At 73.5% G+C, this 55831-nt stretch carries 53 protein-coding genes and 1 pseudogene (2 of these 54 running past the window's edge); 26 read left to right on the forward strand and 28 right to left on the reverse strand.

Annotated elements, in window-relative coordinates:
* On the reverse strand, positions 1-513 hold the start of the coding sequence (locus PT931_RS26985) for an MFS transporter (RefSeq protein WP_456248511.1). Its footprint begins 750 nt before the window's first position; 513 of the gene's 1263 nt are visible here — the first part of the coding sequence; the start codon lies at positions 511-513; the stop codon falls past the left edge of the window.
* A gap of 128 nt (positions 514-641) precedes the next feature.
* Here PT931_RS26985 and PT931_RS26990 point away from each other — a divergent pair, with 128 nt between their 5' ends.
* Positions 642-1784 (forward strand): hypothetical protein, encoded by a 1143-nt coding sequence (locus PT931_RS26990; RefSeq protein WP_456248512.1) that lies wholly within the window; start codon positions 642-644, stop codon positions 1782-1784.
* A 40-nt stretch (positions 1785-1824) separates the two neighbouring features.
* On the opposite strand, the gene PT931_RS26995 is transcribed toward PT931_RS26990, so the two are convergent.
* A complete protein-coding gene (locus PT931_RS26995; RefSeq protein ID WP_456248513.1) occupies positions 1825-2388 on the reverse strand; it encodes a hypothetical protein in 564 nt (187 codons plus the stop codon).
* Between the two features lie 247 nt (positions 2389-2635).
* Positions 2636-4858, reverse strand: a complete 2223-nt coding sequence (locus tag PT931_RS27000; RefSeq protein WP_456248514.1) for an Hsp70 family protein — start codon at positions 4856-4858, stop codon at positions 2636-2638.
* A gap of 497 nt (positions 4859-5355) precedes the next feature.
* Here PT931_RS27000 and PT931_RS27005 point away from each other — a divergent pair, with 497 nt between their 5' ends.
* The 7 genes from PT931_RS27005 to PT931_RS27035 all read left to right on the forward strand — a co-directional run bounded on the left by PT931_RS27005 (position 5356) and on the right by PT931_RS27035 (position 11256).
* Complete coding sequence (locus PT931_RS27005) at positions 5356-6258, forward strand: sensor domain-containing protein (protein WP_456248515.1); 903 nt, start codon at positions 5356-5358, stop codon at positions 6256-6258.
* A gap of 2 nt (positions 6259-6260) precedes the next feature.
* Complete coding sequence (locus PT931_RS27010) at positions 6261-8171, forward strand: polymorphic toxin-type HINT domain-containing protein (RefSeq protein WP_456248516.1); 1911 nt, start codon at positions 6261-6263, stop codon at positions 8169-8171.
* Positions 8168-8713, forward strand: coding sequence for a hypothetical protein (locus tag PT931_RS27015; protein ID WP_456248517.1), 546 nt, complete (start codon positions 8168-8170; stop codon positions 8711-8713). The genes PT931_RS27010 and PT931_RS27015 overlap by 4 nt, the downstream gene beginning before the upstream one ends.
* A 115-nt stretch (positions 8714-8828) precedes the next feature.
* A complete protein-coding gene (locus tag PT931_RS27020; protein ID WP_456248518.1) occupies positions 8829-9389 on the forward strand; it encodes a hypothetical protein in 561 nt (186 codons plus the stop codon).
* 83 nt (positions 9390-9472) lie between these two features.
* Entirely contained in the window at positions 9473-9751 is a 279-nt protein-coding gene (locus PT931_RS27025) for a hypothetical protein (protein WP_456248519.1), read from the forward strand.
* A gap of 47 nt (positions 9752-9798) precedes the next feature.
* Positions 9799-10599 (forward strand): alpha/beta fold hydrolase, encoded by an 801-nt coding sequence (locus PT931_RS27030; protein ID WP_456248520.1) that lies wholly within the window; start codon positions 9799-9801, stop codon positions 10597-10599.
* Between the two features lie 240 nt (positions 10600-10839).
* Positions 10840-11256, forward strand: coding sequence for a YciI family protein (locus tag PT931_RS27035; RefSeq protein ID WP_456248521.1), 417 nt, complete (start codon positions 10840-10842; stop codon positions 11254-11256).
* 84 nt (positions 11257-11340) lie between these two features.
* On the opposite strand, the gene cpt is transcribed toward PT931_RS27035, so the two are convergent.
* The gene (gene cpt / locus PT931_RS27040) at positions 11341-11880 is read right to left on the reverse strand and encodes a chloramphenicol phosphotransferase CPT (protein ID WP_456248522.1); all 540 of its coding nucleotides are present in this window, start codon (positions 11878-11880) and stop codon (positions 11341-11343) included.
* 99 nt (positions 11881-11979) lie between these two features.
* A complete protein-coding gene (locus PT931_RS27045) occupies positions 11980-12669 on the reverse strand; it encodes a TetR/AcrR family transcriptional regulator (protein WP_456248523.1) in 690 nt (229 codons plus the stop codon).
* Positions 12670-12782: 113 nt separating this feature from the next.
* Here PT931_RS27045 and PT931_RS27050 point away from each other — a divergent pair, with 113 nt between their 5' ends.
* Positions 12783-13475 (forward strand): DUF4386 domain-containing protein, encoded by a 693-nt coding sequence (locus PT931_RS27050; protein ID WP_456248524.1) that lies wholly within the window; start codon positions 12783-12785, stop codon positions 13473-13475.
* Between the two features lie 109 nt (positions 13476-13584).
* The gene (locus PT931_RS27055) at positions 13585-14217 is read left to right on the forward strand and encodes a hypothetical protein (RefSeq protein ID WP_456248525.1); all 633 of its coding nucleotides are present in this window, start codon (positions 13585-13587) and stop codon (positions 14215-14217) included.
* A 37-nt stretch (positions 14218-14254) separates the two neighbouring features.
* Here PT931_RS27055 and PT931_RS27060 read toward each other — a convergent pair whose 3' ends face one another.
* Complete coding sequence (locus PT931_RS27060; protein ID WP_456248526.1) at positions 14255-14497, reverse strand: hypothetical protein; 243 nt, start codon at positions 14495-14497, stop codon at positions 14255-14257.
* Positions 14498-14697: 200 nt separating this feature from the next.
* On the opposite strand from PT931_RS27060, the gene PT931_RS27065 reads away from it, so the two are divergent.
* Positions 14698-15138 (forward strand): VOC family protein, encoded by a 441-nt coding sequence (locus PT931_RS27065; RefSeq protein ID WP_456248527.1) that lies wholly within the window; start codon positions 14698-14700, stop codon positions 15136-15138.
* A 3-nt stretch (positions 15139-15141) separates the two neighbouring features.
* The gene (locus tag PT931_RS27070) at positions 15142-16026 is read left to right on the forward strand and encodes a pyridoxamine 5'-phosphate oxidase family protein (RefSeq protein WP_456248528.1); all 885 of its coding nucleotides are present in this window, start codon (positions 15142-15144) and stop codon (positions 16024-16026) included.
* Here PT931_RS27070 and PT931_RS27075 read toward each other — a convergent pair.
* From PT931_RS27075 to PT931_RS27085, 3 genes are read right to left on the reverse strand one after another with little or no spacing between them, the layout of a single operon-like run.
* The gene (locus PT931_RS27075) at positions 16013-16603 is read right to left on the reverse strand and encodes a CGNR zinc finger domain-containing protein (protein WP_456248529.1); all 591 of its coding nucleotides are present in this window, start codon (positions 16601-16603) and stop codon (positions 16013-16015) included. The two genes, PT931_RS27070 and PT931_RS27075, sit on opposite strands and share 14 nt — an antisense overlap.
* 44 nt (positions 16604-16647) lie before the next feature.
* On the reverse strand, positions 16648-17598 hold the full coding sequence (locus PT931_RS27080) for a hypothetical protein (RefSeq protein ID WP_456248530.1): 951 nt from the start codon (positions 17596-17598) through the stop codon (positions 16648-16650).
* A gap of 47 nt (positions 17599-17645) precedes the next feature.
* Positions 17646-18563 (reverse strand): LysR family transcriptional regulator, encoded by a 918-nt coding sequence (locus tag PT931_RS27085; protein WP_456248531.1) that lies wholly within the window; start codon positions 18561-18563, stop codon positions 17646-17648.
* A 71-nt stretch (positions 18564-18634) separates the two neighbouring features.
* On the opposite strand from PT931_RS27085, the gene PT931_RS27090 reads away from it, so the two are divergent.
* A complete protein-coding gene (locus PT931_RS27090; RefSeq protein ID WP_456248532.1) occupies positions 18635-19540 on the forward strand; it encodes a cyclase family protein in 906 nt (301 codons plus the stop codon).
* Positions 19537-19821: a CBU_0592 family membrane protein gene (locus tag PT931_RS27095; protein WP_456248533.1), complete on the forward strand. Its 285-nt coding sequence runs from the start codon at positions 19537-19539 to the stop codon at positions 19819-19821. The genes PT931_RS27090 and PT931_RS27095 overlap by 4 nt, the downstream gene beginning before the upstream one ends.
* A gap of 93 nt (positions 19822-19914) precedes the next feature.
* On the opposite strand, the gene PT931_RS27100 is transcribed toward PT931_RS27095, so the two are convergent.
* Positions 19915-20466: a YciI family protein gene (locus tag PT931_RS27100; protein WP_456248534.1), complete on the reverse strand. Its 552-nt coding sequence runs from the start codon at positions 20464-20466 to the stop codon at positions 19915-19917.
* Between the two features lie 259 nt (positions 20467-20725).
* On the opposite strand from PT931_RS27100, the gene PT931_RS27105 reads away from it, so the two are divergent.
* The gene (locus PT931_RS27105; RefSeq protein WP_456248535.1) at positions 20726-21820 is read left to right on the forward strand and encodes a TerC family protein; all 1095 of its coding nucleotides are present in this window, start codon (positions 20726-20728) and stop codon (positions 21818-21820) included.
* A 174-nt stretch (positions 21821-21994) separates the two neighbouring features.
* Entirely contained in the window at positions 21995-23158 is a 1164-nt protein-coding gene (locus PT931_RS27110; protein WP_456248536.1) for a GNAT family N-acetyltransferase, read from the forward strand.
* A 182-nt stretch (positions 23159-23340) separates the two neighbouring features.
* Here the strand turns inward: PT931_RS27110 and PT931_RS27115 are convergent, their stop codons facing one another.
* From PT931_RS27115 to PT931_RS27125, 3 genes and pseudogenes are all read right to left on the reverse strand, one after another.
* Entirely contained in the window at positions 23341-25398 is a 2058-nt protein-coding gene (locus tag PT931_RS27115) for a M4 family metallopeptidase (protein WP_456248537.1), read from the reverse strand.
* A gap of 222 nt (positions 25399-25620) precedes the next feature.
* A complete protein-coding gene (locus PT931_RS27120; RefSeq protein WP_456248538.1) occupies positions 25621-25881 on the reverse strand; it encodes a GNAT family N-acetyltransferase in 261 nt (86 codons plus the stop codon).
* A 37-nt stretch (positions 25882-25918) separates the two neighbouring features.
* Positions 25919-26185, reverse strand: a pseudogene (locus PT931_RS27125) (GNAT family N-acetyltransferase); the annotation flags it as partial.
* A gap of 169 nt (positions 26186-26354) precedes the next feature.
* On the opposite strand from PT931_RS27125, the gene PT931_RS27130 reads away from it, so the two are divergent.
* On the forward strand, positions 26355-27329 hold the full coding sequence (locus PT931_RS27130) for a hypothetical protein (RefSeq protein WP_456248539.1): 975 nt from the start codon (positions 26355-26357) through the stop codon (positions 27327-27329).
* A 60-nt stretch (positions 27330-27389) separates the two neighbouring features.
* Here PT931_RS27130 and PT931_RS27135 read toward each other — a convergent pair whose 3' ends face one another.
* The 4 genes from PT931_RS27135 to PT931_RS27150 form a co-directional block, all read right to left on the reverse strand.
* Complete coding sequence (locus PT931_RS27135; RefSeq protein ID WP_456248540.1) at positions 27390-30212, reverse strand: hypothetical protein; 2823 nt, start codon at positions 30210-30212, stop codon at positions 27390-27392.
* 64 nt (positions 30213-30276) lie between these two features.
* Positions 30277-30789: a hypothetical protein gene (locus tag PT931_RS27140; RefSeq protein ID WP_456248541.1), complete on the reverse strand. Its 513-nt coding sequence runs from the start codon at positions 30787-30789 to the stop codon at positions 30277-30279.
* Between the two features lie 205 nt (positions 30790-30994).
* On the reverse strand, positions 30995-33589 hold the full coding sequence (locus PT931_RS27145; RefSeq protein WP_456248542.1) for a S8 family serine peptidase: 2595 nt from the start codon (positions 33587-33589) through the stop codon (positions 30995-30997).
* A 28-nt stretch (positions 33590-33617) separates the two neighbouring features.
* Positions 33618-34127, reverse strand: coding sequence for an ArsR/SmtB family transcription factor (locus tag PT931_RS27150; protein WP_456248543.1), 510 nt, complete (start codon positions 34125-34127; stop codon positions 33618-33620).
* Between the two features lie 114 nt (positions 34128-34241).
* Here PT931_RS27150 and PT931_RS27155 point away from each other — a divergent pair, with 114 nt between their 5' ends.
* Positions 34242-34616, forward strand: coding sequence for a PRC-barrel domain-containing protein (locus PT931_RS27155; RefSeq protein ID WP_456248544.1), 375 nt, complete (start codon positions 34242-34244; stop codon positions 34614-34616).
* A 184-nt stretch (positions 34617-34800) separates the two neighbouring features.
* Positions 34801-35268 (forward strand): GNAT family N-acetyltransferase, encoded by a 468-nt coding sequence (locus PT931_RS27160; protein ID WP_456248545.1) that lies wholly within the window; start codon positions 34801-34803, stop codon positions 35266-35268.
* Between the two features lie 81 nt (positions 35269-35349).
* Here the strand turns inward: PT931_RS27160 and PT931_RS27165 are convergent, their stop codons facing one another.
* The 3 genes from PT931_RS27165 to PT931_RS27175 form a co-directional block, all read right to left on the reverse strand.
* Positions 35350-38514 carry a S8 family serine peptidase gene (locus PT931_RS27165; RefSeq protein WP_456248546.1) on the reverse strand — a complete coding sequence of 1055 codons (3165 nt, stop codon included), beginning with the start codon at positions 38512-38514 and terminating at the stop codon, positions 35350-35352.
* A 109-nt stretch (positions 38515-38623) separates the two neighbouring features.
* On the reverse strand, positions 38624-39874 hold the full coding sequence (locus PT931_RS27170) for a hypothetical protein (protein ID WP_456248547.1): 1251 nt from the start codon (positions 39872-39874) through the stop codon (positions 38624-38626).
* Between the two features lie 122 nt (positions 39875-39996).
* Entirely contained in the window at positions 39997-40680 is a 684-nt protein-coding gene (locus PT931_RS27175; RefSeq protein ID WP_456248548.1) for an alpha/beta fold hydrolase, read from the reverse strand.
* 101 nt (positions 40681-40781) lie between these two features.
* Here PT931_RS27175 and PT931_RS27180 point away from each other — a divergent pair, with 101 nt between their 5' ends.
* Positions 40782-41732 carry a helix-turn-helix transcriptional regulator gene (locus tag PT931_RS27180; RefSeq protein ID WP_456248549.1) on the forward strand — a complete coding sequence of 317 codons (951 nt, stop codon included), beginning with the start codon at positions 40782-40784 and terminating at the stop codon, positions 41730-41732.
* A 47-nt stretch (positions 41733-41779) separates the two neighbouring features.
* On the opposite strand, the gene PT931_RS27185 is transcribed toward PT931_RS27180, so the two are convergent.
* The 3 genes from PT931_RS27185 to PT931_RS27195 are packed head-to-tail and all read right to left on the reverse strand — an operon-like array spanning position 41780 to position 44269.
* Positions 41780-42730, reverse strand: a complete 951-nt coding sequence (locus PT931_RS27185; RefSeq protein ID WP_456248550.1) for a TauD/TfdA family dioxygenase — start codon at positions 42728-42730, stop codon at positions 41780-41782.
* 17 nt (positions 42731-42747) lie between these two features.
* A complete protein-coding gene (locus tag PT931_RS27190) occupies positions 42748-43497 on the reverse strand; it encodes a sulfite exporter TauE/SafE family protein (RefSeq protein ID WP_456248551.1) in 750 nt (249 codons plus the stop codon).
* Positions 43498-43519: 22 nt separating this feature from the next.
* A complete protein-coding gene (locus PT931_RS27195) occupies positions 43520-44269 on the reverse strand; it encodes an SDR family oxidoreductase (RefSeq protein WP_456248552.1) in 750 nt (249 codons plus the stop codon).
* Between the two features lie 408 nt (positions 44270-44677).
* On the opposite strand from PT931_RS27195, the gene PT931_RS27200 reads away from it, so the two are divergent.
* From PT931_RS27200 to PT931_RS27210, 3 genes are read left to right on the forward strand one after another with little or no spacing between them, the layout of a single operon-like run.
* Positions 44678-45364, forward strand: coding sequence for a DUF6882 domain-containing protein (locus PT931_RS27200; protein WP_456248553.1), 687 nt, complete (start codon positions 44678-44680; stop codon positions 45362-45364).
* A 41-nt stretch (positions 45365-45405) separates the two neighbouring features.
* Positions 45406-46179, forward strand: coding sequence for a serine hydrolase domain-containing protein (locus tag PT931_RS27205; protein WP_456248554.1), 774 nt, complete (start codon positions 45406-45408; stop codon positions 46177-46179).
* The gene (locus PT931_RS27210; protein ID WP_456248555.1) at positions 46176-46733 is read left to right on the forward strand and encodes a hypothetical protein; all 558 of its coding nucleotides are present in this window, start codon (positions 46176-46178) and stop codon (positions 46731-46733) included. The genes PT931_RS27205 and PT931_RS27210 overlap by 4 nt, the downstream gene beginning before the upstream one ends.
* Positions 46734-46940: 207 nt before the next feature.
* Here PT931_RS27210 and PT931_RS27215 read toward each other — a convergent pair whose 3' ends face one another.
* From PT931_RS27215 to PT931_RS27235, 5 genes are all read right to left on the reverse strand, one after another.
* Complete coding sequence (locus PT931_RS27215) at positions 46941-49463, reverse strand: ABC transporter permease (protein ID WP_456248556.1); 2523 nt, start codon at positions 49461-49463, stop codon at positions 46941-46943.
* A complete protein-coding gene (locus PT931_RS27220) occupies positions 49463-50224 on the reverse strand; it encodes an ABC transporter ATP-binding protein (RefSeq protein ID WP_456248557.1) in 762 nt (253 codons plus the stop codon). The genes PT931_RS27215 and PT931_RS27220 overlap by 1 nt, the downstream gene beginning before the upstream one ends.
* Before the next feature lie 115 nt (positions 50225-50339).
* The gene (locus tag PT931_RS27225; RefSeq protein ID WP_456248558.1) at positions 50340-51017 is read right to left on the reverse strand and encodes a response regulator; all 678 of its coding nucleotides are present in this window, start codon (positions 51015-51017) and stop codon (positions 50340-50342) included.
* Positions 51010-52212, reverse strand: coding sequence for a sensor histidine kinase (locus PT931_RS27230; protein ID WP_456248559.1), 1203 nt, complete (start codon positions 52210-52212; stop codon positions 51010-51012). The genes PT931_RS27225 and PT931_RS27230 overlap by 8 nt, the downstream gene beginning before the upstream one ends.
* A gap of 154 nt (positions 52213-52366) precedes the next feature.
* Positions 52367-53197 (reverse strand): RecB family exonuclease, encoded by an 831-nt coding sequence (locus tag PT931_RS27235; protein WP_456248560.1) that lies wholly within the window; start codon positions 53195-53197, stop codon positions 52367-52369.
* Positions 53198-53241: 44 nt separating this feature from the next.
* Here PT931_RS27235 and PT931_RS27240 point away from each other — a divergent pair, with 44 nt between their 5' ends.
* The 3 genes in view from PT931_RS27240 to PT931_RS27250 are tightly spaced (each overlapping or abutting the next) and all read left to right on the forward strand, a layout consistent with a single transcriptional unit that may run on beyond the window.
* Positions 53242-54369 carry a M50 family metallopeptidase gene (locus PT931_RS27240; RefSeq protein ID WP_456248561.1) on the forward strand — a complete coding sequence of 376 codons (1128 nt, stop codon included), beginning with the start codon at positions 53242-53244 and terminating at the stop codon, positions 54367-54369.
* Positions 54369-55295: a tRNA (adenine-N1)-methyltransferase gene (locus PT931_RS27245; protein ID WP_456248562.1), complete on the forward strand. Its 927-nt coding sequence runs from the start codon at positions 54369-54371 to the stop codon at positions 55293-55295. Before PT931_RS27240 ends, PT931_RS27245 begins: the two co-directional genes overlap by 1 nt.
* Positions 55288-55831, forward strand: partial view of a hypothetical protein gene (locus tag PT931_RS27250; RefSeq protein WP_363724298.1) — the 5' portion only. It continues 14 nt past the right edge of the window; only the first 544 of its 558 coding nucleotides appear in the window; it begins with the start codon at positions 55288-55290; its stop codon lies beyond the right edge, outside the window. The genes PT931_RS27245 and PT931_RS27250 overlap by 8 nt, the downstream gene beginning before the upstream one ends.

Consider the following 55831-nt stretch of genomic DNA (forward strand, 5'->3'; position numbering starts at 1 on the left):
GATCGCGATCGGGGCCGTGATTACCCTGATCAGCACGCCGCCGAGCGCCGGGCCGGCGGTCTGCGCGAGGTTCATGGTCAGCTGGAGCCGGGCGTTCGCCGGGGTGAGCAGCTCCCGGGGTACGAGTCTCGGCAGGTACGCCTGCTCGGCCGTGTCGAACAGCACGGACAGCAGCCCGAAGCAGAACAGCAGCCCGGCCAGGGTGGGCAGGCGCAGCGCGCCGGCCAGGTAGAGCAGCGGGATCGCGGCCAGCACCAGGCCCCGGCCCAGGTCGGCCCAGACCAGGACGGGTCTGCGCCGGTGCCGGTCGATCAGGACGCCCGCGACCAGGCCGAACAGCAGGTAGGGCAGCCACTGGGCCGAGCTGACCAGCCCGTACTGGGTGGTGGTCGCCTCCAGCCCCTCCACCACGAGGATCTGGAGCGCGATCGTGGTGATGTGCGTACCGAACACCGAGACCGCGCTGGCGGCCCAGAACCGTCGGTACCCGTCGATGTGCACCAGCCTGGTCATGATCAGAACTATGGCAGGCCGACCGGCCCCGGCACCGCCCCGCTGCTGGCGGGTGTCGGTTGGTGGACCGAAGTGTGGGCGTCGACCGGCCGGTCCGCCATGCTCGGGGACAGTCGTGAGGAGGTCCGATGACGGAGCTCACCCCGGAACAGACCCATCGACGCCGGCGCGCGGTCCTGCTGGTCGCGCTGTGCCTGCCCATCGGGGCCGCCGTGGCCCTCGCCCTCCAGGGGCTCGGGTCGCCCTGGGCCGAGCTGGGCCGGGGCGGGCTGGTGTCGGTGGCCGCGCTGGCCGTCGGCGCGCTGCTCGGCTTCCTGTTCGGCATCCCGCGCACCCTCCAGCACGAGCGCCCGCCCGGCGGGCACGGCGGCGCCGCCTACGGCGTGAACACCAACCTCGAACAGATCTCGGACTGGCTGACGAAGATCCTCGTCGGCGTCGGGCTCGTGCAGTTCGCGGTGATCGGGCGCCAGTTCGGTCGGCTGGTCTCCGCCGTCGGGGAGGCGCTCGGCGGGGGCGCGGCGGGGCGGCTCGTCGCCGGTACCCTCATGGTGGCCTTTCTGCTCTCCGGTTTTCTCGTCGGTTACGTCGCGACCCGGACCACCCTGACCCACATCTTCGCCCAGTGGGACGTCAAGGACATCCGGCAGCTCGTCGAGCGCCAGATCGGCGAACGGCTCCAGCGCGACGGCGACGCCATGCGGCTCGTGATCCAGCAGCTCGACGACGACGAGCCGGAGATCGACGAGACGGCGCTGCGCAAGGCGCTGGGGGCCGCCTCCCCGGCGGGCCGGGCCAACGTGCTGCTGCTCGCCGACGACCTGCGCCGGCACTCCTGGCGGGATCCGGCGTTCCGGGGCCGGGTCAGCCGCACCGTCCCCATCTTCCGGGCACTCACGGAGCTGGGACCCGGCAACCACCGGTACTGGGGCGCGCTCGGCTTCGCCTACAAGGACGCTGAGCAGCCGAACGACGCGGGCGCCCTGGTCGCCCTGACCCGGGCGATCGAGTGCCGGGGCGACGCGCGGACCACGGGCAAGGAGTTCTACGAGTTCGCCCGGGCGCTGGTCCGGATGCGTCAGCTCGGCGGTGGCGGGCCGGACGACCGGACCCTGGCGCTCATCGCCCACGACGTCGGGGTCGCCTGGCGCAACGACGAGATCCGCCGGCACATCCAGACGGCCCTCGACAAGGCGCCCGGGGGCGACTCGACGGACCGGGAGAACCGGCTGCTGCGGCCGTACCTGCCGGCGGCGGAGGGCACGGACTGAGGCGCGGGGCCCTTCCGGGCCCCGCGTGCGCTGCTCGGACCTAGAAGTGCGGCAGGACGAAGTCGTAGCCCTGTGCGCTGTGCGCCGAGCCCGCGGCGCACCGGCCGTTGGTCGGGTACCCCCAGTAGAACATCACAAAGCACTTGGTGCAGAACCGCCACTTCGCCTGCGCCGTCGGCGTCTCCGGCACGTCGTGCGGGAGGACGAAGTTGTAGCCCTGCGCGCTGTGCGCCCCGCCGGACGGACACCGGCCGTCGGTCGGGTAGCCCCAGTAGAACATCGCGAAGCACTTCGTACAGAACCGCCACCTGCCCTGCGCCGTCGGCGTCTCGGGCACGTCGTACGGGAGGTTGAAGTTGAAGCCCTGCGCGGCGTGCGCCCCGCCGGCCGGGCAGACCCCGTCGGTCGGGTAGCCCCAGTAGAACATCGTGTAGCACTTGGTGCAGAACCGCCAGTTGCTCTGCTGGGCCATCAGGCCCTCCGCGCTGGCGGTGCCGCCGAGCGCCGCGGCACCGGCGAGGCCGGCGGTCACGGCGGCGGCCCCGAGCAGGAAGGAACGCCTGCTCGGCTGGTGGTGGTGTGCGTGGGGGGTGCAGGCGTCCATGTGGGGCTCTCCTCGGGCGGTGTCCGGTCCCTCTGACACGACCATCGAAACACGCCTATGACACCTGGGTAACGGGCTAGTTATCCGCGCTGCCGGGCACCGTTCCGGGTGCGCCCGCGCGCCATCGTCTGCCCTCGTGGCCACCCTCACGGGCCGGGCCGGGCCGGGCACGCTCGCCGGCCGGATTGGACACGTGGCCCGGCCGGCCGGGTCGGGCCAGCCGGGCCGCCAGTCGTTTCCAGCGCCCCTAGCTGTTCCCTGTGCGGCCTAGCTGTTCCGGTGTGGCCCAGCTGTTTCCGGTGCGGCGCAGGGTGCGCAGCGAGGGCCAGCCCAGATACCAGACCGCGGCCGCCAGCAGCACCGCTCCCGTGGCCACGTCCAGCGGCCGGAAGACCGTCAGCAGGTAGCCGAGATTCCCTTCGGTGGCGATCTCGCCGATCTTGTAGAGGCTGAGGACGCCCAGCGCGAGGAGCCCGCACACCCAGTAGACCCGGGTCCGGGGCGGGCCGGCGAGCAGCCCGGCGCCCACCACCGCGAACACGGCGGCGAGGACCGCGTTCAGCAGGCCCGCCTCGTCGAACAGCTCGGTCTGCCAGTAGACGTCGATCCGGTGGTAGAGGAACAGGGCCAGGACCAGACCGAGCACCCGACGGGTACTGGGATGCGCGGGCCACGGCGAGCGGTCGTCCCGGGGCCGGAGCAGAAACCGGAGGCCCAGGGCGAGGCCGGCCAGCGGGCCGAGTCCGGTGAGCGCCGTGTTGCGCGCGATCCACCCGTCGGACAGCAGGTACAGGCACAGCAGCCCGCAGAGTACGGAGACCACCACCAGGACCAGGCCCGTCGTCCGGCCCGCCGGCGCGGCGTCGGCGTCCCGCGGGCCGGACCGGGCCCGGCCAGATGCCCAGACCACGGCGCTGGTGAGCCCGAGGGAAGCCAGCAGGTACGGGAGGAAGGTGATGTCCTCGCTGCCGAGTTCGCCGACCGTCTGCGTGATCAGGTAGGCCACGGCGGCCAGGGCCAGGGCGGTGCCGGCGGTGAGCGCGAACGCCCCCGCCGGCCCGGGAGCGTTCGGCGCGGCGGTCGCCGGCCCGACGGGGTCCGGCACGGGGCTCGCCACGGCGGCCGGGCCCGGAGCGGGTGCCGGCGCCAGGTTCGACACGGGACTCGACACGGGTGCCGGGACCTGGCTCGGCGCCGGCACCTGGCTCAGCGCCGGCACCAGGCCCGACGCCGGTCCCGGCACCGCCGTCGGCACCGGCTGCGGCGCGGGCTCCGCCGCCGCCCGGAGCAGGGACTCCGCCCCGGCCGGGAGCGACGGTTCCGCCGGGACCGGAGACCACGGCTCGGGACTCCGGGACTGCGACGACCACGTCCCGGGCCCCGCGGACTCCGGCGCGCGGACCGCCGTGGCCCGCAGGCTGCCCTCGGAGACGACCAGCTCGGGCTGTTCGATGGCCGTGGGCGCCACGCCCAGCGTCTGGTGCAACAGGGTCGCCACGGCCGGGATCCGGCTGGAGCCGCCGACGAGGAACACCCCGGCCAACTCGTCGGGGCGGATCCCCGCCGTCCGGACCACGGCCAGGGTCATGGCCACCGTGCGTGCCAGGATCGGGGCGATCAGGCGTTCGAGCTCCTCGCGGCCCAGCGGCGCGTCCTCGTCGACCAGGGGCACCGGGATCAGGGTCATCGCCGAGCGCGACAGCACTTCCTTCGCGGTGCGCGCGTCCTCCCACAGCACCCGGCGGCTGCGCCGGTCGGCGGTGGTGCGGGGCGCGTCCAGGCGGTGCCACGCCTCGGGGTGCGTGCCCGCGTACCGCGCGGCGAGGTGCGCGACGACGGAGGCGTCCAGGTCCAGTCCCCCGGTGTCCGGCAGGCCGTCGGAGGCCAGGACGTCGAAGCCCGCACCGGTCCGGCGCACGACGCTCGCGTCGAAGGTTCCGGCGCCGAAGTCGTAGACGACGACACAGCCGCCCTCGGGGACCTTCGCGCCCGGCAGGGCCGTGAAGTAGGTCGCGGCGGCCACGGGTTCGGCGACGAGCTGCCGGTTGCTGAATCCGGCCCGGCGCGCGGCCTCGGTGAGGATGCCCCGGCGCCGCTGGCCCCACGCGGCGGGGTGGGTGAGGGTCACGTCCAGCACCGGGTCGTGCGCGACCGCCCGCGCCTCGGCGGCGACCCGGCGCAGCACCGCGGCGACCAGTTCGACGACCGGTAACTCGGTGTCGCCGAGCAGCACCGTACCCTCGTCGATCCGTCTCTTGGGGTTGGGTTCGAAGCGTTCCGGTTGGGCGCGGGCGCTGTGCACGGCCTCCCGGCCGATCAGCAGCCCGCGGTCGGGCGCGGAGAACACCGCCGAACTGAGCAGCGGCGTCCCGTCGAACAGCAGGGGGCGCGTCCGTCCGTCGGGCCATTCCAGCACGGCTACCGTCGAGGAGGTGCCGAAGTCCACACCCAGGCGAAAGCGTCCAGTCACGGGATGTGATCCTAGGTCCGCACCTCCGGGAACCGCACTGGCGTAACGGGCAGTAGTTCCCGACGGAAATCCGACAGTGCGGAACCCGGCCGGCGCGAGCCGGAAATCCGGTACATCGGCGGGGCGGCGGGCGGCTGGATCGCGAGTGGACGGTCGCGACCCCGGACGGCGTGCAACGGGTGCGCGGCCTGGCGGCCTCCCCGACGGTCGACAACGCGTTCACCAGGGTCGCCGGCGCCCCGATGCCCTGAGTCGAGAGTGACCCGGTGGCCGTCGCGCACCCGCCTTCGGACACCCCTCGGCGACGGCGCACCCGTACCCGGAAAGTTCTGGGTATGGGTCTGTCTCTTGTGGGTAGGGCCGAGGCGCGCACGTCCGTTCGGTGACGTGCGGCGGAGCAGTTCGGGCGGGTCCGGTCCGCGACAGCCGTCCCGCTCATCCTTGCCCATCTGCACTAGTCTGTCCTATTAGAACCCCGGACAGAGAAGGTGCCGCACGTGGTGGACGACGCGACAGCCAGAGACCAGGGCGACGGGCCCGCCGACCAGTCCCGGGCCGACCCCGGGGGCACCCCCGAAGTCCAGGGCCAGGATCCTCCGATGTGGTCGGCCCGGCACGCCGGGCAGGAGCCGCCCGCACCGCAGGGACCACCCGCCGCTGAGGAGCGGCCCGCCGCTCAGGGTCCACCGGCCGCCGAGGAGCCGCCGGTCGCCCCGGAACCGCCCGCCGAACCCGGCCCCGCCGCCCCGCGCCGCTGGCCGCTCGCCGTCCTGACCTCGGTCGGCACGGCCCTGGTGCTGCTGGTCGGCTTCGGGTTCTGGGTCTCCTCGCAGTCGCTGCCCGTGCCGGGCACCACCCAGGCCAGCGTGCTCACCCCCAACGAGGCCAGCGCCCTGGCCGGCGTCCGGCTGACGGCCGGGGCGTCCGGGTCCGAGCCGCCGCCCCCGCTGGCCGCCGACCCGTCGGACTGCGCGGTGGCCGTCGGGCCGGGCACCCGCTCGGTCTACGCGCGCGGCTGGAAGACGTACCTGGCCAGCACCTACCAGGACGCCAGGAACGTCGAGGACCACCTGGTGACCCAGGTCCTCGGCGTGTACGACGACGCCGACGAGGCGGGCCGGGTGTTCCGGACCCTGACCGAGGGCCTCAGGAGCTGCCCCCAGGCGACCCGCACGGACCAGGACCAGAGCACCTCGAACTGGGTGTACACCGTGGAGAAGTCCGACACCGACACCCTGAGCTGGACGGCCGCCCAGGACCCGGGCGACGGCTGGGTCTGCTACCGGCAGGCGCGCCGCAAGGGCAAGGCCGTCCTGCAGGTGGCCGTGTGCCAGGCCGGCGACGGCAGGCGGGCCGCCGCCCAGCTCGCCGACGCGTTCGCCGCGAAGGTGGAGGGCTGACCATGACGACCCCCCTGAGCCTGGCGCGGCGCGCGCTGTGCCTGCTGGTCGCCGTGACGCTGGCGTTGTCCCTGGGCGTGGGCCCGGCGACCGCCGACCCCGGCCTGCCCTCGATCTCGGAGGGCTCGACCACCGATCCGGCGCCGCTCGACCCGGGCCGGGACTATCCGGAGGACCTGGGCGAGGCGCTGGAGGCGTTCAACGAGCAGCTCGCCGCCATCGCCGAGCAGGTCCAGGCGCTGGCCGCCGCCAAGCAGGGCCTGAGCCAGCGCAGCAGCGCCTACGACGCCAAGAGCAGCGCGCACGGCACCCGGTCCTCGGCCCTCGGCCCGAAGATCACCGCGCACAACAACAAGGTCAGCGCGTACAACACGCGGGTCGACGCGCACAACGCCCGGCCGCACGTGTTCGAGCTGCCCCGCGAGTCCGCCGCCGCCGCGGCCTACGACGCGGAGAAGGCCCAGCTCGACGGGGAGAAGGCCCAGCTCCAGGCCGAGGAGGGCCAGCTCCAGGCGGAGAAGTCCCAGCTCGACGCCGAGGCCGGCCAGCTGTCCACCGAGCGGTCCCAGCTCGCCGCCGACGTGAACAAGCACAACGCGACGGCGTCCGCGCTCGGCCAGAAGGTCCGGCAGCTGGCCCTGGACCGGCAGAAGCTCGTCCGGCGGGTGGCGGCTCTCCCGCCGCCGAAGGTCTCCCGGCCGCAGGGCGGCGACCCGGCCCGACCGCCCGGCCGGGCCGAGCAGGGCACCCGGCCCGCCGGCAACGGGGGCGACAGCGTGTCCCGGCGGCCCGAACAGGCCGCGCTCGACGCGTACGCCAAGAGCAACCGGGTCACGGTCGACCGGCGGCCGGTGTCGGCGCGGCTGTCGCCCGACGCGGTGTCGCGGCTGTCCGCCGAGGAGGCCGCCCGGCTCCGGACCACCGCCAGCTACGACGGCCTGGTGCGCAAGCCCAACGGGAACTACCGGGCCGTGCGGGTGCAGAACCCGGGCTCCGAGTCCGTGCACAAGCCGTTCGACGACGCGATCCGGCGCGGCGGGCGGGCCACGACCACCGTGGACGGCAGGAAGGTCACCATCGACGAGGTGGCCACGGTCCCGGGCCGGGGCACCAGCCGTCCGAGCTGCCGGACCAACAGCTTCACCCCGGGCGCGGCGGTGCTGATGGCCGACGGCTCCCGGGTACCCATCGAGAACGTCCGGATCGGTGACCTGGTCGCCGCCGCCGACCCGGTGACCGGCGAGTCCGGCCCCCGGCGGGTGACCGACCTGATCGTCGGCTCCGGGACGAAACAGCTCGTCGACGTGACCGTGGCCGGCGGCGGCACCGTCACCGCCACCGAGGGGCACCCGTTCTGGTCGGTGGACCGGTCCCGCTGGGTCGACGCCGGGGAACTGCGGGTCGGCGAGCACCTGCGCGGCCCCGACGGCGCGGCCGTCGCGGTCACCGGCGTGCGCCCGTACAGCGGGACGCTCACGGTGCACAACCTCACCGTCGCCGGCCTGCGCACCTTCTACGTCCTGGCCGGCCCGGCGGCGGTGCTGACCCACAACTGCGACCCGGACCTGGCCGCCCGCACCGCGATGGCGAACACGGGCCTGCGCCCGGGCCGGGGCGGCAAGGCCGAGACCACCGAGGCCGGGCTGGCGTACGGCAAGCACCAGCTCCATCCCAACGAACCCAACAACCCGAAGCGCTTCCTGCCCCGGGTCGGGGACCGCACCCGGGACCTGGACCTCGCCGGGCAGAAGCTCCTCGACGAGATCGCCCTGCACCCCAAGGGTGTGGCGGAGCGGATCACGGGCGGCGCCCAGAACGGCGGGACTAGGATCGTGATACCCGACGGAACGGGTGCCGTCTTCGACGCGCAGGGCAACTTCAAGTACTTCGGAAAGTTCGACTACACACCATGAGCGACCATCAGCCGGTACTGCGACCCGACGCCGCGCACGTCCGACAGCTCCTCCTGGGCGCGCGCCTGGAGGGGGTCTGGTACCAGCAGACGCCCGGCAGCGGCCTCGGCGCGCCCCCGCCCGACGGCGTCACGCACGAGGTGGACCTCGACGTGGTGCTGCGGCTGTCCACGGGCGCGGTGCGGCTCACCTGGCAGCGCGACGACCTGGTGGAGGGGCTGGCGGTCGACCCGGTCGCCGGGCCCGGCGCCGACGCCCACTGGTTCGACGCCGGCGCCACCCGGTGGGCGGCGGCGGTCGGGGACACGGTCAGCGAGGTCGGCCTCGGCTGGCAGGTCAGCGGGGCCGGTTGCCCGGAGAGCCTGTGGGCGGTGCGGCTCGGCTTCGCCGGCGGCGCGGAGGTGCTGGTGGCGATGGGTGAGCTGGACGGCGACGACCGCCCCGCCTACTTCCCGGAATCGCTGCTGGTGTTCTTCGACCGGGAGGAGGCGCGCGGCTACCTGCCGGCCGTCGCCACCTCCGGGGCTTTTCCCGGGGAGTGAGCCCCGGCGCGCGGACCGTCCCGCTCCACGGTCCCGCACTCGTCGCCCGCGATCTCGACAGGGCCGCCGGCGGCGGCGCCCGGGGCCGCCGCCCGGCATTGATAGCGTGATCGCCGTGACGGAGTTGGAAGAGCTGGTCCTGGCCCCCGGCGAGCGCGCCCTCGGCGTCGGGATCGACCGTGTGACGTTCACGATGGACTGGACCGGCGAGGACGACCCCGGCCAGCTGGCGGCGTTCGTGGCTGATCGGGTCCGGGCATTCGACGTGGAGCCGACGGACATCGACACCGACGTCGTCTACCGCGCGGCCGGGGCCGACCCGACCCTGCGGCGCGGCGATGTGCCGACCCGCCTGCTCGACCACCTGGCCGGGGTGCTGGCGCCGCTCGGCTGCACGCTCGCCGTGCACGACACCGGCACCGACGCCTACGAGGTGCTGGTCGCGCTGACCGGTGGGCGCGCGTTGACCGGGCTGACCCACCAGGGCTTCCCGGTGCGGGCCTGGCACTCCGAACCCGAGGAGACCCTGATCAGCCTGGACTGCCCGCACTGCGGGGAGCTGCTGGTCTGGCAGCTGCCGGCGGGCCAGACCCTCGCCGACGAGCGCTGCGACTGCGGGACCGCGTTGTTCGACGCGACCGGCCGGCCCCTGCCCGGCGTCACCCCGCACGCCTGACGGATCCGGGCAGGTCGGAGCGGTTCGGGGCCGGCGCGGGTGGGTACCCGTCAGACCTACGGTTCTGAAGGGTGTGGGTGGTCATGACCGAGGTGCACGTGTCGCTCGACGGCAGCCAGCTCAACAAGGTGGAACGCAAGCTCCAGGGGCCGCTGGAGGAACAGTTGACGTCCGCGATGGAGCAGGCGGCCATCCGGGTGGCGGCCGGCTACGACGGGCAGGACGAGGACGAGGTCGCCCGGTGGATCCTCCGCGAGACCCGGTCCGGCCTGCACCCCGACATCGCCAAGGGCTTCCAGCCCGACGAGGCCAAACTCCGGCTCGTCGCCCGGGCGGTCATCCGGGGCGAACGCTTCGAGTAGGACGCGACGGGTCCGCGGTGCCGTCGTCGGTGCTGTTGAATGGCCCGATGGACGCTGACCGGTCGGTGGAGATCGACGGACGAGTGCTGCGCTACTGCCTGTACGGCCCCGCCGACGGGTTTCCGGTCATCGCGCACAACGGCACGCCGAGCACCCGCTGGCGGCGGCCGGACCAGATCGAGGCGATGCACCAGAGTGGCGTCCGCGTGCTGATGCCCGACCGCCCCGGCTACGGTGGCTCGACCCGCCGCCCGGGGCGCACCGTCGCCGACGTGGTCGGGGACGTCCGGGTGCTCGCCGAAGCCCAGGGCTGGGACCGGTTCGCCGTGTTCGGCGGCTCGGGTGGCGGGCCGCACGCCCTGGCCTGCGCCGCGCTGCTGCCCGGACGGGTGGTCCGCTGCGCCGTGCTCTCCGGGATCAGGCCGCCCGAGGACGAGGAGCCGCCGGAGGAGCGGACCCTCCGGCCCCGGCTCGAACAGATCTCCCGCGACATCATGGCCCGGGTCGCCGCCGGCGGTCCGGAGATGCCCGGCATGCCGCCCGGGTCGCCGGCCCGCGACGACCCGGAGGCCATGGCCCGGTTGCGGGCCACCTTCGTCGACGGCTACGACGGCTGGGTCGACGACCAGATCGCCCTCGCCCTGCCGTGGGGCTTCGCCATGCCGGACGCCGCGGTTCCGGTCGGCGTCTGGTACGGGACGCACGACGAGAACGTGTCCGGCGAGCACGCGCGGTGGTTGCTCGCGAACATCCCCGGGGTGCGGGGGCGGCGGTACGCCGGTGGGCATCTGCCGGGTGCCGCGACCTTCCGGGAGATCTACGGGTGGCTGCGCGGCACGGGCGACTGATCCCCTCCCGTCGACCTGGCCGGACTGTGATCCTCGCATCCGGCCGCGAGGATAGGCTCTCTGATCGGCGGGGTGTCCGGGCCGGCCCTCACCGGGGCCGGCGGCGGGCGGAACGCGGACCGGACGGGTCGGGCGCGCCGCGGCGCGAGATTTCTCCGGAGGCGTGTCGATCCGCGGGCCGCCCGTTCGACCTGGGTGCGTGAGGGCCGAGAGGCGGCCCCGCCGGACGAGGAGAACGTCATGTCGCAGTACATGCTGATCATGCGGGGCACCGATGAGTCGAACGCGGCGCTGATGGCCGGGTTCGAGGAGTTGGCGGCCTCGACCCGCCAGTACATCGACGATCTGGTCCAGGCCGGGGTGTTCGTCGCGGCCGAAGGACTGGACGACGCGGGCCACAGCGTCGTGGTCGACTTCAGCGGCGAGACCCCGGTGGTCACGGACGGGCCGTACGGCGAAACCAAGGAGCTGTTCGGGGGCTACTTCCTGCTCGAGGTCGCCTCGAAGCAGGAGGCGGTCGAGTGGGCCACGCGGGTCCCGGCGGTCCCCGGCTCCAAGATCGAGGTCCGGCGGGTGGCCGGCGAGGACGAGATGCCGCAGGGCGTCGAACGGGCCGTCGAGGAACGGGCCCGGCGTGGGAGTGACGGCCGGAGCTGACGGCCACGGGCGACGTCGGGGCCGTCCGGCGGGTGGGGTCGGCGCGGACCGGCCCACTCAGGCCGCTCGGCCCACGCCGTCCGCTCAGGCGGCGATGGCCGCGCTGTCCGCGATGGCCCGGGCGCAGGTCAGGGCGTCGGCGGCCGTGGTGTCCACTTCAAGATCATAGAAAATGTTCTCGTGTACGAGCTGGGCCTGCGCCCGCGCCATCCCCGGCACCCGGTCGCCCCGGGCCGCCTCGCGCGCCTCGGCCGTCGCGGGCGCGCACCGCACGCCGACCCACAGCACGTCCAGTCCGTCGAGGGCGCTCCGCCAGCGGTGCTGGGAGGCGGCCCCGCCGAGGAACACCTCGTCCACGACGATCCGCGCGCCGGCCCGGGCCATGGCGGCGATGCCCAGGCTCCAGGCGACGTCCAGGCGCTGGAACTCCTCGCCGGTGCTCACAGCGCCGTCGGCGGCGAACTCGATGCCGTCGGCGGCGAGCAGCCGGGGCGGCAGCGCGTCGACCAGGGTGTCCGTCCCGAACGTCACCCAGGGCTCGGGGAGGATCTCCTGGAGCGCGCGGGCGATGGTGGACTTGCCGGAGCTGGAACCACCGTTGAGGACGATCACCTGTGCGGCCACGCGCCCCAGCCTAGCGCCCTGTGGATCATGGGCCACGCCGATGGCCGGCCCGCGCACCGGGCCGGCGGCCCCGGGGTCCGGCGCGGACCGCCCCGAGGGCTACCCCGTGGAGCTCCAGCCCCGCGCGCGGAGCCGTTCGAACCCGTCCAGGAGGAGGTCGAGGGAGAACTCGAACTCGAACTGGTCGTCACAGCCAGGGCCGACCACCGACCGACGGTCGTGGTCGGCGCGGAGGGCGATCTCCACGACGTGCGGGTACGTGTCCGCCATCGCGCGCAGCCCCGCATGGCGAACCTGGGGGTCCACGTCCGGGGACTGGTCGAACAGTTCCTGGCTGAACCCGAGGAGCCGGCTGCCCAGGGCGTGCATGGCGTGGTGGGTGAGGTCCACGGAGTACCCGTCGGCGCGGAACATGCCGATCATCGAGTCCATGTAGGCCAGCAGGACCGGCGTCGGCGCGGTCCGCGACTCGATCACGCGGGAGGCCCACGGGTGGCGGGACAGCACCCGCCGGGCGGAGAGGATCCGCTCCCGGACGGCCGCCATGCCGTCGACCCCGGGCCCGGGCGGGTCGATCTCGCCGACGACCGCGTCGACCATGCCGTCGAGGAGTTCCTCCTTGTTGGCGACGTGCTTGTAGAGCGCCATCGGCACGACGCCGAGCTCCTGGGAGAGCCGGCGCATGCTCAGCGCGTCGATCCCGATCGCGTCGGCGAGCGCGACGGCGGCGCGCAGCACCCGTTCCGTGCTCAGCGGGGTGCGGCGCGGGGCCTCCGTCTGCCGTGTCATCCGACCACCTTCCAGCGCGGGACGTTCCGCTTGACAGGCGTACAGCGTACACCTATGGTTGCCGGGACATCAGGTGTACGTCGTACACCTCGGGTCGAGAAGGAGAGGTCCCCATGAGCTCGACGAGAAGAACCGCGCTGTTCACCGGCGTGTTGTTCCTGCTGACGGAGGTCACCGCGATCGTGGGACTGGTGCTCTACCAGCCGGCGCTCACGGACGCCCGCTACGTCGTCGGCCCCGGCGCCGACGCCCGCGTCCTGCTGGGCGGGCTCTTCGAGCTCCTGCTCGTCGCCACCGTCATCGGCACGGCCGCCGCGCTGTATCCCGTCCTCCGCCGGATCAACCCCGGCCTCGCCCTCGGCTACGTGTGCTTCCGCCTCCTGGAGGCCGCGATCATCGTCGTCGGCACCGTCAGCGTGCTCGCCGTCGTCACCCTGCGCCAGGACCTCGCCGGGGCGGCCGGCACCGACGACGCCGCACTCGTCACCGTCGGCCACGCGCTCGTCGCCCTGCACGACTGGACGTTCCTGCTCGGCCCCAACATCGCGCTGGGCGCCAACAGCCTGCTGCTCGGCTACCTGATGCACCGGTCCCGGCTCGTCCCCCGGCCCATCGCCGTGCTGGGGGTCGTCGGCGGCGCCCTGATCTGCGTATCGGGGACCGCCGTGCTGTTCGGCCTCTACGAGCAGGTCTCCACGGTCGGCTCGCTGGCCGCGCTGCCCGTGTTCGCATGGGAGGTCAGCTTCGCGGTCTATCTGGTCGCCAAGGGGTTCAAGCCAGTCGCTCAGGGAGTCCACCCCGCCTGAGCGGCGAGGACCGACCACTGTGGCAAGTACCCGTCAGCTCGTTGACCCGCGTCGTCCGTACCCCTTTGAATGGGGTGGTCATGTCCGGCGATGCCCGGAAGGGGCCACGATGGGCGACACGCTCGGCACGGTGCTCGCGGTCGGAGTCCCCGTCCTCCTCGTGTGGAGCTACCACGCGACGTTCCGGTCCCGGGTCAGGCTGCTCAACATCCTGCTGCTGCTGGTCCTCAGCGTGGCGGCGGTGTGGCAGGCGCACCGGTACGGCCCCGGCTGGGGTGTCGTCCTCGCCTATGCCGGGGTCGGGGTCGGGATCCTGGTCGCGGCGGCGACGTTCGTCCGGGCCGCCGCGGCGGTGACCGTGGCCGCGCACCGGCCCTACACCCCGGAGCAGCTCGCCGAGGTGGTGCGGTCGCTGGCGGGCGCGCCGGGCGCGCTGCTCCTGACGATCGCGGTCAGCCCCGGCGGGAAGATCATGGTGGTCGGCGGCGAGGACGAGCCCCGCACCCTGGTCGCCGGCCTGACCGAGGGCTGTCCCCTGTGCTTCGTCGAGGCCCGGGTCCGCGAACTGGCGGGGGCGGACACCCCGGCGGTGGCCGCCTACCGGGAACGGATCAGCGCCCGGGCGAACCACAGCCTCGTGCTGACCCGCGCCGAGCCGGCCGACCCGTGGGGCTGGAAGCTCCGGCCGACCCGCCCCGGGTTCGCCTACCGCACCAGCACCTGTCCCGTGCACGCCGACTGAGCCGGCGCGCGGGCCCGTCGCGCGGCGGGTGCGGCTGTCACCAGAGGTAGAAATGCCGGAAGTACCAGCCCCGGACGGCCGGCGCGTCCTTGAACGTGCAGGCGAACGTGTACTGGTTGGACGCCTCGTAGTCGAGCCGGACGTTGTCGCACTCCTGCCAGGTCTGCCACACCCCGGCCTCCATCACCCCGCCACCGGCGGACGCGGGGTGCGCGCCGAGGAGGACGGCAGCGGTGGCGACGGCCAGTACCGCTCCCCGCAGGATGTTCCTGGTCTGCATCGACGTTCCTCTCATCGGACGGACGGTCACTGCGCCGAGCCTGGCAGCCCGGCGAGGCCGGGGCATGTCGGGTGTTCACCGGACAGGCCCGTGCCGGGGCGACTCCAGGAGAGTGATGCAGGTCACTTCTAGCGGCAGTACCCCTCTGATTGCATTAGATTTCTATTGGTAAACAGATGCCGTTACCGTTAGGAAGTCCCATGACAGTCACGCCCGGCCACGTCGGCCTCAACGTCACCGACCTGGACCGCTCCCTCGACTTCTACCGTCAGGTGTTCGCCCTCGACGTGCTCGGCACCTCGCCCGACCCCGACCGGCCCTACGCGTTCCTCGGCGTGGAGGGCAAGCTCCTGATCACGCTGTGGCAGCAGAGCACCGGCGCGTTCGACGCCGGGCGGCCGGGCCTGCACCACCTCGCCTTCCAGGTCCCCGACATCGGGGCGGTGCGGCGGGCCGAGGAGACGCTGCGCACGCTGGGCGCCGCGATCAGCCACGACGGGATCGTCCCGCACGGCGAGGGCACCGGCTCCGGTGGCGTGTTCTTCGCCGACCCCGACGGGACCCGGCTGGAGATCTACGCCCCGTCCGGCGCCGAGGGCCCCGCGCCGACCCCCGGCGCGCCGACCTGCGGTTTCTTCTAAGCCATGCACCACGCGGGCGAACGGGCGGTGCAGAGCCGGGCCGGGTTCGGCGGGCACGAACTCGGGTCGGCGACCGTCGGCGCGGAGATCCCGCCGATCGCGGCGGAGTTCCTGCGCCGGCAGCCGATGGTGGTCCTCGGCGCGGCCGACGACGCCGGAGCCGTGTGGGCCACGATGCTCACCGGTCCGGCGGGCTTCGTGGCCGCCCTGGACGAGCGGACCGTGGCGGTGGCCGACCGGCCCCGGCCGGGGCACCCGCTCGGCGGGCTGTTCGACGAGGAGCGCGACGTGGGGCTGCTCGCGATCGAGCCCGGCACCCGGCGGCGGATGCGGATCAACGGCAGAGCCCAGGCGACGGGTACGGGGCTGGTGCTGCGCACCGACCAGGTCTACGCGAACTGTCCGAAGTACATCCAGACCCGCGAACCCTCCCCCGCCGCCCCGGACGGCCCCGGGGAGGTCCTGGTGACCGGCGCGCTGACCGGTCCGCAGCGGGCCCTGATCGGGGCGGCCGACACGTTCTTCGTCGCCACGTACGCGGCCGGGCTGGGCGCCGACGCCTCGCACCGGGGCGGGAACCCGGGCTTCGTCCAGGTCACCGGCCCGGACCGGCTGACGTGGCCGGAGTACGTGGGCAACCGGATGTTCATGACCCTGGGCAACCTCGAACTCGACCCCGCGTGCGGGCTGCTGTTCCCCGACTGGGAGAGCGGCGATTTGCTGCACGTCACCGGGCGGGCCGTCGTGTCCGAGGACCCGGACCGGGTGGCGGCCGTGCCCGGCGCGCAGCGACTGGTCGACTTCGACGTGCACCGGGTCGTGTCCGTCGCCCGGGGCAGCCGGCTGCGCTGGACGTTCGGCGAATACTTCCGGCTCAATCCGCGCTGACGCCGCCCCGGTGCCGCTCGTAGTACCGGGCGGCCCGGGCGCGGTTGCCGCACGCGGCCGAGCACCACTCGCGGCGCGGGTGGTCGCGCACGAAGTACAGCACGCAGCCGGGGCCGGGGCAGGAATGCACCTCGGTCCGGTCCGGCCCGGCGAACAGGGTCACGGCCGCGTCGGCGAGCTCGGCGAGCGCCGTACCGACCGGATCGGCCGCGCTGCGCGCCTCGACCGCCGGGCCGTCGTCCCAGCGCAGCTCCCGCCAGCGGGGCACGGCGGCGGCGCGCCGGTTCAGTTCCGCGACGGCGTCGGGGGCCGGCGCGCGGTCGTGGGCCGCCGCGTCGGCCAGGGCCCGGACCGTGTCGCGCAGGGAACGGGCGGCCGCGAGGTCGGCCGGGGAGACCGTGGGGTGTTCCGGCAGCGGGGTGGCGAGCCGGTCGCGGACCGAGGCCAGCCACTCCGCGAGGTGCTCCGCCGTGCCGAGGCCGTCGCGGATCTGGCCGCGCACCGCGTAGGTCGCGTTGGCGAACTCGATGGGCAGCGGCTCCCCGAGCCGGGGGGCGCCGCCGTCGCTGTTCCGCATTCGCTAATGGTAACCGGGGCTTGCAACCGTGAGGTAGCGACGGTCTACGGGGTGACCGGTGTCGCGGTCCACGCCTGCGGGGTCACGCGCAGCCCGCGGAGGAGCGTCGTGAGCTGCGCTTCCGGCAGCCTGGTCGCCGCCGACGGGGTGAGCGTGGCAGCCTCCACCCGGTGGCCGGACACGTCGAGGAAGACCACGGTGTGCCCGAGCAGGATCGTCGGGTGTCCGTCGGTGGTCGCGGTCGCCGGCCCGCGCTTGTCGCCCTCGCGGTGCGCCGCCTTGTCCACCCGCACCCACACCTCGGCCTTGTTCGGGTCGCGGTCCACCCAGATGGACTTGTCACTGAACGTGAGGGTCGTCCGGTAGGTTCCATCGGGCTGCGTGACGACATCCGTCGCGGAGACCGGCAGCCCCGCAGGCGCCGGCACGGTGAACGGCAGCGTGACCGGCTTGTCGCCGTCCATCGTCACGGAGGCCGCGACCCGCTGGGCGATCACCCGGGTCTCGGCGTCCGTGCCGGAGTCGTTGCCGGTCACCCGCACGGTCGCGCGGGCGCCGGGCGCCCATTGCCAGGTGAGGGTGCCCCCGGTGTCCCACGTACTGGGCTTGTCGCCGACCGGCGGGGCCGGGTGGGTCTCCAGCGGCGCCTGCCCCCGCTCGTCCGGCGTGAACCCCGGGGCGTAGGCGGTGACGTTGATGTTCAGCAGTCCGTCGCGGCGCGCGTAGAAGACCGACTGGTGGGTCGTGCCGGTGCCCGTCGTCACGGTCGGCACGTCGTCGGGCGTCCATCCGACCCGCAGCCGCAGCCGCATCGGGTCGAACGCGCTACGGACCACGGACGCGGCGGCGGTCGGCCCGCGCGCGGGGTCCGGCTGGTCGGCCGAGCAGGCGGACACGGCGCCGACCAGGACGAGGAGAGCCGCCGCCAGGTGGGGCCGCCGTCGGCCGGTGGACGCGGTCACTGTGGAGGGTCTCGGGCTGAAAAGGGGATGCACGAGGGCGAATCTACCCGGTGTGACCGCCGCACACCGCCCGCCCGTCGTCACGGTGGCAGCGTGTGCGCGCGGGTCGCCACCGCCTCGGCGACCATCCGGGCGGCGGGGCTGGGCTCGTGCCGCCCCCTACGGTGCAACAGGTCCAACCGGCGGGCGCCCACCAGGGGCAGGGCGACGGTGCGCACCGCCGGGTGCGCCTCTCCCGCGCGGAGCGCCAGCGCCGGCACCACCGCGGCGGCGAGCCCCGCCGCGACGAGGGCCAGCGCGGCCGGGAACTCCATGCACTCGTGCCGCCGGTCCAGCACGAGGCCGTGCCGCGCGGACAGCCGGTCCAGCACCCGGCGCAGCGCCGAGCCCGGCGGGCCGTCCACCCAGGGCCGGCCGCGCAGCACGTCCAGGTCGCCGACCTCGCCCCAGCTCTGCGGGACCACGACCCGGTACGGGTCGTCGAGCAGCTTCACCGTGTGCAGGCCGGCGAGGTCGAGGGGCGGGTCGGCGGCGTCGGACTCCACGACGAGCAGATCCATCTCGCCGGTCCGCAGCGCGGCGCGGCCCGGTTCGAGCTCGACCTGCCGGATGCGCACGGTCACGGCGGGCGCGGTCGTCGCGAGGTCCCGGGCCGCCGGTGCGACGAGGTGCCGGATCGCGGTCGGGAACGCGCCGATCGACACCGGCCCGGTGACCTTCCCGGTGTAGGCGGCCAGGTCGTGTTCCGCCGCGGCGAGCACGTCGGCCAGCCGCGCCGCGTGCCCGGCCAGCATCCGGCCGGCCGGCGTCAACCCGGCGGACCGCCGCCCGCCCAACCGCGAACGGTCCAACAGGGTCACGCCCGTCTCCGACTCCAACCGCGCGATGTGCTGCGACACCGCCGACGGCGTCAGGTGCAGGGTGGCCGCGGCGGCCAGCACGCCGCCGGCCTCGGCCACCGCCCGGAGCACGGCGAGCCTGCGCGGATCGATCTGCATGCAGTCACGCTACATGCATGATGTAGTAATCATCGCTGGTACTGAACGCCGGAGAGCGCGAGGATGCGTACATGACTGAGTACCGGGCGTCCTTCGACGCGGACGTGACCTTCCTCAACGGCGGCGGACTCCAGGTCCAGGGCTTCCGGCTCGACGTGCCCGGCCCCGCCGTCACCGAGGACGACCTGGAGCGCCTGTTCGTGGGCCACCTGGGCCTGCTGATGGTGGACCGGGTGCGGCTGTCCGACGTCGCCGTGGTCGCCGAGCAGCACCGGGGCTCCCGGGGCGGCCCCACCGAGACCGGCGCCGGGGGGAGCACCCGGCTGGTCGACCTGAGCCACGTCATCGAGGCCGGCATGACCACCTACCCCGGGCTGCCCGGGCCCGAGTTCACGCCGTTCCTGACCCGGGCCGACTCGCGCGGCCACTACGCCGAGGGCACCGAGTTCGCCATCGACCGGATCCAGATGGTCGGCAACACCGGCACGTACCTCGACAGCCCCTTCCACCGGTACGAGGGCGGCACCGACCTGGCCGGGCTCCCCCTGGGCTCCGTGGCCGACCTGCCCGTGGTCGTCGTCCGGCTGACCGGGGCGGCCGAACGCGGCATCACGGCCCGCGCGTTGGCCGCCAGCGACGTGGCCGGGAAGGCGGTGCTGCTGCACACCGGCTGGGACCGGCACTGGCGGACCGCCGGCTACGGCGACCCCGCGCCCTACCTGGCCGAGGACGGCGCCCGGTACCTGGTCGAGGCGGGCGCGAAGCTGGTCGGCATCGACAGCGTCAACATCGACGCCACCGACGGCAACGCCCGCCCCGCGCACTCGGTCCTGCTCGGCGCGGAGGTGCCGGTGCTGGAACACCTGACCCGGCTCGGCGACGTGCCCGTGCACGGGGCCCGCCTGCACGCCGTGCCCGCCCCGGTCCGCGACTTCGGCACGTTCCCGGTGCGCGCCTACGCGGTGGTGCCGGCGTGACCGGCGCCCTGCTGGTCGAGGCGGCCGGCTGGCTGGGCGCGGCGGCTCTGCTGCTGGCGTACGGGCTGCTGTCCAGCGGACGGATCACCGCCGGCATCGGGTACCAGGTGCTCAACCTGGCCGGTTCGGTGGCGCTGGCGGTCAACGCGGTCGCGCACAGCGCCCTGCCGTCCGCCGCCGTGAACATCATCTGGCTGGTGATCGGGGCCGTCGCGGTGCGCGGCCTCACCCACGAGGCGCGCCGGCGCCGGAGCGACTCCCGTCCGGTGACGCCCGCCTGAGGCCGGCTCGGCGCTGAGACCGGCTCGGCGCTGAGACCGGCTCGGCGCTGAGGCCGGCGTGGCGCTGAGGCGGCAGCCACGCCGGGCCGGTGGTCAGCGCCGGCCGCCGGGCTCCCAGGGGTGGACCTCGATCGTGTCGTACCGGGCCGCGTCCGGGGCCAGCAGGGCTTCGGCGGCGGCCCGGTCGGGCAGCTCGGCCAGGACCGCCGTGCCCAGCCACTCCGCGCCGTCCTCGGACAGCAGCGGGCCGTAGGCGATCAGCCCGTCGGTGCCGGCGGGCGGGGCCGGCTCGGACTGACCGGCGGCGCCGTGTCCCAGGATCAGGAACCGCTCACCGCCCCCGCCGCCGGTGAACTCCCACATCGTGCGGCCGAGCTCGTTGCGCCAGCGCCGGATCAGCACCTCGTCGAACACCCCGGCCAGCAGGTACGGCTCCTCGTACACGAACCGGTGGGCCGCCGCCGCGTCGGCGAGGTCGGCGAGGTGCACGCTCCCCGTCGAGTGCTCGCGGTCCCCGGTGAGGGTCGGGCCCCGGGCGATCAGCGCGTCGGCGAAACCGTCCATGAACGACCAGTGCGCCTCGGTCGTCCCGGCTTTCAGGGCGCCGGAACCCGAGCGGTCCCGGCAGTACACGAAGAACTCCATGACGAGATCATGCGGGTACGGGGGTCCCGGTCGCGACCCCGGCCTGCCGGCGGGTGGCAGATCCCGCGCGGGCGCTCGACGTGACCACCTCGCTCCCCCGGTGGGCTGGTACCCCCGCGGGGACCGCCCAGGCTCCAGCCTCCAGAAGCCGGGTCGGCTCCCGACTCGTAACCGGATGATGTCCTTCGGGTTGGTCCGTCGTTCGGCCGGTTCGGCGGTTTCGCCCGCGCGACGACCGCCGGGTCGGTTTACTGGGCGGATGAGCGCGGAGATCATCCTCGGGTTCCTGAGCCTGCTGCTGCTGGAGCTGGTACTCGGGATCGACAACGTCGTGTTCATCTCGATCCTGGCCGGGAAGCTGCCCGTCCAGCAGCAGGAGAAGGCGCGCCGGATCGGCCTGGGCCTCGCCCTGATCATGCGGATCGGGCTGCTGTTCGCGCTGTCCTGGGTGATCGGACTGACCGCACCCCTGTTCGACGTCTACGGGCACGAGATCTCCGGCCGGGACCTGATCCTGATCCTCGGCGGGTTGTTCCTGATCGGGAAGGCCAGCCACGAGATCCACGGCGGACTCGAGGGGTCCGAGGGCGGCTCGACCGCGCGGGCGGTCGCGTCGTTCGGCGTGGTCGTGACCCAGATCGTGCTGCTGGACGTCGTGTTCAGCCTCGACTCGGTGATCACCGCCGTGGGCATGGTCGACGAGCTGTCCGTGATGATCGCCGCCGTGGTGGTCGCGATGCTGATCACGCTGGTGCTGTCCGGCCCGCTGTCGCGCTTCGTGCACCGGCATCCGAGCATCAAGATGCTCGCGCTCGCGTTCCTGCTCCTGATCGGCGCGATGCTGCTGGTCGACGGCTTCGACCGCAAGATCCCCAAGGGGTACATCTACTGCGCGATGGCGTTCGCGCTGGCCGTGGAGCTGCTCAACATCCGGGCCCGGGCGGCGCGGAGCCGGCGGCGGGACTTCCCGAGCGGGGCGGAGCTGAGCACCCTGCTCGTCGTCGCCGACCTGGACGCCTCCATCCGGTTCTACCGGGACACCCTCGGCGCGACCCTCGTCCGCGAGTACGGCGGCACGTCCAGCGTGCTGAGCTTCGAGGGCGCGTGGCTGCTCCTGGTCACCGGCGGCGGCCCGACCCCGGACAAACCCGGGGTGACCTTCGCGCCGCCCGCCGACCCGGACCGGGTCGACCACGAGCTGACCCTCAAGGTGCCGGACTGCCGGGCCGCCCACCGGCTGCTCACCGGGCGGGGCGTCGACTTCCTCACGGATCCGGTGGAGTCCGAGTGGGAGGTGCGGTGCTTCTTCCGCGATCCGGACGGCCGGCTGATCGAGATCAGCGAGTCGCGCTAGCCGAACGCGATCCCTCGCGGCGGGCGGCTCCGAACCCGTGCGCGGCCGCCGTCCAGGTCGGCCCGAACGCCCTGCGAGCGGCCCGTGCCTCAGCGGGCGGTGATCCACTCCGTCGCGGGGAAGCCCGGGGGAAATCCGGTCGCCGTACCGCCGGAGGACCGCCAGACTCGGGCCATGGGTGACACACTTCCCGGCGGCCTGCGGCTGCGCGCGGCCCGACCGGCCGACCTGGACCAGATCTCGGCGCTGCTCACCGACCGGGGCGACGCCGACGACGCGGTCGACCTGCGCCTGGTCGTCGAGGACCCGGACGCCGGCTTCGAGGCCTGTGCCGTGGTGGTCGACGGCGACACGGTGGTGTCCACCGTGACCCTGCTGGACGAGACCCTGGTCCTCGACGGGTGCGAGCTGCCCGCCGGGCAGGTGGAGATGGTCGCCACCGCGAGGACCCACGAGGGGCGCGGACTGGTACGGGCGCTGATGGGCTGGGCGCACGACCGGTCCGCCGCGCGGGGGCACGTGCTGCAGGTACTCCACGGGATCCCGTACTTCTACCAGCAGTTCGGCTACGAGTACGCGATTCCGCGGCCGACCGGCCGGCCGGTCGTCGGGGACCTGCCCGGGGGCGGGACGGGGCTGACCGTGCGCGAGGCGGTCGCCGCCGACGTCCCGGAGCTGGCCCGGGTGCAGGAGGCCGACCAGGCCGGGGTCGGCCTGAGTCTGCGGAGGTCGGCGGCCTGCTGGCGGTGGCTGGTGGCGCGGCCCGGCAGTACCCAGTGGGTGGTGCTCTCGGGGGACACGATCGTCGGCGCCGGCCGCGACGACGGCGAGCAGCTCGTGGAGCTGGCCGGGTCGCACGAGGCGAGATTGGCGCTGCTCCGCCATGTCCGGGGGCTGCGGCCGGAGATCGAGGTCACCGGCTGGGACACCGCCGACTATCTCGGCCCCGGGTCGTCGCAGGCCGAGGCCGACATGATCCGGATTCCGGACCCGGTGGCGTTGTTCGAGCGGCTGCGGCCGGTGTTCGGGGCCCGGCTGGCCAGGGCCGGGGTCGCCGACCTCGAGGTCGTGGTGTCGCTGTTCCGGTCGCACCTGCGGTTCGGCTACTCGGGTGGTGCGGCCGGGCCGGTCAGCGGGGGCGGGGTCATGCAGGCGCCGGGGGCCGTCGGCGGGGCGGGGATCGCACCCGACCAGCTCGCCGCCGTGCTGTTCGGCCCGCACGGCATCGCCGGGCTGTCCACCCAACAGCCGGACGTGTACCCGGGGCGCAACCGGGACGTGATGACCGCGCTGTTCCCGCCGGTGGACTCCGACGTCCGGCTGTTCTACCTGCCCTGAGCCGCACCGCACCGCACGTCACCGCCCTGGGAACCTCGGCCCCGGCGCGCACGGCGCCGGACCGAACGCGCGTCCAGGCGTGGGATCAGAGGTCCCCCGGACCGCTGTGTCCACCGCCCCGAACAGTGGTGGCGGTCTCGTCACCCACGACGACGAGACCGCCACGCTGATCCGGAGGCGCGTCAGCTCACCGTGAGCGCCGTGTCGTCCACGACGAACGAGGTCTGCAGCGAACCGTTCTCGACGCCGTTGAACGTGATCGTCACGGTCTGGCCGGCCAACGCGGACACGTCGAACGACCTCAGCGTGTACCCGGCGGCCTTGTTCAGGTTCGAGTAGGTCGCCAGGGTGGTGGAGCCCGCCGTCACGGTCAGCTTGTCGTTGGCCGCCGAGGTGGTGGTCTCCGCCGTGTCGATGTGCAGGTAGAAACTCAGCGTGGCGCGGCAGCCGGCCGGGATGGTCACCGACTGCGACACCGTGTCGGTGTGGCCGGAGCCGTACCCGTCGAGCCAGGCCTTCCGGGTGCCGCCGTGCGCGGGCTGGGAGGACGAGCTGTCGATCACGCCGGACGTGGCGGTCCACGGCGCGGCCGAGGCGGACTCGAAGCCGGGGTTGCCGAGCTTCTGACCGGAGCAGGTGCCCGGGCCGGCGGTCTTCGTGGGGGTCGGGGACGCGGTGCCGCCGGCGCACGTCGGGTCACCGGTCTGGGCCGGCACGCTGACGGCGTCCCACGCGGCCTTGACCGTGTTGAACTCGGTGCAGCCGGTACCCCCGTAGAGGTTCTTCGCGGCCTGCAACGTCCAGGTCCGGTACGTCAGGTAGGACGCGCTGGAGGTCTTCATCAGCATGGCGTTGTACAGGATCGTGATCCACTTCTGGACGCCGATCCCGGTGACGCTGGAGTTGTCGCAGGTCGGGCTCACCGGGCCGCCGGCCGGGTTGCTGCCCTTAGCCACCAGGTAGCTCCAGTGGTTGCCCACACCCGCGCTGGTGTGCGACTCGCCGGTCGGGATGGAGCTGGAGTAGCAGTTCGGGTGGTTGTCGATCAGCGACGGGTTGTACATGTTGCGGATCGGACCCTTGCCCTCCATGTCGACCTCCTCGCCGATGGTCCAGTCCGGAACGTCGTGCGGGCTCGGCTCGTTGGCGAAGTGCTCGGTCGCCGTGCCGAAGGAGTCGGCGATCCACTCCCCCGTGCCGTTGAACGACTGGCCGCCCGGGGTGCTCCCGTCGATGCCGTGGCCCAGTTCGTGGGCGACCACGTCGACGGAGGAGAGCCAGCCGTTGGCGACGTTGCGCCCGATCTGGACCTGGCTGCCGTCGAAGTAGGCGCCGACCCCGTCGAGGCCGACCCGGATCGGCCACGCGCCGCCGGAACCGTCGATCCCGTTGCGGCCCAGCCACTGGGACAGCATCCTCGCCTCGGTCTGCGCGGCGAACAGGGCGTCCACGCAGCCGGTCTCCTTGTTGCTCGCCGAGCCGTTGCCCCAGGAGTCGTCCGGACCGGTGAGGGTGGTGTTGTTCGCCGCGTCCTGGCAGCTCAGGTTCGTGATCGACGGGTCCTTCATCGAGTAGGTGCTGCCCGACTTGCTCGTGTTGAGCGCGACGGCCGGCCCGTTGTAGGCGGAGTTGCCGGTGCCGTGCGCGACGCGGTCCCGGGTGCGCAACACGGCTCCGGTGAGCGCGTCCACGTCCACCGTCAGGCGGCTCGGGCGGCCGGCGGCGCGGCCGGTCACCGTGGACTCCCAGGCCAGCTTCGGCGTGCCGTCCAGCGCGTACACGACGAGCTGGGTGCCCTCCAGGGTCGCCCCGGTGACCGTGCTCCCGGCGGTGGCCTCGGCTGCCGCCCGGCCGATCTTCGGCGTGATCGACAGGTCGCCGATCGGGTGCTCCTGGGCGACCGAGGCGGACTTCAGGTTCCCGAGGCCGTCGGTGGCCAGGACGAAGTCGCCGCCGGTCACCGGGAGACCCTTGTAGGTCCGGTCGTACGCCACGTACTGGGTGCCGTGCGAGGCGACGGCGTCGCGCTGGACGAAGCCGTCGTCCGCGCTGGCCCGCAGGTAGGACGGCCGGCTGGCGACGAGCGAGGCCGCCGACCGCAGCGCGGCCGCGTGGGCCGCCTGCGGGGTGGGCGCGGCCACCGACTCGGCCGGAACCGTGACGGCCGCGGCGGTACCGGCCGCGGCGACCGCGAGTGCCATGGCACCGCCCACGGTCAGGAACCGATGGGGAAGCTTCACGAGTGCTCCTTCTCGCCGGCACGCCGGCCCGCCGCCCGGTGGACGGTGGGCACGGCGGACCGGCCGGGATGAGGGGGGAGAGCAGGACGCCCCGAGGCAATGTCGGCAATTCCAAACAACCCGCCAACACCCGGGCATCGGTGAAGCTATCCGGGGTGATCCGTGGCAGTCAATGCGCTTAAGTCAACGTTAGTGCACCCTTCGGGTACCCTTGAGCCTCGCTCACTCCTGGAAGGAGTGCAGGCTCGCGAGGCGGCCCAGAGTCTGCTCGGCGTCGAACTGTTCGAACGTGCCCACGGGCTGGAATCCCAGCCGGGCCGCGAGCCGCAGCGACCGCGCGTTGGCGGACTGGGTCACGAGGATGACCGGCTGGTCGGGGAGTTCGGCGGCGGCCGCGCGCAGGGCGGCGGCCGACGCCTCGTACGCCAGTCCCGCGCCCCAGGCGTCGCGGCGCAGCAGGTAGCCCAGTTCCAGTTTCCCCACCGTCCTCTGTGACGTGTCCGGGCAGGTCGGCGGAGCGCCGGCTGAGCGTCACCGTGCCGATCAGGTCGTCGGTGGCCCGGTCGGCGATGACGAACGCGCCAGGAGCGGCGGTCGCGCCGGCCGGTCCGATCTCGGCGAGGCGGCGTTCGACGGCCTCCCAGGGCCGCGGGCCGCCGAGGTGGGCCCAGACCTCCGGGTCGGTCTGCAATGCGATGAGCCTGTCCCGGTCGGCGTCGCACGCCTTGCGCAGCAGGAGCCTGTCCGTTGCGATCCGGACGGCGGACAGGATCGGCGGAACGCTCACATGACCTCCTCGCTGGGCGTTGATCCATCAGATCATGGCACCGTCCGGTGGCCGTCCCGCACCGGTGACGGTGGGCTCACCGGCGCGGGACAGCGCGCCGACGCGTCGTCGGGCATCCTGGAACGCGCGGGGCGCGAGAGCCGCGCCGGGCGGGAGCAGGGGGCATGTGATGCGGGACAGCGGCAAGGCGTGGACGTCTCCACCCTGGACGGGCTGGACGGACCTCGCGAATCTGCGCGCCAAGCTGGCCGCCGGCGCGGACCCGGAGTGGATCGAGTACTACCGCGACCGGCCGCTGCGCATGGCGGCTGAGTACGGCACGCCCGACGTGGTGGCCGAGCTCGCCGGCCGGGTGGTCGACGTGGACGCGTCCGACGAGGACCGCTCCGCCCTGTGGGCCGCCGTGCACGCCGGCCGGCACGACAACGCGCTCGCACTGGTCGCCGCCGGGGCCGACCCGTGGCGGACGGTGGTGGCGGGCTGGTCGCCGGGCCGGTTGAACCTCGCCGGAGCGCGACCGGACCTGTTCGGCCCCGCTCCGGACGGGCAGCGACTGACACCGGCCGAGGTGGCGGCGGCAGCGGAGAGCCTGCGGCTGCGGCCCGCGCTGGCGGCGGCCGCGCGGTGGGAGGGCAGCGTGGCCTGCGTGGCCGGCATCGACGCGGCCGAGTGCGCGCACCGGCTGGGGGCCTCGCCGCTGGAGCCCGCGCTGGCCGGGGCGCTGGACGAGGCGGCGGACGGCCAGGGCTGGTTCTCGGTGTTCGACAATCTGGACGCGTCGCTGCCGGTGCTGGGCGTGGCGGACGTGCCGGGCGGGTGCGTCGTCGTGCAGCCCTGGGCGTACACGGCGGCCCTGCCGGAGGTCGTCGAGCCGTTGTCGCGCGGCACGGTGGTGTACGGCCTGAACGTGGGCCCCGGCGACGGCGCGGTGGGCTCGGTGAGCCGCGACGGTGAGATGGTCGCCGGGGATCTGGCTCCCGGCTGCGACGGCTGGGGCGACGAGATGACCACCGGGGAGGTCCTGCTCGGGTACCTCTACCGGGACGACCACGTCGGGCACAGCTACGCCTACGCGGGTCTGCGCCCGGTCGACGCGGGCCCGCTGCTCGGGCGGACGGACCGTTGGGTGCGCCTGCGGAGCTGAGGCTCCGGCACGCCGAACGGGTCCGGACACCGTCGGAAAGGGGTAGGGCGGCCCGCGCGGTCAGCCTGGCGTGCTCCCGGGTGCGGTGACGGTCGGCGGCGCCAGTTCCCGCAGCCCCCACGCCGCCCGGAACCCCCCGATCGTCAACCACGCCAACCGCGAGTTCACCGCGAACAGCTGCCGGGCCCGCGCCAGGGTGTCCAACGATCCCGCCCCCGCCCCGTCCCGGGCCGCCGCGAACCTGTCCGCCGTGAGACCGGCGTCGAACACCTCCAGCACGGTCGCGCAGTGGTACAGGTAGCCCAGCGCCTCGTGTTGCAGGCGGACCAGCCGCGCGTGGTCCTCGGTGGCGAGGTCGACCGGCCGGTCGGTGACGGGCGGGGCCCCGACGGCGGCCAGCAGCACGGCCGGGTCGGGTGTGGCGTGCGCGTCGAGGTGGCGCATCAGCAGGCTGGCGTGCGGCTCGGCGTCGACCTGGCGGGCGATCACCGCGCACGTCGCGTCGATCTTGCGGCGGAGGTCCGCGCCGACGAGTTCGCGGCAGACGTCCCCCAGTTCGGTGGCGCGGGAGCCGGCCAGGGCGCGGGCGACCCGGATCAGGTCGCGGGGCAGTCCACCGGCCAGGCAGTGGCACAGGGCGACGAACGGTTCGGCGATCCCGACGGTCCGGCTGCGCAGCAGGGCGCCGGTGTCGGCCAGGTTCAGGTACCGCACCGTGAAGATGTCCTCGAACGCCGAGTCGAAGGCGTCCCGGATGGGCAGGCCACGGCGCTCGAAGGACGACAGCGCGTCCTCGGAGACCGAGATCAGGAACAGGCAGCCGGGTACGTCGAGCGCGAAGAGCACCTTCACCTCGTTGAGGAACTCCTGGGCCCGCTCCGGCGTCAGGATCTTGTCGAGCTCGTCGAGGATCATCACCACCGGGATGGGCGCGATATTGGGCTGTGCGGCCAGCACCCGCACCGTCACGGCCAGGAACTCCCGCAGGTCCGTGATGATCTCCGGGTACGTCAGGGGCTGCTGGGCGAACTCCACCGAGCCGCTGCGGTGGGCCTCCGCGCCGAAGGGCAACCCCACCTTGCCGGACCAGCCCGCGACGTGCTTCTGCTGGTACCGGATCTGCTCCAGCTTCCCGTCGGCGTACTCGTGCAGGGTCGTCAGGTCGTCGACGTCGGCCGGGCGGAGCGGTCGGCGCGCCCGCAGCCGGTCGTGCCGCGCCACCGACAGCACCACCCCGGCCACCGTCGCCAGCAGGACCGCCTGCCACCACACCCCCACCAGCCAGTCCCAGGCCGGCGGCCGTTGGCCGTGGACCAGCGGCTGCCCCAGGTACGCCGCCGCCAGGCCGACCGCGCCGATCACCGCGGCGAACCGGCAGCGGGCGAGGACACCGGCGAACCGCGCCCAGGACCCGGGCCGCTCGTCGCCCCGGCCGTGCGCCCGGGCCTCCCGGCACAGGCTGGCGTACAGGTGCAGGGCGAACTCGCGCGCGTCGTAGGCCACCGGCACGCTCTCCGACACCGCCAGATGCCGGGTACCGGTGGGCAGGAAGCGCCCCGCCCGGTAGTACTCCAGCAGGGTCGACTTGCCGACGCCCCGGGGCCCGGACAGGCCGAACGCTCCCCCGCCGACCTGGTCGATCCGCCGGCGGAACTCCTCGAACACGCCGGTGATGATCACCCGGTCGGCGGCGTGCATGAGCCGCAGCCCGCTGGCGTCCAGTATCGACAGCCGGGTGGTGAACGGCGGCTTCACGAGGGCGTTCAGCCGGTCGGTGAGGAACGGCAACAGGACCTGCCGGGCCGCGTGGTCCCAGCGCTGCCGGCACAGGGTCAGCTCGTCCAGCAGCGTCCGCTCCGCCGAGCGCCAGCCGAGGCTTCCGGCGAGTGTCGAGTCCCTCGACAGTCGGCGGAGTGCCGGCCGGCGGGCCAGCCAGCGCAGCGCCCGCACCAGGCCGAACGTGACCAGCACCGCGGCCAGGGGCACGGCCGGCGGCAGGAGTGCGGCGGATCCGCCCGCGACCAGCGGGAACCCGTCGAGCCACCAGGCCACCACGCCGCTGGGCAGCAGCACCGCCGGGATCCACCGGGCCGCGCGTTGCAGCAGCGGATCATGCGGGAGCGGGTGCGTCGCGGTCCCCGGGGACAGGAAGTTGATCAGGCCGCCCACCAGCGCGATCAGGAGGAAGAAGGAGAGCGCGGCCGTGGCCACCACCCAGAGGGTCCAGGCCCAGAACGCCCCGAGTCCGTGGACCGTCGCCGGCCACAGCGCGCCGCGTGCGGTGAACCAGCCCCCGACCAGCCCCAGTCCGACGTGCACCAGCCACCAGTCGACGCCGGCGTCCCGTGCGCGGCGGAGGAACTCGGGGTCCACGCGCGCCCGTACCCGTCGAAAGCAGAACCAGGTCAGGAACACCGCCGCCGGCAGGACCAGGGCGAGCCCCGGCAGCAGACCGAGCCGCCTGCCCAGCAGGGGTGCGGCCGTGGCCGCCGACGCCGAGATCCCACCCCAGAAGCACAACGCCCAGAACCGGCCGGCGGGGTCGGTGGCCGGGCCGCCGGACACCTGCCCGGTCTGGTGCCGGGCGATGGCCTCCTCGGCGGTGCGCAGCGCGGTGATCTGCGGGTTGGTCGCCCGCAGCAGCGCGTCCTCCGCACCCTCGGCCTCCTGTGCCAGGCGTTCCGGGCTGATCCGGCTGTCGCGCAGCGCGGGGGCCAGCTCCGGCCCGCGGGCCACGGCGAGCACCAGCTCCGCCAGCCGCTCGCCCAACTCCCCGAGCAGGGGGTCGGGTGCGGGCAGTTCGGGCGTGCTGGCGGCGTCCTCGGAGCCCGCGCTCCCGGTTCGGTGCCCCGAGGGGACGGCCGGCGGATCGGACTCGGTCACGGTGCCTCCGGTCGGGTGAACGCTCGGATGAAGCGCCCAAATTAACACCGAGCGTCAATGTTGATCACTCCATGATGGCCGACCCCTGCCGCCGCCCGTACCCGGCGAGCCTCGGCCGCGGCCCCGACCCCGCCAGGTACAGGCACACCCCCACGATCGGCAGCTCCAGCAGCGCGGCCATCGCGACGGCGACCAGCAGCGGCCAGCCGCCCTCCGCGCCGGTCTCGGCCAGGTCCCAGCACGCGTCGCCGATCAGCAGTCCGGCGATGGCGAACGCGGCCAGCCGGGCGATCGGCAGCCTGCGCCGGGCCCAGTAGGCCAGCAGCAGCAACACGGCGACCTCGACCAGGTCGTAGCAGACCCAGGGGTCGACGAACCACTGGCCGACGACGACGAACGCCTCGCCGACCTCGGTGCCCGCGTCGAGCACCGCGCTCCCGGTGGACTCCGTGCCGGGCCGGAGGTACAACACGTCCTCGCTGGAACCGGTGGCGATCAGGACGGCGATCCAACCGAGCAGCACGACGGCCAGGGCGAGGGCGGCCGGGGCGACCCGGGTGCGGTACCAGAGGGGCATGACCCCACGCTGCCGTAGCGATCTTGAGCCCGCCATCGGGGTTCGCCCGGAGTTGTCCCCTAGGGCGGGGTTCGCCGGCGCGGGCCCGCGGGCTGAACTCCGCGGCACCCGCCACGCGTTGTGGTCCTCGGTCGTGCTGCTCAGCGGGCGCGTGCCGTGGCGGCTGGTCCCGCCCCGGGCGCGCCGGGGCGGGACCAGCCCGGGATCACCGCCGCACCGTCACGACCGGCGACGTCCAGCGCTCCACGTCCTCGGGCCGGCCGAGGTACTTGTCGAACACCAGCCGCAGCCGGTACTCCCCGTTCGGGGCCGCCGAGCCGTCGGCCAGGGTGCCGTCCCAGGAGTAGAACCGCATGCCGGTACCCACGCCCGAGACCCGGACCACGTGTTCCTCGCGCAACGGCACGGCGACGACCGCGCCGGTGGCGTCGAGCACCTCCAGGCGCAGCTCGCGCAGGGTCGGGAAGCCGTGCGAGATCATCACCCAGGCCTGCTTCTCCGGGCCGTCGAGGGTGACCGGCTCGTTGCGGCCGAAGTCGAAGTCGGCGGGCCGCAGCGACGGGTTGTCGATGCCCTCGTTGTACTTGGAGAACGTGGGGTTGACCGCCGAGACCTTGTGCCAGTCCCCCGCGATCCCCAGGTACGCGGTGCGCAGGGTCTGCCCGCCGTGCCGGGGCGTGAAGGTGATCCAGCCGCCGAACACGGTGCCGTCGGGCACGTTCGCCGGGGCCCTGAGCCGGACGGTGACCGTCAGCGACCCGCGGGCCGGTACGGAGACGCTCTTGTCGAGGGTGACCTGGCCGTCGGCGACGACGGTGCCGTAGTCGCCGGTGTACGGCGGTGCCGCGCCCAGCCCCGCCTCGTGGCCGAGGTCGTAGACCATGGCCTTGGTGCGCGTGTTGGTCAGGGTGATCTGGCGGGTGACCTCCCGGCCCTCCAGTTCGCCGAGGGGCAGTTTGCCGGGGCTGAGCGTGACCGGGGCGGCCAGCGCGGCGGGCAGGTCGATCATGCCGGCGCCCTGCTGGGCGACCTGGTGCAGGCCCCTGGCCGGGTCGCCGGACAGCTTGGCCGGGACGGCGGTGGCCTGGAGCAGGTCGCGGACCTGTTCGACGGTCATGGGGCCGCGCCCGGCGAGCAGCACGGCGACCGAGCCGGCGACGTGCGGGGCCGCCATGGAGGTGCCGGACATCACCGCGTAGGAGCCGGAGACCTTCGGGACGCTGGAGAAGACGTACCCGCCGGGTGCGAGCACGTCGGGTTTGAAGTCGAGCTCGTGGCTCGGGCCCCAGGAACTGCCGGGGTCGGGCAGGCCGGCCCACTCGGGCAGCAGCGGGTTGGACCAGTAGTGGCCCCAGGTCGCGCTGACGGTGCCCCGCTCACGGAGCGACTTCGCGGTGTTGGTGCTGACCGTGACCGCCGGGATCGTGCCTTCCCTGCCCCAGAAGCTGCCCTGCGGGACGCTGTCGGGGTCGGTCCACTCGTTGTCCTCGTAGTACAGCGCGGCGACCGCGCCGCCGAGGGTCACGTTGTGGATCACCTCGGTGGGGGTGCACGGGTACCAGTCGCTGGTGACCAGCACGGCCTTGCGGGCGTACGTCCCGGGTGCGGCGGGCTCGCAGACCGCTCCGGCGTGCACGATCTCGATCCGGCCGGCGGTCGGGCTGACCGGCCCGGTGATGACCACGTTGTACGGGATCCGGGTGCCGTCGGACAGGCCCAGCGCCAGGTGGGTCGCCGCGGTGGTGAAGGCGCTGCCGACGCCGATGGCCCGCTTCGCGATGCCCGGGGTGCCCGCGCTGAACGGTCCGGCGTAGCCGTTGCCGATCGAGACGACCGGCACCACCCCGGCCGCCGCGACCAGGTCCAGCGCCCGGGGCACGAGCGCGTCCTGCCGGACCTCGTCCTGGGCCTGGCCGAGGCTGAGGTTGACGACGTCCACGCCGTCGGCCACGGCCCGGGCCAGGGCCTCGATCACCACGTCGTCGGTGGTGGGCCGCTGGTCGCCGAACACCCGGTAGGACCGGATCTTCGCGTCGGGGGCCACGCCGACCAGGGTCTTCCCGTTGCCGGCCGCGATGCCGGCGACGTGGGTGCCGTGCCCGAAGCCGGGGGCGTAGTTCTCCTCCTTCGGGTCGGCGTCACCGTCGACGACGTCGTACCCGCCGACGACCTTGTCGTTCGGGAAGCCGCCGCCGCCCAGGTCGGGGTGCGTGTAGTCGATGCCGCTGTCGATGATCCCGATCGTGGTGCCCTGGCCGGTGGCGCCCTTCTTGTGTGCCTTCGGCACGCCGGTCAGCTCGGTGACGGTGACGTTGGCCCGCTTGGTGTCGGCGGGCGGCTTGGTGCCGGTCACCGGCTTCGGCGGGGCGTAGGTGTTGAGCCGGTGCACGGCCCGGACCCCGGGCAGGCCGGACAGCGCGCCGACGTGCGCGGTGTCGACCTCGACGGTGACGGCGGTGAGCAGGCCGGCGAGCCGGCGCTTCTCGGTGACCGGCACCCGGTGGGCGCGGGCCGCGGCGAGCAGCCCGTCCTGGCGGGCGCGGTCGGCCTGGGCCCGGGCGGCGCGCAGCTGGGGCGCGGCCTGGGCGCCGGCGGGTGGCGGGGCGGGCGCGTCGAGTTCGACGAGTCGGAGGACCTTGTGGCCGGTGGGCGCGGCGGGCAGTGGGTCCGCGTGGGCGGCGCCGGGCAGGGCCACTGCGAGGGTCGCCGCGCCGACGGCGGCGAGGAGGGACAACTTTTTGATCGCGTACTCCCGAGGTAGAGGGGTTGAACTGTCGTGGATCCTCGGCACTTCGGCCACGGCGCTTCCTCGCCGGGCGGATCAGGGTTCAGGGGGCGGGGTAGACGGTGACGGCGATGCCGTAGCGCCGGCCTTCGTCCCCGGAGTCGGGCAGCGCCTCCGGGGTGGTGGCGTCGTGCAGGATCCTGGCGATGGCCTCGACCTGCTCGACCGTCAGCCGGGCGTGCCGCAGGGCGAGCATCCGGGGCGCGGCCCCACTGGCCGCCATCTCGGCGGCCACTCCCGCGATCACGTTCGAGGCGAGCTGCGGGGCCGCCTCGGCGACGGCCAGGGGCACGTGGGTCCGGCTGGCTGTCTTGCCGTAGTACTGCTCGACACCGCCCTGCACCCGGCGGGTGCGGACGACCTCGACCAAGCCGGCCTCCCGCAGGACCCGCAGGTGGTAGGCGATCGTGCCGCGCACCGCGTCCAGCGCCACCGACAGGTCGCGCAGGGTGGACTCCCGCCCGTCCAGGGTCGACAGGATCCGCTGGCGCACCGGGTGCCCGAGCGCCTTGAACTGCGCGGGGCCCGCCACGAGCCGTTCGGTGTCGTCCATGGCCAGAAGTGTTGAGGATTCCCGGCACTCCTGTCAAGATCCGGATCTGGTGTGGAACTCGGATCTCCCGGGTACAGGTCACTCGCGAACGACCACACCCAACACGGAGGAATCATGACGGACTTCAACGCGACCCCGGGCTTCGACGCGTGGAACTACGGTCCGGACAGCGGCTACACGGCCGGTGCCACTGACCTGGTCGGATTCCACGTCGAGGCCACCGACGGCAGCATCGGCAAGATCGACGAGGCGACACACGGGATCGGCGCCAGCTACGTCGTGGTCGACACCGGGCCGTGGATCTTCGGCTCGAAGGTCGTCGTTCCGGCCGGCATCGTCCAGCGCGTGGACACCGCGGCGGAGAAGGTGTACGTGGCGGCGACCAAGGACCAGGTCAAGGACGCGCCGAGCTACGACGCCGCCCAGCGCGACACCGACACCTACCGCGAGGACGTCGGCGGCTACTACGGCCGGCACCGCCCGCTGTAGGACACCACACCACGAGTGAGGGGTACCCGCGACCGGGTGCCCCTCACTCGTGGTGCGTCCCGTCCGGCGCACACCGGGCTCGCACGGCTCCCCCGGACCGTGGCGTCCACCGCGGTCGTCGGCGGCCGCGACCCCAGCTCCAAACCGGTGGCGGTCGCGGTGACCGCGTGTGACGATCACCGGCATGGCTGAGGTGGGGAACGTGGTGGCGGTCAGGCGTCTCGGGGCCGAGGACTGGGAGGTGACCCGGCGGTTGCGGCTGGCCGCGCTGCTGGACGCGCCCGACGCGTTCGGCGGGAGCTACGCCGACACCCTCGCCCGGCCCGAGGAGCAGTGGCGGTCCTGGCCCGGTGGCGGGCCGGTGTTCGTCGCCGAGCTGGACGGGCTCCCGATCGGGCTGGTCTGCGGGTACCCGCACCCCGACGGCCGCGCGGAGCTGATCAGCATGTGGGTCGCCCCCGAGGCGCGGGGCCGACGGGTCGCCGCCCAGCTGATCGACGCCGTGGCCGACTGGGCCCGGCAGAGTGGCGCCGAGGCCCTGGAACTGCACGTCTACCCGCACAACCAGGCCGCGTACCAGGCCTATGCCCGCTACGGGTTCACCGACCACGAGGTCTCCGCCGAGATCCTGATGCGGCTGCCGCTGCGCTGACGGTCGCCCCGATCGGCGCACCGGGCTACCGAACGCGGCACCGTGGGACCCGGGGTCCACGGTGCCGCACGCACCGGGCGGCTACCGGATCCGGTACGCGTTGTGGACCGTCTCGGTCACCCGCGCCCCGCCCGCCCCCGTGGCCGTGGCCCGCAGTGCCACCCCGCCCCCGGCCGCCGGGTGCCGCACCTGCGCGCACCACCCGTCCCCGTCCCGGGCCACCCGTACCGGCAGCCAGGTCGCCCCGCCGTCGTAGGAGGCGTCCAGGGTCAGCGCCGTGGCCCGGGACCCGTCGGCGCCGGACACCGTCATCGGGAGCTGGAACAGCCGGCCGGCGGGCGCGTACCCGTCGGGGTCGAGGTGCGGGGTGAAGCCCACGGCCAGGGCCGGCAGCCGGGTGGGGGCGGCGGTGTGGCCAGAGCGGAACGTCCACTCGGTGGTGATCCGGTCGCTGAGGACGGCGGTCGGGTCGGCCCAGGTCATCACGACGCGGTAGTCGGCGGCGCCCGGCGGGACCGTGGTGGTCATGCCGTTCACGGAGCTGGTCTCGGCGACCTTCGCGCCGTCGCGGTACAGCGTCGTGCCGGCCGTGGTGGTGTCGGTGGCGCGCAGCCCGTACCAGCCGGCGCCGCCCGGACCGCGCAGGGTGCTGATGGTGGACAGTCCGTCGCCGTCGCGGGTCCACAGGCGGGGCACGGCCGCCGGTCCGTACACCGGCCGGTTCAGGTCCTCGGTGTACCGCCGTCCCGCCCGGTAGGTGGCCAGGTCGTCGACGGCGTGGTACTCCATGCCGGTGACCGCGCTCTTGGCCAGGAAGGCGTTCCAGCCGATGTTCCCGCCGCCCAGGTGGTACCCGGTCCGTTCGGTGCCGACCCTGGCCGGCAGCGGGACGCCCGCCGCGGAGTCGAAGCCCAGGGACGGGGCGAACGGGAACACCGCGTGCTCGGCGACCGGGAACGTCGGGTCCACCGGTCCGAGTACCCGGGTCCGCACGGTGGCCAGGTCGCCGGGCGCGATCCGTTGACGTCGGGAGCTGGGCAGGTCGGGGGCCGCCCAGGCGAGGTGGTACGCGTACGGGCTGTCGATCAGGGGGCCGTCGGCCGCGAGGGTGGTGGACACGATCGAGGCGAGCCGGCCGGCGGGCGGCGGCGGACCGAGCCGGGCGAGCCGGAGCTGGTCGAGCCGGTCCGCGCCGATCCAGGTGGTGCTGGCCCCGTGCGGGCCGGCGAGGCGGACGCCGACGGACGCGCCGAGGGGTACGGCGCCGCGGTCGGGCACGGTCACCTCGTACCTCCCGGCCTGCCTGCCGTCCATCTCCACCGTCGCCGGGCCGGTCACGTCCAGCACCGGCCGGATGAGCATGCCCATCCCGTCGGGGCCGATCAGCACGGTCGCCACGGAGTAGCGGCCCGGGGGCACCCGGAGCGTCTCCTCCCCGGTACCCAGGAAGTAGGAACCGTCGCCCGCGTCGGAGGTGAGGCTGGTCGAGTACCGCTCCATCCGCCAGTCGGTCGGGGCCGTGTGGCGGACGGTGACCGGCACGAGCTGGCGCTCCCGGTGCACCGTGAAGGCGTTGACCAGCGCGGTGTCGCCGGTGCCGGTCGCGACCACCCGCCCCGTGTATCTCCCGTCGGCCCCGTCGACCCGGGTGTCCGCCGTGACGGTGACCGTGGCCGTGCCGCCCGCCGGGACCGTCACCGACGGGTCGGCGGTGAACATCCCGGCCGGGGCGGGCCGGCCGTCGGGCGCGGCGCCCTCGACCCGCAGCGCGAGGGTGACCGGTGCGGAACCCTGGTTGCGGTACCCGACCTGGCGGGTGACCGGGGTGTCGTCGCCGTGCGGGTACTCCCGGGTGCCGAAGTCCAGCGTGCCCGACTCCGCGACCACGGCCTGCCGGACCGCCCGGCCCACGTCGACCCGGCCGGCGCCCTGCCCGGGCACGTCCCCGACGGGGCGGGCGCTCCCGGTCAGCGCGTTCTTCACCTGCGCGGCCGTCCAGCCGGGGTGCTGACCGGCCAGCAGCGCGGCGGCGCCGGCGACGTGCGGGGCGGCCATCGACGTGCCACTGAGGCGGGTGTGCAGGTCGTCCACCGGCGTACCGGCGACGCCACGCGCCGCACGGGCCGCCACGATGTCCACGCCCGGGGCGGAGATCTCGGGCTTGACCGCCCCGTTGGCGCCCGGGCCGCGGCTGGAGAACGGGGCCCTCTGGTCGGCGGCGTCCACGGCGGCCACGGACAGTGCCGCTTCGGCGGTACTGGGCGAGTTGACGCTGCCGTCGAGGCCCTCGTTCCCGGCGGCGACGACGAACAGCGCGCCGGTCTGGGCCGTCAGCCCGTCGACCGCCTCCTCCAGCGGGTCGGTCCCCGGGGTGTCCCAGGAGCCGAGGCTCAGGTTGACCACGCGGGCGTGCCGCTCGACCGCCGCCCAGCGCATGCCGGCGAGGACCGCCGACTCCGGGCAGCCGAGGGCGGTGCACACCTTGCCGACCGCGAGCGTCGCGCCGGGCGCCACGCCCCGGTGGACGGGGCCGACGCCGGCGATCGTGGCCGCGACGTGGGTACCGTGCCCGACCAGGTCGTCGGTGTCGGGGTCGTCGGTGAAGTTCGCGGTCGCGCCGATCCGGCCGGCCAGGTCCGGGTGGCCCGCGTCGACGCCGGTGTCCAGGACGGCCACGGTCACGCCCGCCCCGGTGTGGCCGGCCGCCCACGCCTCCGGCGCGCCGATCCGCGGCACGCTCCTGTCCAGCAGCGGCTTGCGGAGCCCGTCCAGCCAGAGCTTGCCCGGTGCGGCCGTCCGGGTGCCGGCCCAGTGCGCGGCGGCGTCCTTCTTCGCCAGTCTGCGCGGGGTCACGCCGGCCGCGAACCCGGTTCCGGTCTGGTCGAGGAGGGGGAGGTCGGGGCGGCGGGCGTCGTCGTACCCGAAGGCGATCAGGGTGGTGACGTCGAACAGGCGGGGGTCGAGTCTCCCGTCGCGCAGCCCGTCGAGGACGTCGGCGGGGGTGACCGTCAGGTGGCCGTCGGCCTTCCTGATGAGGTGGCCGACGTGGGACCGGCCGGGGGCCATCACCACCGAGACCCGCTCGCCGGCCACGGTGACCCGGTCGCCGGTGACCAGGGTGACGGTGTGGGCCGGGCCGGGCGGGGTGCCGGCCGGGGCGGGTGGCGGGGTGGCCCGCGCGGCACCGGGGGCCGCGGCGAGGAGGAGTGCGGTCAGGGCTACGCCGACCGGCCATCGTGGACGCATCGCGGTCCTTCCGGGGAAGTAGATGATCTCTACCGGAAGGACGGAGCCGGGTACTCCGCGCGTTGCCCGCCCGCCGGACTTCCCGGCGGACGGGCCCGTCCCCGTCGGTTCAGCGGCGGCGGCGCAGCAGCAGGAGCAGCGCTCCGGCGCAGGTGAGGAGCAGGAGCGCACCGCCGGCGGCGTACCAGGAGAAGGAGTTTCCCGCCGGCACCGGCTGGGACCGTGGCGTGGGCGTGACCGGCTCCGCCGCCGCGGGGTCCTCCGAGGCCGGGACGGTGGCGCTCGCGGACGGGCTCGGCGTCGCGGACGGCGACGGGCTCGGCGTGGGCGACGGGCTCGGGCTCGGGGCGTCCCCGATCCGCACCTCGACCTCGGCACCCGAGGCCCCGACCGCGCGCACCGTGACCGTCACCTTCGCGGCCGCGTCCGTGAACGGCCTGCCGACCGCGAGCGCGGTGTCGTCGGCCCCCTTGGTGCCCGGGGTGGCGTCCAGCAGCGGGGCGTCGGCGTACTTCGCGTTGTCGACCCGGTAGGCGTACACGCCGGGGGTGGTGGTGTCGATCGTGGCCTTCGCCCGGTACTCGACGACGACCTTGCGCGCGCCCACCGCGATCTCCAGCGCCCGGGGACCCGGCCGGTCGCGCGGCGCGTGCAGGGCGGCCAGGGTCCACCGGCCGGTGCGGGTGACCGCCACCCGCCGGTCTGCCGGCAGCCAGCCGGTGTGGATCAGCTCGGGGGCCGACAGCCCCACCGTGCCGCCGCCGCCCATCGGGGACCGGTTGCTGTAGCCGTCCTCCGTGCACGCGGCCACCGACGCCGGCTCGCAGACCAGCCGCCGCTCGTGCGAGAGGCCCAGGTTGTGGCCGAGTTCGTGGATGGTGCCGGTCAGGCTCAGGTAGTCCATCAACAGCGCGGTGTTGCCGGGTACCGAGGCCAGGCCCGCCCACGGGCACTTGTTCTTCTGGCTCGGGATCACCACCGCGAGCTGGTCGTAGGCGTCGGCGGGCACCCCGTGGCCGGCGAGCGCGGCGCGGCCGGCGCGCTGGATGGCGGTGAAGTCGCAGGTCGCGTCCAGGTCCGCCGTCCACGGGCCGAAGAGTCCGCTGTCGCCCACCGGGGCGTACCGCAGCCGGCCGTCGGAGGCCTCCTCGTAGTAGCTGACCACCGAGGGGGCCGGCCCGAAGAACTGCGCGGCGAAGGTGGCGCGCACCTTGTCCGGCTCCCGCAGCGCGCTGTCGCGGAAGTCGAGCAGGACGACGGCGGTGCGCCGGACGGTCGGGGCAGCGTACGCGGGCGGGGCGGTCGCCACGAGGGTCCCCAGCGCGGCGAACACGGCGAGGAGGCGGGACGGAGATCTCATGTACCTGGGTCGGGAAAACGGCCCCCGGATTACGCCCAGCGCCCCGGAAATCTCGCGGCGCCGGGCCACCGCCCCCGCGGCGAGGACCCGCTCAGGCCGGGGCCCGCGCCGCCGGGACCCGCCTAGGCCACGGCCCGCGCGGCGAGGATCCGGGCCAGCTCGGCCGGCCGGGTGAGCATCGGCCAGTGCCCGGAGTCGATGTCGACGTACTCGACGTGCCGGGCCCGGGCGAGTTCGGGCACGTCCCCGCCGTCGACGCACGCGCGGGCCTCGTCGGGGCCGAACTCGGGACACACCAGCACGACGGGCACGTCGAACCGCCGCTCGTCGGCCAGCCGGACCACGCCCCGGGCGACGCCGGCCGGGACGGGGATGGCGGCGGACGCGAAGGCCCGCCGGGCGTCCTGGTCGAGGTCGGCGGCGTCGGCCCCCTCGAACGGCTCCCAGCCGGGGAAGGGCATCCGGTCGTCGACGAGGTCGAAGAAGTTCGCGTACAGCTCCCCGTCGGCGGACGGGAAGCCGCCGATGAGGGCGACCCCGGCGACGCTCGCGGGGCGGGCGTCGGCGGCCAGCCAGGCGAGAGTGCAGGCGGCGGAGTGCCCGACGACCAGGACCGGTCCGGCCGCGGCGTCCACGGCGGCGACGACGGTGGCCACCTGGTCGTCGAGGGTGGCGGCCGTCGCGCCGTCGCCCTGGCCGGGGAGGGTGACCGGCACGGGGCGGTGGCCCAGTTTGTCCAGTTCGGCGGCGACGTCGGTCCAGGCGGATCCGTCGAGCCACAGGCCGGCGATGAGCAGGATGTCCATGACGGGGTTCTCTCTCTCGTGCGGTCGGTCGGTACCCACCCTAGGGCCGGTTCCGGACGTTCTGCTTCCGGTTTGGCGGGACGGTCGCCTAGGCTGCCCGGGTGGCGAACTCCGACAGCCCCACCGGCCGGGCCCTGCGCACCCTGGAGATCCTCCAGAACCGGCCCGGCACGACCGCCGACCAGCTCGGCGCGCGGCTGGGCGTGACCGAGCGGGCCGCGCGCCGCTACATCGGGATCCTCCGCGAGGCCGGCATCCCCGTGGACTCGACCCGGGGCCCGCACGGCGGGTACCGGCTGCGGCGCGGGACCCGGCTGCCCCCGGTCGTGTTCACCGAGGCGGAGGCGCTCGGTCTGGTGATGGCGGCCCTCGACGGCCAACGCGGCGACCCCGACGGCCTCGTCTCCGAAGCCCTCGGCAAGGTGATCCGGGTCCTGCCGGAGCGGGTGGGGCGGCAGGCCGCGGTGCTCCGGGAGCACGCCGCCGCCGCGCCCGACCGGTCGGCGTCCCGGCCGTCCCCGACGATCCTCAGCGCGCTGGTCTCCGCCGTCGCGGCCCGGTGCCGGGTGCGGGTCGGCTACCAGGGCGGCTCGGGCGACGCGTGGGAGACGGAGGTGGACCCGTGGGCGGTGGTCGTGCGGCACGGCTACTGGTATCTGCTGTGCCACTCGCACCGCGCGGACGCGATCCGCACCTACCGGGTGGACCGGGTCAGCGCCGTCGAGCAGACCGGGCACGGCTTCGAGCCGCCCGCGGACCTCGACCCGGTGGCCGTGCTGGAACGCAACCTCGGCACCGGGTGGGCGTTCGACACCCGGGTCGTGTTCGACGCGCCGCTGGCGGAGGTGGCCCCGTGGGTCCGGCCGCCGATGGGCCGGCTGGAGCCGCACGGCGCGGGATGTGTACTGGTCGGCAGCACCGGCAACCCGGCGATGTACGCCCAGGAGTGGCTGCCGACCATCCCGTTCGACTTCCGGGTCGAGGGCGGTCCGGAGTTGCGGGCCGCCGTCGGGAAGCTCGCGGCCAGGCTGACCGCCGCGGTCCCGGAGTAGCCCCCGGCCCGGTGGTCGAGGGGCCCGTCGCCGGGCCCCTCGTTCCGTCAGGCGCTCGCGTAGCACCGCCGGAGCCAGCGGCTGCGCGTCGGGTCGGTCGGGGTGAACGCGGTCCGCCGGTGCAGGCACCGGTAGTTGTCGAACACGAGCACCTGTCCGGGTTCCAGGACCGGCTCCCACGCGTCCGCACGCCCCAGGGCCGCCTTCCAGCGCTCCAGGACCTCCTCCGACTCCGGTGTGGTGCCCCGGGTGGTGCCGAGGTCGAACCGGACCCGGTACCCGACCCGGTGGCCCTCCAGCACCGGGACCCCGGTCAGGAGCAGCGGCTCGGTCGGGTCGGTCGAGGCGGGCGCGCCGACCTCGAACACGTCCGAGGACAGCAGCCGCCGGTCGGACCCGTCGAGCTGGTCCAGCGCGTCCTCCACGGCCATCAGTTCGGTGGCCACCCGCTCGTCGTTGCGGACCGCGTAGAAGGTCAGGTAGCGCGGCACGCTGACCCGGGGGTCGGTACCCGGCTCGCCGAACCGCAGGTGCGGGTTGTCGGTGTGCCAGAAGAACTCCGTGTCCGCGCCCCAGGAACTCGTGGTGCCGGCGGCGCTCGGGTTCGGGGCCACGTTGCGCATCAGCAGGCCGTCGTTCTCGTAGTCCACCGCGTACGGCATCAGCCCGAGCAGCTGGAGCACCCCGAGGTGCACGGCGTTGACGACCGCCAGGCGGGTCTCGTCGACGAACCCGTCCACGGGCGTCGCCGGGAACTCCTGCTGCGGCAGGTTGTCCACCAGCAGCGCGTGGTGCCCGGTGTGCGGGAACACCGCCAGCGCGCCGAGCAGTTCGCCGGGCAAATGGGTACGCAGCGCGTGCGCGCCGATCCCGGCCAGGATCGCGGTGTGGGTGTCCGGTTCGAGGTCGGTGCCCTCGATCCGGTCGGTGATGGTCTTCTCCAGGATGTCGCGCACCCCGTCGTCGACCCGGTAGGTGACCAGACTCAGTCTCCGCATGCCTTGCTCCTCCCCGTTTAGAACACGTACTTGAACAGCAGCGACCCGAACAGCACCACCAGGGACGCCACCAGCGTCGCCCGGACCACCTTCGCGCCCCCGCGCAGCGCGAACTTGCTGCCGAGGTAGTTCCCGGCGATGTTCGCGAGCAGCATCGGGATGCCGACCAGGTAGAGGATGTTGCCCGTGGCGACGAACGCGACCAGCGCGCCCACATTGGACGCCAGGTTGAACACCTTCGACGTCGCCGAGGCCTCGACGAGCCCGAGCCGGAGCACCAGATGGAAACCCAGGACGAGCATGCTCCCGGTACCGGGGCCGAAGAACCCGTCGTAGAAGCCGATCACCAGGCACAGCAGTGGCGCGCCGATCAGGATCTTGCGACTCTTGAGGTCCACCCCGCCGGTGCCGCGCTCCTTCTTGGGGAGCAGGGTGACGGCCAAGCCGAGGGGTACCAGGAAGGTGATGATCTTTCCGATGGTGTCGGGGTCGAACATCAGGATGACCTTGGCGCCGACGAACGCGCCGACGACGGCGAACAGCACCCCGACCCCGACGAGCGACCAGACCACCATCTTGTTGCGGGCGAAGTTGTACAGCGCGGCGAGGGTGCCGACCGTGCTGACGTACTTCTCGGTGCCCAGGGCCAGCTGCGGCGAGTAGCCGGCGAACAGCAGGGCCGGCACCAGGATCAGCGCGCCGCCGCCCGCGATGCTGTCGATGAATCCGGCGATGAATCCGGCAAGCGTGAGTAGGACGATGTCCATCTTTCCCCCGAATAGGTGGCTTTCAGTGTTGGAAGAGCGCGCCCCGGTGCACCTTGTGCTGGGCGGCCTGCGCCAGTGGTCGCACGACCAGCTGGTCGATGTTCACGTGCGGCGGCAGTCCGACCGCCAGGCTCACGCACGCCGCGACGTCCCCGGCGGTCAGCGGACGGTCCACGTCGGCGTACACGGCGGCGGCGCGCTCGGCGTCCCCGGCGAACCGGTTGAGGGCGAACTCCTCGGTGCGCACCATGCCGGGCAGGATCTCGATCACCCGGACCGGCTGGCCGCACAGCTCCAGCCGGAGCGTCTCGGTCAGCGCGTGTTCGGCGTGCTTCGCGGCGCTGTAGCCGCCGCCGCCCTCGTAGTTGGCCGCCGCGGCCGTCGAGGTGACCGTCACGATCGTGCCGCCCACCCCGGCCCGGAGCAGCGGCAGCAGCGCCTGGGTGACCCGCAGGGTACCGAGCACGTTGACCGCGAACATCCGCTCCCACTCGGCGGGGTCGGACAGGGCCACCGGCTCCGCGCCGAGCGCCCCACCGGCGTTGTTGACCAGCAGGTCGCACCGGTCGAACCCGGCCGCGAAGTCGCGCACCGCGGCCGCGTCGGTCACGTCGAGCTCCACCGCCCGGCCGCCGATCTCCCCCGCCAACCGCCGGAGCCGGTCGATCCTCCGGGCCGCGACCACCACCTCGAATCCGTCCTCGGCCAGCCTCCGAGCGGTCGCCTCACCGATCCCGCTGCTTGCCCCCGTCACCACCGCGACGCCCGTCATGCGCACTCCACTCTGGATACAGCCCGTACTGATCTAGAACGGTAAGGACGGTGTTCGGGAGCCGCAAGCGGCTCAACGTTGAGAAGAATCACGGCGCATTATCGATAGGCGAACACCAATGCCCTAAGGGGCACTCCATTGACGGGTAACGGTCAATGGACGGAACGCTGCGCTGTCGATCCAGCTCAGACCAGGGAAAACATCGGCCATTCGGCAGCGAGCCGTTGGCAGTGCCCTTTCCCCAAAGGGCGACTGGTAACAACAGTTCTAGATGTGCGGTCGAGGTCGGTGGAAATTCCCGTACATCCGCGGATTGTTTCCGGCAGGCGCGTGCCCTAGTCTGCGCGGCGCTCCCCGACCCTGGAGGCGGGACCGGCGGGACTGGCGGGCCCTGGTCATAATCCGGCCATGCCCCGGTTCAGCGCACAGTTCGAACAGCTCGCCGTCCGCCACGTCGCCTTCGCCGCGCACCAGTCACTCGTCTTCGACGCCGAGGTCGGCCCGGGGGCCTGGCGGCACAGCTTCGTGGACCGGACCTTCACGATCGGCGAGCGCACCCTGCCGATGCTGCCGATCGGCACCGCCCTGCCGGAGCACGGGGTGCTGGCCTGGTGCTGGGCGGACAGCTCCCTGGAGCCGTGGCCGTGGACGAAGGACGCCTCCTGGCGACTGCGGATGTACGGGATCACCCACGACATCCCCGAGTTCACCACCAGTGGCGTGCGGCTCGGCGACTGGGACGACCTGAACGAGGCGGCCACCCGGCTCCTGGTGGTCGCGCTCGGCGTGCTCGGCGCCCGGGGCAGCTACGGCTTCCGGATGGCGCACGGCGGCGGCTTCTTCGTGCTCACCGACGACCCCGGGCTGCCCACCCCGGAGGAGCCGGCCCCGGAACTCGTCGAGCAGGTGCTCGGGCTGGCCGCGGCATACTTCCCCGATCTCGACCAGATGGACATCGCGGCACACTACGTCGAGGCGCTCGGCGGCCGGTGGACGCAGATCCCGGGTGGGCTCAGCGTCCGGTTCGCCTCGGCGGGGATGTCCCTGCACTACGCCGGCAACCGCCTCCAGTGGACCGGCCCGAGCATGGCGTGACACCGCACCGGCGCGGCCGCTGACCGGTTAGCGTTCGGTGAATGACTCTCCTACCCGACCTCGCGGACCGGCTGGCCGATGTGGCGCGCCGGGGAGGTGTTCCCGGCGCGGCGGTCGCCGTGCGCCACGGCGACACGCTCGCCGAGGCCGCCACCGGTGTCCTCAACATCTCCACCGGCGTGGAAGCGACCACCGACAGCCTGTTCCACATCGGCTCCGTCACCAAGATGTACACCGCGCTGCTGGTGATGCAGCTCGTCGAGGAGGGCCGGCTCGACCTCGACGAGCCGATCCGGCGCCGCCTGCCGGAGTTCCGGCTCGCCGACGGGCGGGCGGCCGCCGCGGTCACCGCCCGCCATCTCCTCACCCATACAGGGGGGTTCGACGGCGACCTGTTCGACGACACCGGTCGCGGCGACGACTGCCTCGACCGGTACCTCGCCGTCGTCGGCGGCGCGCGCCAGTTCGCCGCCCCGGGTGAGCTCTTCTCCTACTGCAACAGCGGATACGTGGTCCTGGGCGCGCTCGTCGCCCGGCTGCGCGCCGACACGTGGGAAGCCGTCGTCCGTGACCGGCTGCTCGCCCCGATGTCGCTCGACCACACGACGTTGTCCGCCGAGGAGGCGATCGTCTTCCGCGCCGCGCCGCGACGGGGCACTTCGCGGATCCACGGAACCGGCAGCCGAGGCCGAGCGATCGGTGGGCGGCGCCCCGCGCCCTCGGCCCGGCGTTCTCGGCGGTCAGTGCGGCGCCGCGCGACGTGGCCAGGTTCGGTCAGCTGTTCCTCGACGGCGGCCCCGTCGTCTCGGCCATGACCACGCCCGCCGTTCCAGCGGTCAACGGCACCCTGGTGCGTCACTGGGGCCTCGGGGTCATGATCTACGACTTCCCCGGGACGACGGTGTGGGGGCACAGCGGGAGCCATCGCGGCCAGTCCTGCTATCTGCGGATCGTGCCGGAACACGACCTCGTCATCGCGGCCAGCGGCAACGGCGGCAGCGCCCTGCTGCTGTCCGACGAGCTCGTGGACGGTCTGGTCACGGAGCTGACTGGCGCTCGCCCGTCGTCCCTGCCGGTCCCGCCACAGCCACCGTCGTATGTGGACGTCACCGCGCTGGTCGGGTCCTACCGCGGCCCGGTGGTAACCCACCGGGTCGAGGCCGTCGACGGCGGCATCTCCGTCACCCGGTCGCCGTCGCCCGAGGCGGTCCGGCAGGGAGACAGTGAGAGCACGGACCGCTACGTGCACTACGACGGCGACGTTTTCATCACGGCCGAGCCCGTGGGCGGCGACCACCTGACGATCACGTTCGTCGACGGTGGCCGCTTCCTGCACAACGGCCGCGCCCACCCGCGGATCGGCCAGTGAACTCGTGCGCGGTCAGCCTTCGGGCGTGAGGTGGGCGACGTGAGCCCCGCAGGCGGTCGGGGCGTCTCCACCTGGCGCATGCAGGATTGCTGAGCCGACCTAGCCGCGCCTGACGGCCACGGAACCACCACCGAGGGCCGGCGGCGTTCGGCCACCGGTCGGCGGCGTGGCCCTGTCGGACCTGACAGGGCCACGCCGGCTCCGCGGCTACTCGTAGTGGATCGCGGTCAGTACGTCGGTGCGGGCCGCCCGGATGGCCGGCAGGGCGGCGGCGAGTACGCCGACGACGACGGCCAGGCCCAGGTACACGGACATCTGGGTCCACGGCAGGACCAGCACGGTCAGCCCGTCGTCCTCGAGCGCCCGGACGACCGCCGCGCCGAGCCCGACGCCGACCCCGATGCCCAGCAGCGCGCCGAACACCGAGATCACCACCGACTCGACCGTGACCATCCCCATGATCTGCCGGCGGCTCATGCCGATCGCGCGCAGCAGGCCGAGTTCGCGGGTGCGTTCGATCATCGACAGCGCCAGGGTGTTGATCACGCCGAGCACCGCGATGACGATCGCCAGCGCGAGCAGGATCTGGATCATCGCGAGCAGGATGTCCAGGAACGACGTCCGCTGCTGGATGTAGGAGCTGCGGTCGGCGACGGTGACCTCGGGGCTGTCGGCCAGGTACGTGTCGATCTGGTCCCTGACCTCCGACGCCTTCGCCCCGTCGGCGAGCCGGATGTAGGCCAGGACCGGGGTGGGAGTGAGGAAGTCCCCCGCGGCCGCCCGCGGCAGGATGTACCCGTCCACGACCCCGGTCCTCCGGTACACCCCGACGAGCGTGTAGGTGACCGTCTCCCCGCGCGAGGACCGGATCCGGACCTGGTCCCCCACCGCGAGGCCGTCGTGGCGCGCGGTCTCCTCGTCGAGGATCACCTGGGTACCGGACAACGCGTCCACGGAACCGGAGATGGCCCGCAGTCCGAGGATGTCGGCGAGCGCCCGCACTTCGCTGGTGGCGTACGTGCTGGCGCCCTCCCTGCCGTTGACCGTCGCGGTGTCGAGGTAGATGCCGGCGACGGCGCGTACCCCCCGGGTGTCCCTGATCTTGTCCAGCACGGCCGGGTCGAAGGTCGGTGGCGGGCCGCTGAGCTGCTCCCCGGAGATGACCAGCTCGGCGCGCAGGCCGTCGTCGATCGTCCTGGTCACGCTGGCCTTGGTGGACGTGGCCACGACGCTGACCCCGATCACCAGGGCGATGCCGATCATCAGCGCGGCGGCCGTGATCGCGGTCCGGCGCGGGTTGCGGGCCGAGTTGCGCCGGCCGAGCTCGCCCGGCGTCGACCAGGACAGGAGCCGGCCCAGCAGCGACACGACCGGCCGACTGATCAACGGGGTGAGCAGCGCGATCCCCACGAACGACAGCAGGACCCCGCCGAGCACCATGGCCAGGGTGTTGTCGCCCGCGTCGCCCGCGAGCGCCACCCACAGGCCGGCCACGCCGAGCGTCGTGACCGCGCCGCCCACGATCGTGAGCGTCCGCGGCGACCTGGTGGTGTCCGCCGCGTCGCGCATCGCCGCGAGCGGGGCGATCCGGGCGGCCCGCAGCGCCGGGACCAGCGCCGCCAGGACGGTGACGAGGACGCCGATCGAGAACGCGGCGACCACGGCCGCCACCGGGATCACGAGCCCACTGGTCGGGATGACGCTGCCGATGGCCGCGACGAGCGCGGCGCCCACCCCGATCCCTGCCCCGAGGCCGAGGACCGAGGCGACCAGCCCGATGAGGACGGCCTCCGCGATCACCGAACCCACGACCTGTCCGCCGCTGGCGCCCAGGGCCCGCATCAGGGCGAGTTCCCTGGCCCGCTGGGCGACGATGATCGAGAAGGTGTTGACGATCAGGAAGACGCCGACGAGCAGCGCCACGGCCGCGAAGCCCATCAGGATGTCGCGGAGGAAGTCGAACACGCCCTTGACCGCGTCGGCCTGCGCCCTGCCCATCTCCTCGCCGGTCCGGACGACGAACGTGTCGCCGAGCGCCGAGCGCACCGCGTCGCGCAGCTCCTCGTCCGAGGTGCCGGGGGCGGCCGTGACGTCGACCGAGGTGAACAGGCCGTCCCCGCCGAGCAGCAGCCGCTGGGCCACCGGGGTGGTGAACGCGATCGTGTACTCGCCGGCGATCGAGCCCCGGTCGCCGGAGTAGCCGAAGGTCCCGACGATGGTGAACTGCTTCCTCGGCTCCAGGGTCAGCACCCCCACCGCGTCACCGATCCGGTACCCCGAAGCCTCGGCCAGCGCCCCGTTGACGATGATCTCGGAGTCCGCGGCCGGGGCCCGGCCCGACCGCAGCCGCACGATGTCGTTCCCGCCGGTCCAGTTGGTCCCGAACGCCTGCCCGGCGCCGGTGATGACCTTGCCGTTCCGGCCGATGAGGCGCGCGCCGTTGGCGAACACGGTGCCGGTGGTTCCGCCGACTCCCGGGACGGTGGACACCTTGTCGAGCGTGGCGGCCGGGAGCGGGTCCGTCGGTCCGTTGGCGACGGTGGACCTGCCCGTGACGGTGACGTCCGTGCCCTCGTAGATGGAGGCGTACAGTCCGTCGAAGGATTTGCCGAGGGTGTCGGTCAGGACGAACGAGCCGGACACGAACATGACGCCCAGCACCACCGCGAGTGCCGACAGGACGAGTCGGAGCTTGCGGGACAGCAGACTTTTCAGTGTCGCCTTGAGCATCAGTTGTCACCGCTGTGCGCGTGCGGGTCCAGGCTCTTGAGCTTGTCGTGGACCTGGTCGACGGTCGGTTCGAGGAGTTCGTCGACGATCTGCCCGTCAGCCAGGAAGATCACCCGGTCGGCGTACGACGCCGCGGTCGGGTCGTGGGTGACCATCACGATGGTCTGGCCGTAGTCGCGCACCGAGTTGCGCAGGAAGTTGAGGACCTCCGCGCCCGAACGCGAGTCGAGGTTACCGGTCGGCTCGTCGGCGAAGATGACGTCCGGACGCGACACGAGGGCGCGGGCGCAGGCCACCCGCTGCTGCTGACCACCCGACAACTCCGTCGGCTTGTGCTTGAGCCGGTCCTCCAGGCCCACCGTCTTGATCACCGTGTCGTACCAGGCCTGATCGGGCTTGCGCCCCGCGATCGACAGCGGCAACAGGATGTTCTCCTGCGCCGTGAGCGTGGGCAGCAGGTTGAACTGCTGGAAAATGAACCCGATCTTGTCCCGACGAAGCCTCGTCAGACCGCTGTCGGACAGCTTGTTGACCTGGGTGTCACCCACGAACAGATCACCACGCGTGACCGTGTCCAGACCCGCAAGGCAGTGCATCAACGTCGACTTACCCGAACCCGACGGGCCCATGATCGCCGTGAACTGACCCTGGGCCAACTCCACGTTGATGCCCCGCAACGCGATCACCTGCGCCTCGCCCTGCCCGTACACCTTCCACACATCAGACGCGCGCGCCGCGACCGACTTTACTGCAGTAGTCACTGCTGTCCCCTTTTATCCCCGTGGCGGAGGTATCTAAGAGTGACAGTAGGCGGCGTTCCGGCCCGGGGAGTCGTGCTCGGGAATGTTCTCGACTCCCCCTCGGGGACGAGAGGAACTACGCGTTCGGGCGGATGAGGCCCGACTCGTAGGCCAGAACCACGGCCTGGACCCGGTCGCGGAGATTCAGCTTCGTCAGCACATGGCCGACATGCGTCTTGACCGTGGTCTCCGACACCGACAGCTCCTTGGCGATCTCCGCGTTCGACAGCCCCCGGGCCATCAGCCCGAGCACCTCGCGCTCACGTTCGGTGAGGGCGCTGAGGGCCTTCGTCGGGTTCACGTTCGGGTCGGGCAGGTGCTCCACGACCTGGTCGAGGAGCCGGCGCAGCAGCCGCGGGGCCACCACGGCCTCGCCCGCCGCCACGGTGCGGATCGCCGTCACCAGGTCCTCGGCCGGCACGTCCTTGGCCAGGAAGCCGCTGGCCCCGGCGCGCAGCGCGCTCACCACGTACTCGTCGAGGTCGAAGGTCGTCAGGATCAGCACCCGGACCGGCAGCCGGGCGTCCACGATCGCCTTCGTCGCGGCCACCCCGTCCATCCGGGGCATCCGGATGTCCATCAGCACCACGTCGGGCAGCAGCCGGCGGGCCAGGTCCACCGCCTCGGCGCCGTCACCGGCCTCGCCGACGATGTCGAGATCACTCTCCGCGCCCAGGACCATGCGGAACCCGGTGCGCAGCAGGGGCTGGTCGTCGACGAGCAGGACTCGGACCGGGAGCTGACCGCTATTCACGTTCAGTGACGCTACCTGGTCGGTCCATGGGGATGCGGGCCGCTATCCGGAATCCGCCACCCGGACGGGGGCCGAGCCGGAGCTGTCCGCCGTACAGCGCGACCCGTTCGCGGACCCCGACGAGCCCGTGCCCGGCGATGTTGGGCCGCACCGAGGGGCCGCGCCCGTCGTCCGTCGCCTCGACCTCCACGGCGTCGTCCCCGAACGTCAACCGGACCTCGGCGGTGGCCGGCCCGGCGTGCTTGAGCGTGTTCGTCAGCGCCTCCTGCACGATCCGGTAGATCGTCAGCGCCACCCCGGGATCCAGGTCGTAGGGCTCGCCCAGGACCTCCAGCCGCACCGGCAGCCCCGCCTCGCGCAGCTGCTCGATCAGCGCCTCCACCCCGGCCAGGCTCGGCTGGGGCGCCAGGTCCGCCTGGTCGTCGTCGGTGCGCATGATGTTCAGCAGCCGGCGCAGCTCCCGCAGCGTCGTCCGCCCCGTCTCCTCGATCGTGCTCAGCGCCGCGTCGGCCGCCGCCGGGTTCTTCGCCATCGACCGCCGCGCCCCGGTGGCCAGGATGCCCATCACGCTCACGTGGTGCGCCACCACGTCGTGCAGCTCCCGGGCGATCCGGCGGCGCTCGTCGGCCACCGCCTGGTCGGCCAGCGCCTGGCGGGTCGTCTCGGCGATCCGGGTGCGCTCGCGAAGGTCGGATTCCACGATCCGACGGGTACTGGCCAGCCGGCCCACCAGCAGCGTGAACATCAGCACCAGCGAGTTGGAGAACAGCAGCAGCTCCGGGGAACTCAGCCACGCCTGCTGTTCGGCGACCCCGATCCGGGTGAGGGTCACGTACGACACGAAGATGCCGGCCCAGATCGGCACCGCGACGAGCAGGGCCCGGCGCAGTGTCCAGTACGCCGCCATCGTGTACGTCAGGATCATCAGCGCGTAGGACTCGGTGCCCGACATCAGGTGGAACAGCGAGAACACGCACATGGCCACGCAGACAGCCAGGCTGGGCACCAGCCACTGCCGGCGCAGGGCGATCGGCACCGCGGCGACGAGCGACCAGCCGACCAGCAGGGCGACCGGGCCGTCCGACCGGTACTCCGGCGGGGCGAGCACGCCGCCCGCCACGGTGAAGACGACGATCGCGGCCGCCAGGATCGAGTCGGCGGCCAGCGGGTGGTCCCGCAGCCACTTCCCGATCACGGCGACCACCCGGCCGCCGAGCGGGCGCCGACTCCGCCCGGGGCGTGCGCCGTGGCGGGAGCCCGGATCCCGGGCGCGGTCAGGGTTCCGAGGTCCGCTCCCGGCCCGGGGGTGGCGGCCGACCGGGTGACGGTCGCGGTGGGATGCGGCCCGGTCACGGGGTCGGCTCGGGCTGGACGGGCCAGGGCGGCGGGGTGCCGCCGAACTCCGGGCAGTGCGCCTGGTGCCGGCACCAGCCGCACAGCTTGCTCGGCTGCGGCCGGAAGTCCCGGTTGGCGGTGGCGGTGGTGATCGCCCGCCACAGGGCCTCCAGGTTGCGCTCGAACCGCTCCAGCTCCTCCGCGCCGTCGGGGGTGTAGTCCAGCACGGCCCGGTCCCGCAGGTACAGCAGGCGGAGGGCGCGGGGCACCACGCCCCGGGTGCGCAGCAGCATCAGCGCGTAGAACTTCAACTGGAACAGCGCCTTGGCCTCGAACGCCTCCCGGGGCGCGCTGCCCGTCTTGTAGTCGACGACCCGCAGGTCACCGGCGGGGGAGGCGTCCAACCGGTCGATGAACCCGCGCAGCAGCAGGCCCGAGGGTAGCTCCGCCTCGATCATGCTCTCCCGCTCGGCGGGCTCCAGCCGGCTCGGGTCCTCCAGGGTGAAATACCCGCCGAGCAGCTCCTCCGCCGAGGTCAGCCACTCCGCCGGGGCCTCGCCGCCCTCGAACAGGGCCGCCAGGTCCGGGGTCTCCCCGCTCATCCGGGACCACTCCGGGGCCACCATCTCCGCCGCCCGCTCCGGGGTCCGCTCGGCCGGCGGCAGGTCGAACAGGTGCTCCAGCACCGAGTGCACCAGGGTGCCCCGGGCCATCTCCGGGGTGGGCAGCTCGGGCAGCCGGTCGATGGCCCGCAGCCGGTAGAGCAGCGGACACGTCTTGAAGTCGGCCGCCCGGGACGGCGACAGGGCGACCCGTCGTGGCTCCGCGTGCTCGGTCGTCGTCATGCCGTAAAGAGTATGGGACACCCCCGACACGTAGCATCGGTGCGGTGAGTCGACAGCGAAGGACGGCGGCGCTCCGGGTGGGCGCGGTCCTGGGCGTCCCGGTGTACGTGCACGCGTCCTGGCTGCTGTTCGCCGTCGCGGTCACCGTGGGGTACGGCTCCGTGGTCCGGGGCCACCTGCCGCAGCTCACCGGCCCCGCGCCGTACCTGATAGCGCTGCTCTTCGTCGTGGCCCTGCTGCTCTCGGTCCTGCTGCACGAGCTCGGGCACGCCGTGGTGAGCCTGCGCTCGGGGATCGGGGTGCGCGGGATCACCCTCGAACTGCTCGGCGGGTACACGGAAATGGACTCCGAGGCCCCCCGCCCGCGCGCCGAACTCCTCGTCGCCCTCGCCGGCCCGGGCGTGTCGTTGCTGCTCGGCGGCCTGGGCGTCGCCCTGTTCACCCTGACCGAACCGGGCACCGTCGCCCGCGAACTGGCCTTCCAACTGGCCCTGAGCAACCTGCTGATCGCCGTCCTCAACCTCCTGCCCGGCCTGCCGCTGGACGGCGGGCGGGCGCTGCGCGCGGCGGTCTGGTCGGCGACCGGCAACCGGCACACCGGCAGCGTGGTGGCCGGCTGGGTCGGCCGGGTGGTCGCGGTGGCGCTCGGGCTGGCGATGGTGGCCGGCGCGCTGACCGACCGGCTGACCTGGATCGGGGTCGCGTTCACGGCCCTGGTGGTGTCCGTGCTGTGGTCCGGGGCCTCCTCGGCGATCCGGCTGGGCGCGATCCTGCGCCGGGTGCCGGAGATCCGGCTGGGGGAGCTGGTCCGCCCGCTGATCACGGTCACCACCGGCACCCCGATCGCCGAGGCGCTGCGCCGGGCCGACGAGGCCGCCGCGGGCGGGATCATGATCGCCGACGCGCGGGACCGGCCGGTCGCCCTGGTCCGCTGGCCCGCCGCGCACGCCGTCCCCGCGCACCGCAGCCCCTGGATGGCCGTCGACCTCGCCGCCCGCGACATCGCGACCGTACGACGCCTGTCGATCGATCTGGACGGCGAGGCGGTGGCCGAGGAGGTCCGGGCCAACCCGGCCGGTGAGTACCTGGTGACCGCCGGGCAGGATGTTGTCGGGGTCCTGCGTACCGAGGACCTCGCCTTCCTGCTCGAACCGAGGAGACAACGCAAGTGATGCAGCCGCGTGGACCGTTCCGCCCCGGCGACCGGGTGCAGCTCACCGACCCCAAGGGCCGGATGCACACGATCGTGCTGGAACCCGGCAAGGAGTTCCACACCCACCGCGGAGCGCTCAGCCACGACGAGATCCTCGACAGCCCCGAGGGGTCGGTGTTCACGTCGGTCAGCGGCACCGCGTACCTGGCCCTGCGGCCCCTGCTCGCCGACTACGTGCTGAGCATGCCCCGCGGCGCCCAGGTGATCTACCCGAAGGACGCCGCCCAGATCGTCGCGCTCGGCGACATCTTCCCGGGCGCGCGGGTCCTGGAGGCCGGTGCCGGCTCGGGCGCCCTGAGCTGCTCCCTGCTCCGGGCGATCGGCCCCTCCGGCCGGCTGATCTCCTACGAGATGCGTGAGGATTTCCTCGCGATCGCCCGCAAGAACGTGGAAAACTTCCTGGGGGGCGACCAGCCGACCTGGGACCTGCGGCTCGGCGACGTGGCCGGCTTCGACGGCAACGACATCGACCGCGTCATCCTCGACATGCTCACGCCGTGGGAGATGCTCGACATGGTGGAGAAGGCGATCATCCCCGGCGGGGTGCTGATCGGCTACGTCGCGACCACCACCCAGCTGTCCGAGCTGTGCGAGGCGCTCCGGGAGCGCGGCGGCTGGACCGAGCCGCACGCCTGGGAGAGCATGATCCGCGACTGGCACCTCGAAGGCCTGGCCGTGCGCCCGGAGCACCGGATGATCGCGCACACCGCCTTCCTGGTCACGGCCCGCAAGCTCGCCCCCGGGGTCACCGGCCCGGTCCGGCGGCGCAAGCCCAGCAAGGGCATCGAGGCGTACCAGGCCCGCAAGGCCGCCCAGAAGGACGCCGCCGCGCAGGACACCGCCCCACAGGACACCGCTCAGAAGGGTGCCGACGATAGTGAGTGACGACCTGGCGATCTTCCCCGACTGGTCCCCGTACCAGGAGCTGGACGTCGCGGCCCGGGCCTACCTGCGCGACCCGGACGTGGCCCTCGCCGCCGTCGAGCCGCTGCTGGTCGGCGCGACGGTCCTCGGCTTCACCCTGGAGCGGTTCGTCAACGAGTTCAACGCCGTGTGGCAGGAGGCCGCGATCTGCGACGGCCACCGGCTGCTGCTGTGGCACGGCGAGGACCTGCCCGAGGAGGAGGGGCCGCCCGGCTCGATGACGTCGGCGGTCCGGGTGATCCCGCTCGCGGCCGTCACCGAGGTCGGATACCGTCGCCGGCTCTTCCGCGAGCCCAACGGCACGATCCGCCGCGAGGGCGTCGACGTGTACGTGCTGCTCAGCTCGCTCGACGAGGCCGGCGCGGTCGCGGAGGCCGGGGAGGCCACCCCGATCCGGCACGACTCGCTGCGGTTCGGCAAGACCGTCACGGACGGTGGGGCCGGGCAGATGGACAGGTTGGAACAGTTCGCCCACCTGTTGGGACAACTCACCGGTC

It is taken from the genome of Longispora urticae, from assembly GCF_053902585.1.

Coding starts and splice junctions, on each gene's coding strand:
- PT931_RS27215 (WP_456248556.1), bottom strand. CDS start 49,463: ATGCTCAAGGCGACACTGAAAAGTCTGCTGTCCCGCAAGCTCCGACTC.
- PT931_RS27025 (WP_456248519.1), top strand. CDS start 9,473: ATGACCGAGGTGCACGTGTCGCTCGACGGCAGCCAGCTCAACAAGGTG.
- PT931_RS27085 (WP_456248531.1), bottom strand. CDS start 18,563: ATGCAGATCGATCCGCGCAGGCTCGCCGTGCTCCGGGCGGTGGCCGAG.
- PT931_RS27245 (WP_456248562.1), top strand. CDS start 54,369: ATGCAGCCGCGTGGACCGTTCCGCCCCGGCGACCGGGTGCAGCTCACC.
- PT931_RS27235 (WP_456248560.1), bottom strand. CDS start 53,197: ATGACGACGACCGAGCACGCGGAGCCACGACGGGTCGCCCTGTCGCCG.
- PT931_RS27195 (WP_456248552.1), bottom strand. CDS start 44,269: ATGACGGGCGTCGCGGTGGTGACGGGGGCAAGCAGCGGGATCGGTGAG.
- PT931_RS27160 (WP_456248545.1), top strand. CDS start 34,801: ATGGCTGAGGTGGGGAACGTGGTGGCGGTCAGGCGTCTCGGGGCCGAG.
- PT931_RS27045 (WP_456248523.1), bottom strand. CDS start 12,669: ATGACACGGCAGACGGAGGCCCCGCGCCGCACCCCGCTGAGCACGGAA.
- PT931_RS27155 (WP_456248544.1), top strand. CDS start 34,242: ATGACGGACTTCAACGCGACCCCGGGCTTCGACGCGTGGAACTACGGT.
- PT931_RS27170 (WP_456248547.1), bottom strand. CDS start 39,874: ATGAGATCTCCGTCCCGCCTCCTCGCCGTGTTCGCCGCGCTGGGGACC.
- PT931_RS26990 (WP_456248512.1), top strand. CDS start 642: ATGACGGAGCTCACCCCGGAACAGACCCATCGACGCCGGCGCGCGGTC.
- PT931_RS27015 (WP_456248517.1), top strand. CDS start 8,168: ATGAGCGACCATCAGCCGGTACTGCGACCCGACGCCGCGCACGTCCGA.
- PT931_RS27105 (WP_456248535.1), top strand. CDS start 20,726: ATGAGCGCGGAGATCATCCTCGGGTTCCTGAGCCTGCTGCTGCTGGAG.
- PT931_RS27175 (WP_456248548.1), bottom strand. CDS start 40,680: ATGGACATCCTGCTCATCGCCGGCCTGTGGCTCGACGGATCCGCCTGG.
- PT931_RS27150 (WP_456248543.1), bottom strand. CDS start 34,127: ATGGACGACACCGAACGGCTCGTGGCGGGCCCCGCGCAGTTCAAGGCG.
- PT931_RS27140 (WP_456248541.1), bottom strand. CDS start 30,789: ATGCCCCTCTGGTACCGCACCCGGGTCGCCCCGGCCGCCCTCGCCCTG.
- PT931_RS27065 (WP_456248527.1), top strand. CDS start 14,698: ATGACAGTCACGCCCGGCCACGTCGGCCTCAACGTCACCGACCTGGAC.
- PT931_RS27050 (WP_456248524.1), top strand. CDS start 12,783: ATGAGCTCGACGAGAAGAACCGCGCTGTTCACCGGCGTGTTGTTCCTG.
- PT931_RS27210 (WP_456248555.1), top strand. CDS start 46,176: ATGACCACGCCCGCCGTTCCAGCGGTCAACGGCACCCTGGTGCGTCAC.
- PT931_RS27030 (WP_456248520.1), top strand. CDS start 9,799: ATGGACGCTGACCGGTCGGTGGAGATCGACGGACGAGTGCTGCGCTAC.
- PT931_RS27165 (WP_456248546.1), bottom strand. CDS start 38,514: ATGCGTCCACGATGGCCGGTCGGCGTAGCCCTGACCGCACTCCTCCTC.
- PT931_RS27060 (WP_456248526.1), bottom strand. CDS start 14,497: ATGCAGACCAGGAACATCCTGCGGGGAGCGGTACTGGCCGTCGCCACC.
- PT931_RS27100 (WP_456248534.1), bottom strand. CDS start 20,466: ATGGAGTTCTTCGTGTACTGCCGGGACCGCTCGGGTTCCGGCGCCCTG.
- PT931_RS27110 (WP_456248536.1), top strand. CDS start 21,995: ATGGGTGACACACTTCCCGGCGGCCTGCGGCTGCGCGCGGCCCGACCG.
- PT931_RS26995 (WP_456248513.1), bottom strand. CDS start 2,388: ATGGACGCCTGCACCCCCCACGCACACCACCACCAGCCGAGCAGGCGT.
- PT931_RS27130 (WP_456248539.1), top strand. CDS start 26,355: ATGCGGGACAGCGGCAAGGCGTGGACGTCTCCACCCTGGACGGGCTGG.
- PT931_RS27090 (WP_456248532.1), top strand. CDS start 18,635: ATGACTGAGTACCGGGCGTCCTTCGACGCGGACGTGACCTTCCTCAAC.
- PT931_RS27075 (WP_456248529.1), bottom strand. CDS start 16,603: ATGCGGAACAGCGACGGCGGCGCCCCCCGGCTCGGGGAGCCGCTGCCC.
- PT931_RS27190 (WP_456248551.1), bottom strand. CDS start 43,497: ATGGACATCGTCCTACTCACGCTTGCCGGATTCATCGCCGGATTCATC.
- PT931_RS27010 (WP_456248516.1), top strand. CDS start 6,261: ATGACGACCCCCCTGAGCCTGGCGCGGCGCGCGCTGTGCCTGCTGGTC.
- PT931_RS27185 (WP_456248550.1), bottom strand. CDS start 42,730: ATGCGGAGACTGAGTCTGGTCACCTACCGGGTCGACGACGGGGTGCGC.
- PT931_RS27035 (WP_456248521.1), top strand. CDS start 10,840: ATGTCGCAGTACATGCTGATCATGCGGGGCACCGATGAGTCGAACGCG.
- PT931_RS27055 (WP_456248525.1), top strand. CDS start 13,585: ATGGGCGACACGCTCGGCACGGTGCTCGCGGTCGGAGTCCCCGTCCTC.
- PT931_RS27200 (WP_456248553.1), top strand. CDS start 44,678: ATGCCCCGGTTCAGCGCACAGTTCGAACAGCTCGCCGTCCGCCACGTC.
- PT931_RS27070 (WP_456248528.1), top strand. CDS start 15,142: ATGCACCACGCGGGCGAACGGGCGGTGCAGAGCCGGGCCGGGTTCGGC.
- PT931_RS27205 (WP_456248554.1), top strand. CDS start 45,406: ATGACTCTCCTACCCGACCTCGCGGACCGGCTGGCCGATGTGGCGCGC.